The organism is Lentimicrobiaceae bacterium, from assembly GCA_028697555.1.
Taxonomy (GTDB): Bacteria; Bacteroidota; Bacteroidia; order Bacteroidales; family UBA4417; genus UBA4417.
In genome coordinates, this window is the sequence record JAQVEX010000017.1 from 1 (window position 1) to 43494 (window position 43494).

General features: G+C 35.8%; 36 protein-coding genes and 1 tRNA gene. 27 read left to right on the top strand and 10 right to left on the bottom strand.

The window, feature by feature from the left end:
• The 6 genes from PHP31_03850 to PHP31_03875 all read left to right on the top strand — a co-directional run.
• The coding region (locus PHP31_03850) for a YraN family protein (protein MDD3738407.1) at nucleotides 1-373 on the top strand (373 nt) is incomplete at its 5' end.
• Nucleotides 374-543: 170 nt separating this feature from the next.
• Entirely contained in the window at nucleotides 544-1089 is a 546-nt protein-coding gene (locus tag PHP31_03855) for an RNA polymerase sigma factor (GenBank protein MDD3738408.1), read from the top strand.
• 38 nt (nucleotides 1090-1127) lie between these two features.
• Nucleotides 1128-1427: a hypothetical protein gene (locus PHP31_03860; protein ID MDD3738409.1), complete on the top strand. Its 300-nt coding sequence runs from the start codon at nucleotides 1128-1130 to the stop codon at nucleotides 1425-1427.
• The gene (locus PHP31_03865) at nucleotides 1420-1968 is read left to right on the top strand and encodes a hypothetical protein (GenBank protein ID MDD3738410.1); all 549 of its coding nucleotides are present in this window, start codon (nucleotides 1420-1422) and stop codon (nucleotides 1966-1968) included. The genes PHP31_03860 and PHP31_03865 overlap by 8 nt, the downstream gene beginning before the upstream one ends.
• A gap of 27 nt (nucleotides 1969-1995) precedes the next feature.
• Nucleotides 1996-2391 (top strand): hypothetical protein, encoded by a 396-nt coding sequence (locus tag PHP31_03870; protein ID MDD3738411.1) that lies wholly within the window; start codon nucleotides 1996-1998, stop codon nucleotides 2389-2391.
• Nucleotides 2392-2865: 474 nt separating this feature from the next.
• On the top strand, nucleotides 2866-3792 hold the full coding sequence (locus PHP31_03875; GenBank protein MDD3738412.1) for a bile acid:sodium symporter family protein: 927 nt from the start codon (nucleotides 2866-2868) through the stop codon (nucleotides 3790-3792).
• A 9-nt stretch (nucleotides 3793-3801) separates the two neighbouring features.
• Here the strand turns inward: PHP31_03875 and PHP31_03880 are convergent, their stop codons facing one another.
• On the bottom strand, nucleotides 3802-4119 hold the full coding sequence (locus PHP31_03880; protein MDD3738413.1) for a cupin domain-containing protein: 318 nt from the start codon (nucleotides 4117-4119) through the stop codon (nucleotides 3802-3804).
• A 39-nt stretch (nucleotides 4120-4158) separates the two neighbouring features.
• On the bottom strand, nucleotides 4159-5487 hold the full coding sequence (locus PHP31_03885; GenBank protein ID MDD3738414.1) for an MATE family efflux transporter: 1329 nt from the start codon (nucleotides 5485-5487) through the stop codon (nucleotides 4159-4161).
• A gap of 207 nt (nucleotides 5488-5694) precedes the next feature.
• Here PHP31_03885 and PHP31_03890 point away from each other — a divergent pair, with 207 nt between their 5' ends.
• The 4 genes from PHP31_03890 (at nucleotide 5695) to PHP31_03905 (ending at nucleotide 10483) form a co-directional block, all read left to right on the top strand.
• A complete protein-coding gene (locus PHP31_03890) occupies nucleotides 5695-6516 on the top strand; it encodes a glycosyltransferase (GenBank protein ID MDD3738415.1) in 822 nt (273 codons plus the stop codon).
• A gap of 72 nt (nucleotides 6517-6588) precedes the next feature.
• Nucleotides 6589-7518 carry a cation diffusion facilitator family transporter gene (locus PHP31_03895; GenBank protein ID MDD3738416.1) on the top strand — a complete coding sequence of 310 codons (930 nt, stop codon included), beginning with the start codon at nucleotides 6589-6591 and terminating at the stop codon, nucleotides 7516-7518.
• A gap of 38 nt (nucleotides 7519-7556) precedes the next feature.
• Nucleotides 7557-8858 (top strand): hypothetical protein, encoded by a 1302-nt coding sequence (locus PHP31_03900; protein ID MDD3738417.1) that lies wholly within the window; start codon nucleotides 7557-7559, stop codon nucleotides 8856-8858.
• Nucleotides 8859-9172: 314 nt separating this feature from the next.
• Entirely contained in the window at nucleotides 9173-10483 is a 1311-nt protein-coding gene (locus PHP31_03905; protein ID MDD3738418.1) for a T9SS type A sorting domain-containing protein, read from the top strand.
• Nucleotides 10484-10579: 96 nt separating this feature from the next.
• On the opposite strand, the gene PHP31_03910 is transcribed toward PHP31_03905, so the two are convergent.
• Nucleotides 10580-11482 carry an ATP-binding cassette domain-containing protein gene (locus PHP31_03910; protein ID MDD3738419.1) on the bottom strand — a complete coding sequence of 301 codons (903 nt, stop codon included), beginning with the start codon at nucleotides 11480-11482 and terminating at the stop codon, nucleotides 10580-10582.
• A gap of 217 nt (nucleotides 11483-11699) precedes the next feature.
• Here PHP31_03910 and PHP31_03915 point away from each other — a divergent pair, with 217 nt between their 5' ends.
• The 11 genes from PHP31_03915 to PHP31_03965 all read left to right on the top strand — a co-directional run bounded on the left by PHP31_03915 (nucleotide 11700) and on the right by PHP31_03965 (nucleotide 26111).
• A complete protein-coding gene (locus tag PHP31_03915; protein MDD3738420.1) occupies nucleotides 11700-13187 on the top strand; it encodes a polysaccharide biosynthesis C-terminal domain-containing protein in 1488 nt (495 codons plus the stop codon).
• 5 nt (nucleotides 13188-13192) lie between these two features.
• Complete coding sequence (gene dut / locus PHP31_03920; GenBank protein ID MDD3738421.1) at nucleotides 13193-13627, top strand: dUTP diphosphatase; 435 nt, start codon at nucleotides 13193-13195, stop codon at nucleotides 13625-13627.
• An 11-nt stretch (nucleotides 13628-13638) separates the two neighbouring features.
• Nucleotides 13639-15375 carry a tetratricopeptide repeat protein gene (locus PHP31_03925; GenBank protein ID MDD3738422.1) on the top strand — a complete coding sequence of 579 codons (1737 nt, stop codon included), beginning with the start codon at nucleotides 13639-13641 and terminating at the stop codon, nucleotides 15373-15375.
• A 1-nt stretch (nucleotide 15376) separates the two neighbouring features.
• Nucleotides 15377-16168 (top strand): DUF4292 domain-containing protein, encoded by a 792-nt coding sequence (locus PHP31_03930; GenBank protein MDD3738423.1) that lies wholly within the window; start codon nucleotides 15377-15379, stop codon nucleotides 16166-16168.
• Nucleotides 16169-16198: 30 nt separating this feature from the next.
• The gene (locus PHP31_03935; GenBank protein MDD3738424.1) at nucleotides 16199-17485 is read left to right on the top strand and encodes a peptidoglycan DD-metalloendopeptidase family protein; all 1287 of its coding nucleotides are present in this window, start codon (nucleotides 16199-16201) and stop codon (nucleotides 17483-17485) included.
• Between the two features lie 178 nt (nucleotides 17486-17663).
• Nucleotides 17664-19691 (top strand): LysM peptidoglycan-binding domain-containing protein, encoded by a 2028-nt coding sequence (locus tag PHP31_03940; GenBank protein MDD3738425.1) that lies wholly within the window; start codon nucleotides 17664-17666, stop codon nucleotides 19689-19691.
• A gap of 19 nt (nucleotides 19692-19710) precedes the next feature.
• Nucleotides 19711-20712, top strand: coding sequence for a DUF4837 family protein (locus PHP31_03945; GenBank protein MDD3738426.1), 1002 nt, complete (start codon nucleotides 19711-19713; stop codon nucleotides 20710-20712).
• A 96-nt stretch (nucleotides 20713-20808) separates the two neighbouring features.
• Nucleotides 20809-22242: an RNase adapter RapZ gene (locus PHP31_03950; GenBank protein ID MDD3738427.1), complete on the top strand. Its 1434-nt coding sequence runs from the start codon at nucleotides 20809-20811 to the stop codon at nucleotides 22240-22242.
• Between the two features lie 6 nt (nucleotides 22243-22248).
• Complete coding sequence (locus PHP31_03955; GenBank protein MDD3738428.1) at nucleotides 22249-22980, top strand: sugar phosphate nucleotidyltransferase; 732 nt, start codon at nucleotides 22249-22251, stop codon at nucleotides 22978-22980.
• 8 nt (nucleotides 22981-22988) lie between these two features.
• A complete protein-coding gene (locus tag PHP31_03960; GenBank protein MDD3738429.1) occupies nucleotides 22989-25838 on the top strand; it encodes a PD-(D/E)XK nuclease family protein in 2850 nt (949 codons plus the stop codon).
• A gap of 198 nt (nucleotides 25839-26036) precedes the next feature.
• Nucleotides 26037-26111 (top strand) — tRNA-Asp (locus PHP31_03965).
• Between the two features lie 321 nt (nucleotides 26112-26432).
• On the opposite strand, the gene PHP31_03970 is transcribed toward PHP31_03965, so the two are convergent.
• A complete protein-coding gene (locus tag PHP31_03970; GenBank protein ID MDD3738430.1) occupies nucleotides 26433-27710 on the bottom strand; it encodes an ATP-binding protein in 1278 nt (425 codons plus the stop codon).
• A 344-nt stretch (nucleotides 27711-28054) separates the two neighbouring features.
• Between PHP31_03970 and PHP31_03975 the strand changes: the two genes are divergently transcribed.
• Both PHP31_03975 and PHP31_03980 read left to right on the top strand, forming a co-directional pair.
• Entirely contained in the window at nucleotides 28055-31000 is a 2946-nt protein-coding gene (locus PHP31_03975; GenBank protein MDD3738431.1) for a GH92 family glycosyl hydrolase, read from the top strand.
• A gap of 37 nt (nucleotides 31001-31037) precedes the next feature.
• A complete protein-coding gene (locus PHP31_03980) occupies nucleotides 31038-33704 on the top strand; it encodes a transglutaminase-like domain-containing protein (GenBank protein MDD3738432.1) in 2667 nt (888 codons plus the stop codon).
• A gap of 138 nt (nucleotides 33705-33842) precedes the next feature.
• Here PHP31_03980 and PHP31_03985 read toward each other — a convergent pair whose 3' ends face one another.
• A complete protein-coding gene (locus PHP31_03985; GenBank protein MDD3738433.1) occupies nucleotides 33843-34586 on the bottom strand; it encodes an FKBP-type peptidyl-prolyl cis-trans isomerase in 744 nt (247 codons plus the stop codon).
• 87 nt (nucleotides 34587-34673) lie between these two features.
• Nucleotides 34674-35384 carry a 3'-5' exonuclease gene (locus PHP31_03990; protein ID MDD3738434.1) on the bottom strand — a complete coding sequence of 237 codons (711 nt, stop codon included), beginning with the start codon at nucleotides 35382-35384 and terminating at the stop codon, nucleotides 34674-34676.
• Between the two features lie 95 nt (nucleotides 35385-35479).
• Here PHP31_03990 and PHP31_03995 point away from each other — a divergent pair, with 95 nt between their 5' ends.
• Genes PHP31_03995 through PHP31_04005 form a run of 3 tightly spaced genes read left to right on the top strand, consistent with a single transcriptional unit; the run spans nucleotide 35480 to nucleotide 38400 of the window.
• Nucleotides 35480-36802: a hypothetical protein gene (locus PHP31_03995; GenBank protein MDD3738435.1), complete on the top strand. Its 1323-nt coding sequence runs from the start codon at nucleotides 35480-35482 to the stop codon at nucleotides 36800-36802.
• A 1-nt stretch (nucleotide 36803) separates the two neighbouring features.
• Nucleotides 36804-37484, top strand: a complete 681-nt coding sequence (gene mnmD, locus PHP31_04000) for a tRNA (5-methylaminomethyl-2-thiouridine)(34)-methyltransferase MnmD (protein MDD3738436.1) — start codon at nucleotides 36804-36806, stop codon at nucleotides 37482-37484.
• Between the two features lie 4 nt (nucleotides 37485-37488).
• Nucleotides 37489-38400: a homocysteine S-methyltransferase family protein gene (locus PHP31_04005; protein ID MDD3738437.1), complete on the top strand. Its 912-nt coding sequence runs from the start codon at nucleotides 37489-37491 to the stop codon at nucleotides 38398-38400.
• Here the strand turns inward: PHP31_04005 and PHP31_04010 are convergent.
• From PHP31_04010 to recQ, 3 genes are read right to left on the bottom strand one after another with little or no spacing between them, the layout of a single operon-like run.
• Entirely contained in the window at nucleotides 38397-38774 is a 378-nt protein-coding gene (locus tag PHP31_04010) for a DUF4296 domain-containing protein (protein MDD3738438.1), read from the bottom strand. The genes PHP31_04005 and PHP31_04010 overlap by 4 nt on opposite strands.
• 6 nt (nucleotides 38775-38780) lie before the next feature.
• Nucleotides 38781-39482, bottom strand: coding sequence for an OmpH family outer membrane protein (locus PHP31_04015; protein MDD3738439.1), 702 nt, complete (start codon nucleotides 39480-39482; stop codon nucleotides 38781-38783).
• Nucleotides 39483-39512: 30 nt separating this feature from the next.
• Complete coding sequence (gene recQ, locus PHP31_04020) at nucleotides 39513-41711, bottom strand: DNA helicase RecQ (GenBank protein ID MDD3738440.1); 2199 nt, start codon at nucleotides 41709-41711, stop codon at nucleotides 39513-39515.
• A 329-nt stretch (nucleotides 41712-42040) separates the two neighbouring features.
• Between recQ and lptB the strand changes: the two genes are divergently transcribed.
• Nucleotides 42041-42763, top strand: a complete 723-nt coding sequence (gene lptB, locus PHP31_04025) for an LPS export ABC transporter ATP-binding protein (protein ID MDD3738441.1) — start codon at nucleotides 42041-42043, stop codon at nucleotides 42761-42763.
• A 5-nt stretch (nucleotides 42764-42768) separates the two neighbouring features.
• On the opposite strand, the gene PHP31_04030 is transcribed toward lptB, so the two are convergent.
• A partial coding sequence (locus PHP31_04030; protein MDD3738442.1) for a CDP-alcohol phosphatidyltransferase family protein occupies nucleotides 42769-43494 on the bottom strand: 726 nt, incomplete at its 5' end.

A 43494-nucleotide genomic window follows, 5' to 3' on the forward strand; every position in this document is an offset into this window, starting at 1 on the left:
CAAGATAATGGCTAAGCATAACATACTTGGCGAAAAAGGCGAAGATATTGCCGTTGACTATTTGCAGCAGAAAGGATATTTGATTTTATTCAGAAATTGGCGATACAAGCACTACGAAATTGATATTATTGCCACCGACAAAGCCACTTTGGTTATTGTAGAAGTCAAAACCCGCTCAACATCAGCTTTTGGCGAACCGGAGTTTTTTGTAGATTTGAAAAAGCAAAATAGACTTATAGAAGCAACCGAAGCTTTTATTGAACAAACAAACTATCACGGCGAAACCCGCTTCGATGTTGTAGCAATTACGCTAAACAAGGGCTCAAAACCAACTATAAATCATATAATAGATGCGTTTATTCCGTTGGGGTGATGGGTGATGGGTGATGAGTGATGGGTGATGAGTATTTTAACTCATAACTCATAACTCATAACTCCTAAATTCTAACTTCTAACCCACCGACCACCCATCACCGACCACCATTCACCGCAATTTAATTGCTAAATTCGTAGGAAAAATTCAGTAATTTTGTCAAATAGAATATGAACGACAAAGAACTAATACAAAAAGTAGTTTCAGGCGATATGCAGGCTTTTAAACTATTGGTAGAGAGGCATCAAGAAATGGTGTTTCGCGTTGCTATTGGTTTTGTTCATTCAAAGGAGGATGCCGAAGATTTAACGCAGGACATTTTTATTAAAGTGTACGATTCGTTAAAAACTTTCAGGCAAGATTCCGAATTTTCTACTTGGTTATACCGAATAACCGTAAATTACAGTATAAACCACATCAGAAAAAATAAGAAAAACTCTCTATTGGATTCGTTGGAAACTATATTTAACAAAGTTTCGCCCGACAAAACACCGATTGAAGAAGTTGAGGAAAAAGAAAGAGATTTGAGAATAAAAAATGCAATAGACAAACTGAATCCGAGGCAGCGTACGGCATTTGTATTGAGTAATTATGAGGAACTTTCGCAAAAAGAAATAGCAACAATTATGAAAACATCCGAAGGTGCTGTTGAGCAGTTATTGCAACGAGCTAAAGCTAAATTGAGAGAAATTTTAACACCAAACGTAGGAAAATAAATATATTATTGTCTAATACATTAAACAGCAAATATAAAATGAAAGTAGATAAATACATAAACGATTTTATAGATAGGCAAAAAGATATTAAGCCTAATCCTTTTCTATCTACTAGGATAATGGCAAAAATTGAAGATAGCACATCAGCGCAACCTGTTTTTAAAAAAGCAGGCTTTTGGCAAGCGGCGGCTGTTGCCGTTAGTATAATTTCTGTCGTGATTTCGGGAGTTTTTATCGGAAACACCCTTAGTGTCGACACTCAGTACAGCAATGTTATAAACATAAATGACAGACAAATAGAAAACTTAAACCTATATCAATTCAGCGAAAATGAATAAGAAGATATTTTTTTGGACAATAGGGCTTTTAGTAATACTGAATCTGAGTGTATTGTTTACAGTTATTTACAAGAAAAATAACGCAAAGCAAGAGGAGGTTAGTATTGTTTTGAGCGAAGGTGTGCAAAATCCCTTGAACGGACGTTATTTCAGACAGTCGCTAAATTTCAGCGACGAGCAAATGGAAGCTTTTCGCGAGGCAAACTACGAATTTCAGCCTAAAGCAAGACAATTGATATGCGAAATGGATACGCTAAAAGCACGACTTTTTGACGAACTTAACAAACCCAAACCCGATTCGTTACTTACTATTCAAATTACCGAACACATTGGTAAGCATCATGCCGAGCTTAAGCAAATAACCAACACGTTTTATTTGAAGCTTAAAGCTGTTTGCACTCCCCAGCAGGCTGAGAGGTTGCAAAGCACGTTTAAGGTATTATACTACGACCAAACAATTGACTGCGAGAATGACCGTTGCAATGACAACAGAAGAAACCAAGGACGCGGATATCGTTATCAGAATAGAATAAATAATTAATTAAATAACTAATAAAACTAATAAACTATGAAAACAAGAATTTTAATTATTACAGTACTGTTATTTGCTTTTTACGGAGCAACAACAGCACAAGTTAAAAGCGAAACCGAAACCAACACAACTCAAACTGTAAAAGAGCGTCCCAATTTTGTGGATAAAGACAACAACGGCGTTTGCGATAATTTTGAGAAAGGCATGCCTAGAAATCCTAATGCTAATGGCAAGGTAGCTCTTAAAGATGGTAGCGGTAGAAAAACCGGAAAAGGAATGAAAATGAGAATGCGTAGAAATGCCAATGTAAAAAGAGATTTTGTCGATGAGAATAACAATGGTGTTTGCGATAACTTTGAAAAAGGAACACCAAGAAATCCGAAAGCAACGGGCAAGAAAGACGTTAGAAATTACAGAAATAGGAATAAATAGTGATTGGTGGTTGGTGATCGGTGATGGGTGATGAGTGGTGAGTGTTGCGGGTTACGGGTTGCGTGTTGCGTGTTGCGTGTTGCGTGTTGCGGGGTACGAGGCAATTATCAATTAACCCCGAAGTTTCGGGGTACATCGTTAATTGACACACTCATCACTCACCACCGCCAGTGGCTAAATTAAGTACAAAAAGGTGCGTAGCACCGTACAATTTATAGCATAAATTATAAATATTAGCCAAAGGTGCGTAGCACCGCACCATAATTTGTAAAGTGTGCCAGCAAACTCGTAACTCGAAACTCATTTGCTGGCGCGCTTTTGTAAAGCGTGTCAGTAAGCCGACTCCTAACTCAGAACTCCAGACTCAGAACTAGCCAACAGCTATATTGTTAAATAAACCATAAATTTTTCGTTTGTTTACCGCAATGTTGATAATGTTCTTACATTTGCACAAAAAATAAACAAACGTAGCCAATGCAAACATCTTTTATTGACATATTGATTAACGCAGTATTGGCAATAATAATGTTTGGTATTGGTCTTTCGCTTAAGGCTTCCAACTTTGTTAGTATTGCTAGAAAGCCCAAAGTTTTTTTGATAGGCATGACAATGAAGATGGTATTCTTACCCATGTTGGCATTTGCCTTATGCTTACTAACAAACTTATCTCCCGAAATAAAAGTCGGAATTGTTGTATTGTCGGTATGTCCGGGTGGTACAACTTCAAATCTGATAACGTACCTAATGGACGGAAACACCGAGCTTTCTATTGCACTAACAACGGTAAACAGTTTTTTAGCAATGATAACCATTCCGCTCATTGTAAACCTCACTCTCTTGTTCTTTTTGGGCAGTCAAACATCGCTACATTTACCACTTGCAAAAACGACTCTGCAAATATTTTACATAATAATTATTCCGGCAGGAACAGGAGTAATATTAAACAATAAATTTCCCGAATTTACATCAAAATTAAATAAGCAATATCATTTACGAACTTTACCACAAATTAAGTTTAACATACTAAAATTGATAACCACCATACTTTTAGCTGTTGTCTTTTTTATAAAGATATTTGCTAACGAAAGCTCGGGTGGAGCGGGCTTGGTAGCCAACGACTTTAAAACTATACTTCCGGTATTGATAGTCTTTAATATTGTAGGCTTGTTTGCAGGATATTTTTCCATACTTCCGTTTGGTTCAAAAAAAGATGCTATGACCGTGGGTATAGAAGTCGGGCTGATAAACACCACGCTTGCCTTTCTGATAGCAGGCACATTTTTGCAGAATGCGGAAATGCAGAAACCTGCTTTAATATACGCGTTTTTCTCGTTTTGGACTTCGCTTTTGTTTGCTTACGTGGTAAGACGTATGGCAAAAATAAGCAGCAATAAATCTTAAAATTAATTATTAATAAAACACTGCCAACCAAATGGCTTCAGGCTCTTTTGATGTACGAGCGACGCGGTGTTTCACCTCCTTTTCGATATTGATATAATCGCCGGCTTTTAAATCCACAATATTTCTGTCCGCAAATTCAATTTTAGCCTCACCCTGAAGTAAAAACACAAGTTCGTTTTCTTCCTGACAATACCAAAATCCGTTTTTGCTTGTGTGTCCGCTCGAAATAATTCGCTCTACTCGCAGCGATTTGGTTTTCAATATGTTTTCAACAAATTCGTCTTTCTTATCCCATATAGGCAAAGTGTATAAGTTTTCGGGTTTCATAAGTCTAATTTTTAGGTTCAATTCAATAATATTATCAGTCTATATTTTTTTCTTCTGCCAATTTACAAATTTCAAATACAATACAGCCCCGACTCCAAGCAGTAAAGCATATACAACTTCTGCTAACCATACAATATGAATTTCGGCAGCAATAACCTGACTGCTCACGTATATATATAGCAAATAAAATACCAAGACCACTAACTCAATGATCAAAGCCGAAGTTGTGTTTCCCGTACCCGAAACAGCATCGAAAAAGATGTACGAACCACACGCCAGAACAGTTGCTGCACACACTACATAAATCGTAGAAACAGATGCTTGCACAAGCATTGTGTCGTTGGTATAAATTGAGGCGATAACTTGCGGCAAGAAAATGCAAAGCAAAATCATTGGCAATGCAGTTAGCATACTAAGTTTTAAGGTTTTAAACAAAGTTGGCTTAATATCCGAATATCTGTTTTCTCCAATTAGTCGGCTTGTAAGCGTGTTGGCAGTCGCACTGTAAGCAAAAACAGGTATCAGTAGCAGCATATTAACACTACGTACAATGCTAGAAATAGCAATAGGAAGTTCGCCCATGCTCTCTATCATAACGAAAAACGCAAACCAAGTTCCGAAAGAAAACAACCGTTGCAGCATGGTAGGAAACGAAACCCTTAATATGGATTTCATCAGCTTGCTTTTTAAAGCCTTAAACCTGTACATGGCATATTCTTTTACAGGCAATTTTATCAAGGTATAAATAGTAAAGAAAATAAGTGCCGATGCTTCTGCACAAACCGAAGCTATAGCTGCACCGGATATGCCCATTTTTGGGAAGCCAAAATTGCCGAATATCAAAACGTAATCTAAAAAGATATTTACGACTGCCATTGTAAGCGTTGTAAATGTAATGATTTTAGTGTTCGATAAGCCAACATACAAAGCTCTGTACAAAAAGTTAAAGCAAACTATCAAAATGCCGTAGTGCCTATATTTCATAAAGTCCATTGCCAAATGGTATATAGGATCCGATTTAATTATCGTATCCAATAAACTTACAGTAGAAAAACGTAGCAGTAAAAATAAAACCGTGGCAAGCATTGAGACAAAAAGCAAACCGTGGTCGAAAACTACACCAATTTCGCCGTATCTCTTCTCACCGAATCTTCTTGAAATAATAATCTGAACACCGACGGCAAAACCCCAAGCCAAGGTTGTGAAAACGTAGTAATAAATTCCGGCAATCATTGAAGCGCCAAGCTCCAACATACCAACGTGTCCTAAAAAAGACGTGTTAATCAAGGTTATCAGCGTTTGAGCCAAATTCCCGAAAATAATGGGGTAGGCTATACGCCATATTTCTTTATTTGTTACTTGTGGCATAAAATTAAAATGCAAAAGTAAAATTTATTCTAATTGTTTTTATCGGTTGCAAAGCCGATTTTGTATGATTTATTAAGATGATAAAACCGCGATGAATTTAAGATTAACAAAATCAAAACGGTACAATTTATAGCCACGTCATATTATTAAAATATTAATTTTGGGAATTATTTGTGTAACACGACTAATTTGTAACATCTAAAAATTATGCTAACTGTAATAGTTTCGTACTATAAAGCGATAGACAACCTTAAATTAATACTAAAAGCACTTAATTTGCAAAGCTGTAAAGACTTTGAAGTTATAATTTCGGAAGACGATTTCAACGAAGAAACTATCAATTTTATATCGCAAAATAGGAGCAATTGCAATTTTCCTATTGTCCATGTTTATCAAGATTTTGACAAAGGTTTTAGGAAAAACGAAATGCTGAATAAATCGGTAATAAAGGCTAAAAACGAAAAAATTGCTTTTATAGACGGCGATTGCATTCCGCACAAACATTTTGTAAAAAGTTATATCAAGCATATTGAACCCAACTCTATTTGCGAAGGTAGAGCCGTAATGTTAGACGAAAAAACCACAAAATACACTTTGGAAAATCAGACCTTAAAACGACTCAATTTTAAAAGTCTTATGTGCACGAGTTCTAAAGCCGTAAAGGAAGGAATATATTTCCCGTGCTTTCCCCTTACAATTGCCAAAGGCGGACGCGGAATTGTCGGTAGAAATTGGGGTGTTACCAAAAGCTCGTTGCTCGCAGTAAACGGTTTCGATATGGATTATGTTCATGCCGGCGTAGGCGAAGACGTTGATATTGAGTGGCGATTGAAAAAGAACGGTGCAAAGACAATATCGGTGAAGAACAAGGCAATTGTTTATCATCTGTTTCATAAAAAAGTATATTCCGAAGATAATGTCGCCAACAACTACAAACTTATGGCTCAAAAGCAAGAAAGCAATAAAATATTTTGTGTCAACGGAATAAATAAGGTAGATTTTGAAGAAAAACAACGAAAAAATACCTAATTGTAGTGATATTAAAATTTTTGAGTAGTTAGTATCTTTGCTGACTTAAAATTAGCAGTAAAAAGACAAATTATGGCTCATCATCACGAACATCATTCCCAAATTCTCGGGACAGGTCATCACCAGCACAAGGAAATGAGTAGCGCCAAGCTATTGTGGGTAACTGTATTAAACTTTTCCATTACAGTTGTGCAGGTTATTGGCGGATTAATTTCCAATAGCTTGTCATTACTTTCCGATGCTTTGCATAATTTGGGAGATACTTCGGCAATTTTTATAGCTTTTTTAGCTGGAAAACGAAGCCAGAAGTCAGCAGACGAAAAAAACACCTTCGGATACAAACGTGTTGAAATATTGGCGGCTCTTTTCAATGCCGTTGTGCTAATCGTTATTTGTGTTTTCCTGTTTTTCGAAGCGTATAAGCGTCTTATCAATCCTGAGCCTATAAAAGGAGCTATAATGCTTATAGTTGCTACGTTCGGACTTTTAGCAAATGTGATTTCAGTATTGGTTCTTCAAAAAGATAAAAACCACAACTTGAATGTCAAAGCTGCGTATCTTCACCTTATGGGCGATACGCTCTCGTCGGTAGCAGTAATAATAGGCGGAATTGCAATTTGGTTGTGGAATATAACATGGATTGACCCGTTGATTACCGTTTTGGTTGGTGTTTATATAATTTATCACACATGGGGAGTTGTAAAAGAAACGATAGATATTTTAATGCAGGCAACTCCGCACAACATAAATATTGCCGAAATAAAAAAAGCGGTAGAAAGTATTGATGATGTCGAAGATATTCATCATGTTCATGTTTGGAAACTCAACGATGAACAAATACACCTTGAAGCGCATATCAATCTGAAAAACAATGTAGATATGGTTAGCATGATGAAAATTAAGCAAGAAATTGAAGAAATTATACGAGACAATTTCGGCATAAATCATATTACCTTACAAATTGGTTACAATTGTTGCATAAACGGAGAAATATCACATTAAGAACTAAAAAATTGCATAATATTTTAAAAATATAAAGTATGAAACAAAAATTTAAACTTAAAATTTCAGTACTATCAATCGCTCTATTATTCTGTTCAGTAAGAGTATTGGCACAACATGTTGAACACGGAGGCAAGCATGTCGATGATATTGCAAATGAAGAACATCACCACGACCATGACCACTCGTCGCCAATACACTCACACGACGATTTTAACAAGTATTTTCTTGCGGTTCACGGCATTACGCTTTTTAATGCAACCAATGTTTTAAACGACCGCTTTGAAAACCCTGATGGAGCAACTAAGCAATGGAATGCAACAGCATCGCTACCTTTGTTTGCTACGGCTTTCGGTTTCGGCATTACCGATAAAACCAAAATTTTTGCAAAAATTGAGTTCGAACATGGTGGAATTGGTGGACATCAGCATGCTGGCGAACACGGACACGAAGCTCACGTTGGATTGGAAAAGAGCGGAGCTGTTGTACTTGAACGAGTTTATTTGTTGCATAAATTTTCAGAGAATTTTAATCTCAGAGTTGGAAAATTGGCTATGCCAATAGGACAAATGTATTTGGCTCACGAGCCGATTACGTACAGAGCAACATTACAAGGCAGAGCCGACGGAAATATTATACCACACGAATGGCAAGAAATAGGTTTTTCGTTGTTCGGAGATATCACGCCGGCGTGGAGTTACCAATTATATTGCGTTACAGGACTTGATGCCGATTATTTCTCGCAAGAAAACTTTGTTTCGGAAGGAAAACAATCTCGATTTGAAAGAAATTTTTATAGCACGCCTGCATTTGTTGGCAGAATCGATTATAAAGGAATTGATAATTTGAATATAGGTCTGACCGGCTACTACGGAAACACCGATTTAAATTCGCAAGACCAAACCCAAGCACGCAGAAATATCAGTGTTACCCTTGCCGAGCTTAGTGTTGTGTATAAAACCAATAAATTACACGCCGTTAGCAACGTTATTTTAGGAAATGCTACAAACACCGAAAAATTAGACGCACCTATTGCTCAACAAGCTATGGCTGCAACTGTTGAATTGGGTTACAATCTAAATAGTAAAAATCCGATCAATGGTTTATGGCTTTTCGGACGAGTTGATTACAGCAATCCAATATATAAAATGCCAAACGGTATAGTCGGCGATGTTTGTGCCAAAGAAACATCAATTACAGGCGGTATCAATTACTTTTTAAACTCTTCGGTAGCTATAAAAGCCGAATATTTTCATCGCTTAGTAGGAAACGAAAACATCAACAACGAGCAAGGCGTTTCTGTGGGAGCTGTGTTTAGTTTTGTACCGGTGAATAAGTGATTGGTGGTAAGTGGTGAGTGAATGGTGCGAGGCAATTAACAATTAGTAATGTACAATTAACAATTTTTGGTTATTGATTATTGGCTAGACTTAGCCAAAAGCTAAGAGCCAACGGCTAATAGCTAATGGCTCAGAGTTAAAATCTTAATGCCTCTTAATGCCTTAATGGTTCAAATAAGAAAAAACACAAAAACGTGTAAACAAGGAGGTTAAGTGGTAGTATATTGTTCTTGAAAATAAAAATAAAATCAAGGAAGGTTTGCTAATTTATAAAATAATATTACCTTTATCAAAACATTAAAAAACACGCAATTATGAAAAAATTACTTGTTGTATTATTAATACAAATATTAGCAATCAACGCTACAAAAGCGTACATTTATTGGGAAATGATATCTTTTCCCGATACACTGTTTGCCGAAGATATTCTCATAAACGACAAAGGATATTATTTTGTTATAGGGCATTCGCATGATGATCGCAACCCCAAATACAATGGCATTTATCTATCTACCGACAAAGGCGCAACCTGGGAATATGTTTTGCAAACTAATTTAAGCCGAATTCATTCAATATCTATTAACGATAAGCAAGAGGTTTTTGCAGCAATGGAACATTATCCGTACTTCTGGAAGTCTGATACGTCTGGAAGGCATTGGGAGCAGTTAATTATTCTCAATGACTCTACAAGAAATAGTTTTTCCACTTATATTGATTGCTTGGGTGGTGATTCTTTACTTATAGGCATTGGTTTTGACGAAGATGTTGCATTACTAAAAGCCCGAAAAGATGATTATAGTATTGACTATATTGCTGATACTCTATTACATTTTAAAGAAGGTGTCGATCCATGGATTACCAAAATACAATGTGTTGTTTCGGATGTTACTCATAACACAATGTTTTTTTCTTACGGAAGTATGCTCTATAGTAGTTTATACCAGAGCAGAGATAATGGTTTGACATGGACGGAAATTGAAATAGAAAATTCACGTGTTGGCGATGTTGCAATAAACTCACAAGGAGACGCTTTTATTGGTCTTTACAAAACTTTTCATCCGAATTTACCATTTGGCTTATATGCCTTGTATAAAGATGTAGATACCCTAACATTTTGCGGACCTGAAACAAGCGCAAATAGAATTGTAATTGATACAAATGATAATATAATTTTCTCTACTTACAGATTACCGAATTTATTATTTTATTCATTGGATAATGGTTATACAACCGATACCCTTTGTGAGTTGTTTCAAAATGTAGGGAAATTTCGACGAGATAAAGATAATAATCTATTTATTGTTGACCTTATATTCTACGGCATATTACACAAGACTGCTTCCCCAATAGTGTTTTCAGAACTTAGCAACGATAAGCTATCAAAATTGAACATACACCCCAATCCTGCCGTACATAACATTAATGTTGAAATACCCCAAAACATGATTTTACCTAAATTAGAGTTGACATTAATGGATATACACGGTAAAATAATTATCAAGCGCAAAATAGCTGCTCATAATGGCTTTGCAAATATTGATGTATCTGACTTGGTAAGCGGAACATATACGCTTATTGTTTCAGATAATATAAAATTGTACGAATCGAAATTTATTAAGTTGTAAATTAAATTCAGCATGAGCAAGGAGTTACGTGTCGTGTGATACGGCTATAAGCTAGGTTTAGCTAACGGCTAACAGCCAACAGCCAACAGCCAACAGCTACTTTGTAAGCTTATGAAAAATATCTTCCAACTTATCGGTTTCGTAATTCAACGATTGAATTAGTATTCCTTTCTTCACAGCAAAGCTATTAATATCTTTTCTGATATCGATATTATCTTTGGAAGTAATTTTAAAGGTTTTGTCGGCAATTTCAAATATGTTGTCAATGTTTGGTATGTTCATCAGCTCATCTTTAAGAACTTTTTCCGAAAACTCAACGACAAGAGTTTTTGTTTGCTGAACTCCGCCAACTTCGTCAATTTTTTTATCGGCAACAATATTTCCGTTGTTGATGATAATAAACCTACTACACACAGCTTCAATCTCCTGCATAATATGCGACGACAACATAACCGTCTTTTCTTTTCCTATCTCGCTTATCAGTCTGCGAATTTCAATAAGTTGGTTAGGATCCAATCCTGATGTGGGCTCATCCAAAATCAGCACTTCGGGGTCGTGCATCAACGCTTGTGCAAGTCCAACCCTTTGTCGGAAACCCTTAGAAAGCATACCGATTTTCTTTCTGATTTCGGGAGACAATCCGGTTATTTCTATAATATTTTCAATGGTTTGTTTTTTGTTTTTAATTTTATGCACATTTGCGATAAATTCCAAGTACTCTCTAATGTACATATCGTGGTATAGGGGATTGGTTTCGGGTAGATAACCGATAATAGATTTAATCTTATCGCTGTCTTCGTAAATATTGTTTCCGCATACAAAAGCTTCGCCGGAAGTAGGAGGTATATAGCAAGTTAAAATCTTCATCAACGTTGACTTGCCGGCCCCATTCGGACCCAAAAGACCAACTATTTCGCCTTTTTCTATATTTATTGATACATTATTGAGAACAGTCTGTTCGCCGTACTTTTTTGTAATATTTTTCGTTACTATCGACATAATTTGCACAAATTAAAATGCAAACTTACAAAAAAAACATTAAGCCAAATTGTTAAACTTTGTTGATGAGTTTATAAGCCACGTTGATATTGATTTCTAAGCAATTAAAAACAAAATCATATTTTACAGATGTTTGATTTTTGTTTTCGTTGTTTTTGTATTTTAGCAAACTGCAAATAGCAATTATAAAGAGTTATTATAATTTCATTTCTTAACTGTGGGTGCAATAAAAAAACTACTCGGACAAACAGCAATATATGGGCTAAGCTCTATAGTTGCACGTGTAATCAACTTTTTTTTCGTTCCTTTATACTCGCGTGTACTACCCACTGGTAACTACGGTTATGCAACTGAAATATTGTCTTACATAGCCCTATTACAAGTTGTTTTGGTAATGGGCATGGAAACCGGTTTTTTCAGGTTTGCCAATAATCATAAAGACCAATCGCAGAAAATATTTTCAACAGCTTTTATTTCTTTGTTTTTTTCGGCGACTTCGTTTTTGCTCATAGTATTGCTTTTGTTAAATCCCATAAGCGGTTTTACAGGTTATCCTAAGGCGTACGTGGTTTTAGCAGCCGGTATTTTAGCAATGGATACAATTACGGCATTGCTGTTTGCCGAACTCCGATATTTGGAAAAAGCGTGGAAGTTTGCAATTTTTAAAAGCATAAAAATAATATTTGAAGTAGCAAGCAATTTAGTGCTGTTCTTCATGCTGCCAAAGTATTTCGTTTCTCACCCGAATTCAATTTTATTAAAAATAATTCCACCCGTACCCGACTACGGTTATATTTTGTTGGCAATATTTTCGTCCTGCGTTGTGGCGGTAATATTGTTTATACCGAGAATATTAAAAATCAAATTTATTTTTTCTCGTACAATGTTCGTGAGGTTGGCAAAATACTCAATCCCGTTGATGTTGGCAGGATTGCCTGGCGTGGCAAACGATTTTATAAGCCGAATATTCTTCCGATTTTTTGCACCTACTCATATTCCTTGGCAGGAACAACTTGGTATTTTCGGAGCTAACTTAAAATTAGCCGTTATTATGGTGTTGTTTCAACAAATGTTTAAATACGCTGCCGAACCCTTTTATTTTTCGTACGGAGAAAACACAAAAAACCGCACCATTTACGCCGATGTTATGAAGTACTACGTGATTTTTTGCTTGCTGATATTTTTAGTAGTAGCAATGTTTGCAGATGTATTCGTGCTGTTTTTGGGCAGAAACTACCGAAGCGGAGTCGATATCCTGCCTATCATGCTTATTGCAAATATGTTTATCGGAGTTATTTTCAATCTTTCTATGTGGTACAAACTTACCGACAGAACAAAATATGCACTCAATATTACCGTTATAGGATTGATAGTTAATGTGATTTTTAATATAATATTTATGCCTAAATACGGTTACATGGCAGCAGCTTGGGGATTTTTGGTCAGTTACCTTAGCATGACTGTGTACAGCTATGCTCTCGGACAAAAATATTTTAAAATACCCTACGATGTAAAAACAATTACAATATATATAGTTTTTGCAGTTTTGTTGTATCTTGTAAGTACTTTGTTTGCCGATTACAGAGCAATATTGCGGTACGGTATAAATATTGTACTTATTGCTGCGTATGTTATTGTTGTTATGTACAAAGAAAAAATCACCTTTAAGCAAATACTTAGTGTAATTAAAATATCAAAAAAATAGCATTTATGAGAATTAAAATAGTAAATCATTCGCCATTTCCCGAGCCGCAGTACGCAACCGAGCTGTCAGCCGGTATGGATTTAAGAGCAAATATAACCAACGAAATTGTACTAAAACCGTTGAAACGAGAGTTAGTGTCAACAGGTTTACATATTGAATTACCTGCGGGAACCGAAGCACAAATCAGACCGAGGAGCGGCTTGGCTGCAAAGTTTGGTGTTACGGTCGCTAACGCTCCAGGAACCATCGACCCCGACTACAGAGGCGAGGTTAAAGTTATTTTGATAAACCTATCGGAAGATGATTTTGTAATTAAACCCGGCGATAGAATTGCTCAAATGGTAATTGCAAAATACGAACATATAAGTTGGGAAAAAGTCGATAAATTAGACGAAACGGAAAGAGGTGAAGGTGGTTTCGGACACACCGGAAATAAATAAGAGATATTACTATGACTAAAATTAAATATTTACTGTGCTGTCTGCTGATCATTGCTATTGCTTCAAACGATGTAATGGCACAAAAAAAACGAGGCAGAGCGCGAAAAAACGATAAAAACAATTCGCAAAACATCGATACTAATGTTACCGATACATTTATCGATGCTATAAGCTTTTACAACAGAGGCGAGAATCATAAAGCGATAGAAAAAATAAACAAATGCTTGGATATCAACAAAAAGCATGCGCCTTCATATTTTTTGCTTTCCAAAATATATTTAAACCTATCCGATGTTACTTCGGCTGAAGCTAATATTAAAAAAGCCATAGAATTATCGCCCGAAAACAAATGGTATAAGGTCTATTTGTTGGAGTTTTATCGCAATAATCAAGACAAAGACGGTTTTTTAGAAGCTGCAAAAAATTTGGTAAAAGAGTTTCCCGACGATGTCGCTTATAAATACGACCTTGCTGCGGCTTACGTTATTAACGGAGATTTTAAAAGAGCAGTCTCATTGTACGACCAAATTGAAGATGCAATAGGCGTAAATGAAGTGCTTTCCAAGCAAAAATACTCTATATATTTGTTGTCAAATCAAATAGACAAGGCAATCAACGAGTTGGAAAAATTAATAGAAGCTCAGCCCGAAAGTGCTGTACGCAATTATTCTATTATTGCAGAAATGCTTATGAGTAAAAAGCAGCCCGACGAAGCCGCTAAATACTATCTTAAAATAACCGAAATTGCTCCCGACGACCCGTATATCCACATTTCCTTAGCCGATTATTACAGGAGCAAAGGCGAAATAGACAAGTTTTTTTCGGAATTGGAAAAAGGTTTTGCAAACAAAAATCTTAAATACGAAACCAAAATAGATGTGCTTTTCTCGTTTGTTAACGACGAAAATGTGATTACAAATAGAGAAGGAGATATTTTAAAATTGGCAGAAACGCTTGTAAGTGTGCATCCTGACGAGTTTCATGCCAATGTTATGTATGCCGATTTTTTGTTTATGGGAAAAGAATATCAGAAAGCTCAAATTCATTACAAAAAAACCATCAGTATTGATAGCGGCAAGTACGTGGTTTGGGAAAATTTGATGCGTGTCGATTTATTACTATCCGATATGGAAGCCTTGCAAAACCATAGCAAGCGTGCTATTGCTCTTTTTCCTATGCATACAATGCCTTATTTGATGGGAGGTATAGCAAGTATAGATACCAAAAATTACGAGCAAGCTATAGATCATCTAAAAAAAGGATTGAATTTTATTATTGATGACGAACAATTAGAAACGCAGTATTATAGAATGTTGGCAGAAGCGTACCATAACACTTCAAATTACGAGCAATCCGACCAATACTTTGAAAAAGCACTCAAAATAAACCCCGACGATTCGCACACGCTGAATAATTATGCTTATTATTTGTCGTTGCGCAACACTCGCTTAGACGAAGCCTTAGAAATGTCGAGAAAATCTTTAGAAATTGATGCTGAAAATTCGGCTAATTTAGATACTTACGGTTGGATTTTATACATGCAAGGAAAATATTCCGAAGCGCTAGAATGGATAAGCAAAGCAGTTGATATTTCTAAAAAAGCTTCCCCCGTTATTTTAGAACATTTGGGAGATGTTTATTACAAACTTAACGACAAAGAAAATGCACTCAAAAATTGGAAGGAAGCACTTGAACTTGAGCCCAACAACGAAGAATTAAATAATAAAATTAACGGAATAGATAAATAATATGAAAAACAAGCTGTTTTTGCTTATTATTCTTCTTGTTTTTGTTGCAAGTTGCTCTGTTAGTAAAAAGACTATTAAAGAGCCTATTGTCGACATCAGTAAAGATATGTTGGTTAGCAAAATTGAGCACAACAAGTTGGATTTCAACCGTTTTAAAGCAAAATTTGAAGCCGACATCAAAATCAATGGTCGAGCTAATTCGGTTTCGGGAAACATAAAACTTGCTAACGACAGTTTAATTTGGGTCTCGGTTAAGCCAATCTTCGGAATAGAACTATACAGGTTTTTGCTAACAGCCGATTCGGCATGGCTTATAGATAGGTTCGATAGGTCATATTATAGTTTCTCAAATAATGAAATTTCTTATCTGACAAGTCTGCCAACCGATATAGAAACATTGCAAAGTCTGTTACTCGGCGATATGGCTGATTTCAACATTACCTACAACTCATTTTCGGTAAAAAATAAAAAATCTTATTTGTTGTACGGAAAAACTACGAATTACAACCAATACGCAAGCAACCTATTAGGCAGCGATTACGATTGCGTTTTTGAGATAGATGCCGATAATTTTAAACCGACATCGCTTAGTATGAGCAATGACGCATCGTCTATAGATATTTATAACTCCGACTTCACTGCAATTGGCAATAAAACATTACCAAAAAAAATATTCATCAAAAGTAAATCCAAAAGCGATGAAGTAATAATCGACATAAAATATAGTAATATTGAATTTAACGATGAAGAAAAAATTTCGTTCATTATTCCTTCATCTTATCAAAAGAAATAAATATTTAATACCTTTGCTTGATTAATGATAATGAACCTAAATAATAACAAATTTTCAGTTGCGACCTTTTGGGTTGCCGTGTTATTATTTACGTTTTTAAGTTCCACACTTCAAGCTCAAAGCAAACAAGATTTGCAAGCGAGGAAGTCGCAATTGGAAAAAGATATTTCCAAGACGAATAAAGAACTTGAAGAGACCAAAAAGAGCAAGTCGGCGAATTTAAAGCAATTGGTATTAATAAAACGAAAGATAAAAAAGCGTGAGGAACTTTTAGAAACCTTAGATACTGAGATAAACTCAATGGAGCGACAAATTGCACATCTCAGCGATACAATATCAAAAATAGATAGGGAACTTAAAGACTTGAAATCGGAGTATTCGAAAATAATTGTATCAACGTATCGCAATAGGAGTGCTTCAAACAGATTGATGTTTGTTTTTGCTTCAAAAAGTTTTAATCAGGCTTTTAAGCGACTTAAGTATTTGGAGGAGTATACAATTTACCGAAAGGAGCAATTAAACGCTATTGTTGCTAGTCAAAATATGTTGGCAAGCAAAAAGATAGAGTTGGAAAACAATCGTTCGTCGAAACTTACTTTAAAGGAAAAAGGTAATGTTGAAAGGATGAAATTGGCTCAAGAGCAGGAGGAAAAAGACCAACAAGCTAAAAAGTTGACCAAAAAAGAGAAGGAGCTTTTAGCCAAATTAGAAAAAAATCAGAAGGCAGTGCGCACTCTTCAAAAATCTATAGAAGCTATTGTAGCTGAAGAAATACGAAGAGCCAATGAAGAAAAAGCTCGTATGGCTGCAGCTGGCAAACCTGTCGATGCGGGTGCAACTAAGCCGGCAACTGCCGGTGTTAGTGCCAATTCAATGTCGATAACAGCCGAAGATATTGCGCTTAGCGGAAGTTTTGCAAGCAATAAAGGTAGGTTGCCTTCGCCACTTGATAGATGTTCAATTCTGATGAACTACGGCGAGCATCCGCACCCCGATTTTCAAGGCATTGTTGTGAAAAATAACGGAATAGACTTTTTATCAGTACCCAACGCCGATGTTAAGGCTGTTTTTGAGGGGACTGTATCTAGCGTTATTTTTATCGCCGACTTAAATTATGTTGTTATTATCAGGCACGGAAATTATTTATCGGTGTACTCAAACCTTAAACAGGCTTACGTTAAAAAAGGCGATAAAGTATCTATACGTCAGACAATCGGCGTTGCGGCAAATGAGGAAAACAACGCCAATAGTAAGTTGCATTTCGAGTTGTGGCACGGAAATAATGTCAATGACCCTGCAACATGGCTCAATATCTGACAATTACAAACGTTATTAACAATGCATTGTGGAATAAATAAATTAAAACAAATAAATTATACTTGTAAAATAATTAATTTTACCCAATCGTTAGTATTATGCTCATTGGTTTCGTAGGGAAACGATTTTATACTTTATGTAAATTACTTTGTAAATCTTGTAAAACTGTTGAAAATAAATGATGAAAATTAAAAGTTATCAATTTGTAGTAATCTTGTTAGTGCTTTTAGGGTGTAGTTTTGTAACACCTGCTCAAAATGTTAGTCCAATTTATCCCGATACATCGGCTAACACCTATTCACAACTGATTTTTCAGGAAGACGACCTAATAATTGCTGCAATGGATAGCTTGTATGCTTCAAAGTTTTTCGAGCAACAAAAGAATAAGTATCAAGTACAAATTGAAAACAAATACGGCTTTTTGCCCGGACAAATTCCGCAATACCACGATTCGATTTATTATTACCGTATGCAAAAGCTGAACAATTCATCACCGATGAATTTGGTTTACAATTCAACAGTAAGGCAGTTTATAGATTTATACACACAAAAGAAAAGAGGAACAACCGCCAGAGTTCTGGGTTTGGCACACTACTATTTTCCCATCTTTGAGCAAATGCTTGACAAATACGACTTGCCTTTGGAGTTAAAATATTTAGCCATAGTTGAGTCGGCTTTAAATCCTGTTGCTAAATCTCGTGCCGGTGCAGGTGGTTTGTGGCAATTTATGTACAATACGGGTAAAATATATGGATTGAAACTTACATCTTTTGTCGACGACAGAAACGACCCGTACAAAGCTACAAAAGCAGCTTGCATGCATTTCATCGATTTGTATAACATATACAACGATTGGGATTTGGTTTTGGCAGCTTACAACTCAGGAGCAGGCAATGTTAATAAGGCAATCAGACGTTCGGGTGGTAAAAAAACTTTTTGGGAAATTAGAGATTATTTGCCACGTGAAACGCGCAACTACGTACCGGCTTTTATTGCAGTCAACTACGCAATGGCGTATTCGCAAGAGCATAACATTTACCCCCAAATGCCAAAATTGATTTATTCCGAAGTAGATACTGTTGTTGTAAATTTCCCTTTGTCCTTCGATTTACTTTCGCAACAGCTTGATATCAGCAATGCAGACCTGCAATTCCTTAATCCAACATATCGAAAGGATTTTATACCGGCATCCGAAAGCACTCCGTACACATTGGTGTTGCCTGTTGGTAAGTTAGGCGATTTTATTACCAATGAAAATAATTTCTTGGCTTGCAGTCAGCAACTTAATTATCAGCAATACGCACAATACAATCAGGTTGAAATGCGTAGTGTTGACGAAAGAATAACTCATAAAGTAAAAAAGGGTGAAAACCTATCGATTATTGCAAATAAATACAAATGCTCGGTATCTAACTTAAAAAAATGGAACAATTTAAGAAGCAATACAATTAGGATAGGTCAGCGTTTGGTAGTGAATCGCCGAGTACAAAGGGAAGTGCCTGTTCCTCCAACGCCGGTACCATCGCAATTTTTAGTTAAAAATGAAGAAGTCGCAACCGAGACAAGTAGCATAAATCAGGAGCTAGCAGAATGTTCTGACAATGCTCAGGAAGTTGACACCACTGATATAAATATTACCGATGAATTTGCATCCGATTCTGAAATTGTTGAAAATACAAATAATGAAAATATTGAGAGTGAAGAGACTGAGGTTGTAGATAATACAGATGCTGAAATTGCTGAGAATTCAGGAACTGAAGTTGTCGTGAATACTGAAACTGAAACTGTGGAAGAAGAAAATGTCAATCAGCAAGTCGTTGAGTATGAGCATATAACTCAAGCGATAGAAGGTAAATTCCATAAAGTTAAAAAAGGAGAAACCTTGAGTCTGATAGCTAAAAAGTATAATATTTCGGTCAGCAACATTAAATATTGGAATTCTTTGAGCAGTAACAAAATATATGTTGGTCAGCGATTACGCGTAAATCCGCTTTCGCAAGTAGCTAAAGTTGCCAAGACTTCAGACGGATCACAAACTAATGACACTAAACTTATTTTTTACAGTGTAAAACCTGGCGATACAATTTGGAGCATAGCTAAGCAATACAGCGGTATTTCAGTCGAAGACATTAAAAACTGGAACGATTTACCCAACTCATCTATACAGGTAGGTCAAAAACTTAAAATAATACTTCCCAATACATAAACCATAAACAAATAATATTATGAAAGGATTTAAAATTATTTTGGCAGTAGTTGTAGCATCATTGCTATTTTCGTGTAAAAGCGATCCCAAGGCAATTTCTTCCAAAGGTAAAGCATACGAAATAGTTGTAGTAGCTGACGTTGATATTTATAAGGATTACTATTACGACGTATTGAACCGCGAACTTAGAGTTGAAATCGCAGGTTTGCCGCAGGCGGAGCCTGAATTTACACTTGTCAATCTCAACGAAACATCTTTCGATAAAATGTCAAAGGCTCATCACAATGTACTCATTATCAAAAAAGATGAAACAGTTGACAAAACTGTTGTAAAAACTCGCGACGATGTGTGGGCATTTCCGCAAAGAGTTATCTATATTACCGTTCCCGACAACGAAAATTTCGACGAGCATTTTACCACTTTTGCTCCTAAAGTTCGTGAATTATTTAGAGAAGGTGAAATTATTCGTTCGCAAAAACTTATTGAAAAAGACCTTAATCCGGCAATCGGAAAGCGCATTGCCGATAGCTTAGGAGTTGCTTTAAAGTTTTCTAACGATTATAGTATTGGAATTTTGAACAAAGAATTTTCGTGGGTAAGAATAGAAACTAGCGCCAGTAGTTTAGGCGTTTTAGTATATGTGCAGCCATATACCGATACTTCGCAGTTGAATTACGGCAAAATACTCGACTATCGTGATGAAATCACAAAACAATATATCCCTGGAGCCATAGACGGATCATATATGATGATTGACCGACACAACATCAAGCCGATACAAAGTCAGTTGTATATCAATAATTATTATGCAATTGAAACCAAAGGTTTGTGGGTAACGTATGGCGACTTCATGGGCGGACCATTTGTGAATTACACGCTGATAGATACTGTTAACAATAGAATTGTCAACATAGACGGATTTGTTTATAACCCGAGTGGCGACAAAAGAAATTATCTCAGAAGTCTTGAAGCAGTAGCAAAAACTGTCAGCTTCACAAAACTTGAACCGAAAAGCGAGTAAACACTCGATTAATGCCAAGCTTTTTACAAAATTGAGTACGAGTAAATATTCTTTGTACAGAAGTTTTCATTACATTTGCATTGTAAAAATATAAATGTGAACGAACATCAACAATACCTAAAAAGATTATTTGCAAATTGGGCTAATCAAGACGTTTGTACCATAAAGCCACTTACAAACGCAGGCTCCGATAGGCTTTATTTTCGCATAACGACAGAAAACGGCTCATACATTGGAGCATACAGTCCTAATCCAAGCGAAACAAAAGCCTTTTTGTCGTTTTCTGAATCGTTTAAAAAAGCAGGATTTCCTGTCCCCGAAATTTATAAAATCGGCGATAATCCCAACTATTATTTGCTCCAAGACTTAGGCGATACTTCGTTGTTGGATTTTCATCTGCAAACTGTAGGAAACAATAATGAACCTTCCGAAGAAACCAAAAAATATTACAAGCAAGCTCTTACTTTACTTGCCGAATTTCAAATTGAAGGAGATAAATACATAGATTACAACTATTGTTATCCCGACAAAGTTTTTGATACTAATTCGATGAAACAAGATTTGTATTACTTTAAGTACTATTTCTTGAAGTACCACAATATTCCTTTCGACGAAAACTTGTTGCATAAGGATTTTAAAACCTTGGTTTCGTTCTTATCGCGGGCGGACAATAATTATTTTATGTATCGCGATTTTCAGGCACGCAACATTATGATTTGCGACTCAAAACTATATTTCATCGATTACCAAGGTGGGAGAAAAGGTCCCTTAGTCTACGACTTGGTTTCTCTTTTGTACCAAGCCAAAGCGTCGCTGCCTGATAGTTTCAGGAATGAGTTAGTGGAACACTACCTAAGCGTTTTATCTGGTAAAATTAACATTGATAAAAATAAGTTTTATTCCGAATACAAACTTTTTGCTTTAATTAGGATTTTGCAAACGCTTGGAGCGTATGGTTACAGGGGATACATACAAAAGAAAACACACTTTATGCAGAGTATTCCTTTGGCTCTTCAAAATCTGAAAAACTACTTACAAAATGAGGACTTTGGCATCAATATTCCTGAGCTTAAAAAGAGTCTTAACTTATTATTAAATCTGCAAAGCGAAATAGGTTCTGCAAATAGTTCCAATAAACTTACTGTCGAAATTAACAGTTTTTCTTTCAAAAAAGGTTTACCACACGACTATTCGGGCAATGGCGGTGGCTACGTTTTCGATTGCAGAGGTTTACCAAATCCGGGCAGGTACGAGGAGTACAAAACGCTTAACGGTTTGGATACAGGGGTTAAGGAGTTTTTTGCCAATTATCCCGAAGTTGAGGAATATTGTCAGCAAATTGTAAAAATAATTGCATGCCACATCGATAATTACAAAGACAGAGGTTTTACTAATTTGCAAGTCAATTTTGGATGCACAGGCGGGCAGCACCGTTCAGTTTATATAGCTCAAAAAATTGCCGATTATTTTAAAGCCGACAGTCAAATAATTGTCAAACTCTCGCATACAGCGCAAAATATTAATAAATAGCCGATTATGAAAGCAATGATTTTTGCTGCAGGTTTGGGTACCCGATTAAAACATCTTACGGAAGATAATCCTAAGGCATTGGTTGCTATCAACGGAAAGCCTTTGTTGGAATGGCAAATCAAGCATCTGCAAAAATTCAATATTTATGATGTTGTTATAAATGTGCATCATTTTGCCGATAAGATTATTGATTTTCTATCGGAAAACAATAATTTCGGAAGCAATATTACAATTTCAAACGAAAGTAAACAGCTTTTGGATACAGGCGGAGGTCTGCTTTTTGCATCACGCTATTTCGATGATTGCGATTTAATTTTAGTTCAAAATGTTGATATAATCTGCGATATCAATTATCACGATTTTATTGAGTATCACAATAGTACCAATAATTTGGTAACTCTTGCCGTAGGCGATAGAAACACTAACCGAAAGTTTATGGTTGATGAAAATAATTACCTTGCCGGATGGACAAATCAAATAACCGATGAAAAAATTTTTATAACCGACAAACTTAATAATAGTCGGCTCTTGGCTTTTTCGGGAATACAAATCATCGACAAAAAGTTTATTAGCATGATAAATCTAAAAGGTAAGTTTTCCATTATTGATGCATATTTGCAACCATTTTTTTATAAAAAAATCGGAATTTACGAGCATAATATCGAAAATTGGTTGGATGTAGGAAAGCCGGAAAACATCGAAACTGCCGACAAATTGATAAATAAAATTTATAAGTAATTGCTTTTATGACCAATTTTTTAAAAAAAGTTGCCGAACATATACTGAAAAATGACGCTGTTTTACAAAATTCAGTTGTTGTATTACCAAACAGACGTGCCATTGTGTATTTGAAGCAATATTTTTCGGAAATGATAGACAAACCAACTTGGTTGCCGCAAATGCTGTCGTTGGAAGACTTTGTCGTTTCGCATTCTAACTACAAAAGTGCCGATAAACTCACGCTTTTGGCTCAGTTGTATTTTTCGTACAGGCAGTCAAACAGCAGTTACACCGCTACTTTTGGCGAGTTTTTGAATTGGGGAAATGTTTTGTTGAACGACTTTGACGAAATCGACCAATATTTAGCCGATGCTGTAAAGCTGTTCAAAACATTGACCGATATTAAAGTCATAGAAGAGCTAAATTTAGATTATGAAAACATCACACCTTTTCAAGAACAATACATAAAATTCTTTTCTTCGTTTGCCGATTGCTATACCGCTTACGTTTCGAATTTGAAAAGCAAAAATATTGGTTATTGGGGTATGATAATACGCAATTTGGTTGAGAATTTGGACGATGAAACTTTTAGCAAATACGATAAAATATACTTTGTAGGGTTTAATGCACTTACTCCTGCCGAAGAAAAACTAATTAAAACCTTGTATAAGCAAAATAAAGCTGAAGTGCTGTTCGATGCCGATAATTACTACATGGACGATGATAACCAAGAAAGCGGCTACTTTTTGCGACAGTATTATAAAAACAAAACTTTCGGCGAATTCAAATGGATTGAGAATAATTTTTCGGAAATAGAGAAAAACGTTGAAGTTTATCTTGTTTCATCAAACACTTCGCTAACTAAGTATGCAGGGCATTTCTTGAACGAGTGGATACAAAAAGGAATAGACGAAAACTCAACCGCTCTTGTTTTACCCGACGAAAATTTGTTGCTGCCTATGCTAAATTCGCTCCCCGATAGCATCAGCAAATTCAATGTTACCATGGGTTATCCTTTTGCAAACACTTCGGTTTACAGCTTTGTGCTAGCGGTAGCAACAGTCTTTTATCAAGCGTATTCTGTGGTTCAACATAAGTCGGAATCCGACGAAAAAGTAAAACCCGAATTTTTGTCAAAACTTGTTACCGATTGGCTCAACAACAATTTGATGAATGTGTTGAGAAACAATGAATCGGATATTGAACCCATTGAAATTAAAGATTTTAAAATAGGCGCGAATTATTTGCAAGAAATTATTTTAAAATACTTCGGCAATCACGACCTTAGCTTCAATGCCGAGCATTTTGCTGAAAATTCTTTGGAAGCTATCAAGTATATTATAAAGCTTTTAGAACTTATTTATACGCAATCGGAGCAGCAAGATAATAATTTGTTTTCGGAAAAGATAATAAAGTCTGACACTAAAGAGTACGCAGCATTTGCAATATTGAAGCTGAACGCTTTGGTTGATATTCTGACTGAAAACAATCTTAATATTGAGTATTCGTCGTTGTTGAATATCATTGATATTCATCTGAGACAAGCCAGCATTCCCTTTGAAGGCGAGCCGTTGCAAGGTGTTCAAATATTGGGAATGCTCGAGACTCGACTCTTAGATTTCGACAATATCATAATGTTATCGCTTAACGAAGGTTCTTTGCCGAAAAACACTCTGAATGATACTTTTATACTTTATTCGTTGCGAAAAGGTTTCAAGTTGCCCGATAAATCGCAGAAAAACTCAATATTTGCTTATCATTTCTACCGACTTTTGCAAAGAGCAAAAAATGTTATAATGTTTTATGTAGAAACTTCGACAGGCGAAATTTCTGCCAAAGAAAAAAGTCGTTTTATTACGCAATTGTTTTACGAACTTCCTTACAAAAACACTAAAATTAATATCGCCGAAAACTTTATAGCCGACCAAGTTAATTACGTAGAGCCAACACTTCGCAGACAAGAAAAAACTAAAGAACTTTTGGAGATTTTATACTCCAAGTTTGAAAGCGGATTGTCGGCTTCGTCTTTAAACACCTACATTGAATGCAGTTTGAAGTTTTGTTATGAATATTTGCTGCGGCTAAAATCAAAATCCGATTCGGATGTTGTTCAGATTGGCTATTCAGAACTCGGCACGATAGTCCACGAAGCTCTAAAAACGATTTACTCACCTTTTGTTGGGAAAAAAATCAATAGCAATGCTTTATTTTCGGAGATTAATAATGTTCCCAAGTATATAACCAACGCAATTGACGAAAAATTTGTTAAGGTAAACCACGAGCAAGGCTTAAACTTTCTTGTGAAAAAAATAGCTGTAAGATATGTTGAAGAATTTGTAAAATCACAAGCTATTTTCACACAAAAAAACGATATTCATCTAATATCCGTTGAAGATGGACTGACAGCCAAACTAAATGTTGAACTTTCAAATACTGATAAAACCATAGAAGTTAATTTGTTTGGAATTATCGACAGAATAGATAAAACAAGCGGCGAAGTGCGAGTTATCGACTACAAAACGGGATTAGTCGAGGAAAAAGATATTAAAGTTGGAGATTTTGAAGAATTTACAAATAGTAAAAAAAGCAAGGCATTCCAACTTATGTTTTATGCTCTGCTTGTCAGCGAAAATAAAATTGTTGAAGGCAATTTTACAATCGGTAATATCAGTTTTGTAAAATATAAAAGTGATTACATAAAAGCCAATATTTTAGGTGATAACGACATTAATGCTGAAAAGATTGACAATTTTAAAGATGTTGTCAGAAGCGTAGTCTTAGAAATGATAAACCCCAACGTTGATTTTATTGCAACTGAAGATACAAAAGCATGTAACTACTGCGACTACGCTAGTATATGTGGTAGGTTTGAGTAGATCGTTGAATATTTTTAGTAATCGAAATTATTTAGCTTTTTTATTGTTGGAAGTCAATTATTGGGATTGCAAAACGCTTTTATTATATTTCTGATAATCAGCACTTTAAATACACAAATTAAATTTAAGTTAAAAATAAAATTACAAAAAGTTTGTTATTTACGAAAAAGGAGTATATTTGCAAGTCCAATTTGAAACGGTTCGGTAGTTCAGTTTGGTTAGAATACGTGCCTGTCACGCACGGGGTCGCGGGTTCGAGTCCCGTCCGGACCGCAAACAACACAAAAAGTGTCGCAATACCAAAGTTGCGACACTTTTTTTTGTATTATTTTTCGCATAAATAGCAAATATTGCAGATATACATGTAATAATTTGAAATTTTATTGCTTATTTTATGTATAAGTGTAGAAAAGCTTTTAATCAGCATTTACAGTTGATTAAATTTGCTTATCGCACTGGCTTACATATCGTGGGCGCCGTAACTCCTAACTCAGAACTCACAATTAACCACGCAACCCGTCCCGAAACTTCGGGACACCACGCAACCAATAGTTTCATTTAATTTTTCTCACTGCTTTTTCGTTTTCAGACCTTTTATATACTATTCAGATAATCTTCCAATTTCCACGCAGATATATGTTCGATTCCTTCATGGGTGGGTATTTTGTAATCATCCATACTTACTACAAACTTATCAAAATTATCATCTATGAGCTTTAATGAACGGTACTCTCTCTCCATTGTACGCTCTTCGGTAAGATTGAGAGTTACCTGTAAATAGAGCTTTTTGTCGCCTTTTATTGCCACAAAATCAACTTCCGTATCTTTTATTGTTCCCACATAAACTTGGTATCCAACACGTCGCAAGCCCAAATAAACTGCATTTTCCAAAAGATATCCAATTCCGTATCCGTAGCCGGCATAAAGATAATTTCGGTAGCTTAAATCATTAATATAGTATTTGCTGTTGCCAGAAATGGTGTCTTTGCCTTTTATGTTGTATCGCTCGGCACGATGAATAAGAAATGAACTTTCCAAATAACTAATATACGATGAAAGCGTTTCGTAGTTCGTTTTTCGCTTTTTGGATGCAAAATAATTGATGATGTTTGTTATCGAGATTAGATTAGATGCTGTATTTACTAAATAAACAAACAAATCATCTAATAGCTTTACATCTTTTACATTATATCTTGATACTATATCACGCAACATCACAGTGTCTTTAATGGAAGACACGTAATTTTGTTTCATTTCATTACTAGGTAAATTAAATAGTTCAGGTAAAGCTCCGCTTTGAAGGAATTTTTTATAACTATCACTGCCTTTTTCTTGTTGTGTAACCCCGCAAAATTCAATATAACTATATGGAAATACTTCAAACTCAACATATCGACCCGACAATAGTGTGGCTAATTCTCCGGAAAGTAGCTTGGAATTTGAACCACTGATAAAAAGCTCACAAGGCTCTGCAAAGTCTTGAGAGTGAGAGTTTACAAAGCGTTCCCATTCTTCAATATATTGTATTTCATCAATAAAAATATAGACTTTACCATTAGGATTTAGTACTTCTCTATATGCTTTGTACAATTGTTCTAACTCTGTGGCACTTCGTAAAGCTGATAGCTCTATATATTCTTTGTTTATGTAAAGAATATTTTCATTTTTTACACCTGCAGATATTAATTTGGATGCAATTTGACGTAATATGTAGCTTTTACCCGCACGACGTTGTCCGACAAGTACTTTTACTAATTTATTGCCTACGTATTGACCAATTTTATCTGTATAAAATGTACGTGAATAACCTATATCTATAGTATTATTATTCCAAAAATTGTACTTTCTTATTGAGTTAATTATTTCAATCATGGTTGAATATTTTTTGCAAATATAAATATTTTCAAACACACTTGAAAATATTGTCGAATTTTATTCTTTTTTTTCATAAATTATTAAATTTGCTTATCGCACCGGCTTATATATCGAAGGCAATGTCAATATAGGATTTTATGATATTGTAATCGCTATGTTCCATTTATTTTATTTATAGCAAACTATTTTTTTAATAGAACTAAGCTATTGCATTGGTAGGGTTGTTACGGCATGTACTCCAATAGCAATATACCTACTAAATTAAAAACCAAAATCAAGACGACATTTTATTATTATTTATATCTTTACAAAAAAATTGTACAACATAAATACAACAGATAATGAAAAAATCGTACATACTTCTTTCGCTTTTAATCATTTTACAAACTTTAGCTTATTCTCAAGAAGATTTAAGTAACTACGTTAATCCGCTTATTGGTACAGGTGCGCATGGTCATACGTACCCGGGAGCTACCGTTCCTTTTGGTATGGTTCAGCTTAGTCCTGATACTCGCCTTGAAGGATGGGACGGCTGTGGAGGTTACCATTACACCGACAAATACATTTACGGTTTTAGTCATACGCACTTAAGTGGTACAGGTGTTCCAGATTACTGCGATGTACTTATTGCTCCTTACAATGGAGAAATTGTCTGGAACAATGGAGCAGATGGTAAAAGAGGTTATGGGTCGCAGTTTAGCCACGACAACGAAGTAGCAAAAGCCGGACATTACAAGGTTTTGCTAAGCGATTACGATATTAACGTCGAACTTACTGCTACCAAAAGGGTTGGTATGCACAAATATACTTTCAATAACAATTCAGAAAAAAATATTTTAATAGACCTTTTTCACCGCGACGAGGTTCTAAGTTCAAGTTTTAAAATCATTGATAACAAGACCATAGAAGGCAAACGAATATCGCGTTATTGGGCTAAAGAACAACATGTTTATTTTGTAATTAAATTTTCGGTTCCATTTACCGAAGTTGTTTTCTCTGACGATAACAAAACCATCGAAAATATTACTGAAATAGGTGATAGCAAAAACCTTAAAGCGTGTTTACGTTTTGATGAAAGTGTTGGTAAGCAAATACTTATAAAGGTAGGTTTATCGGCTGTTAGCACACAAGGAGCTATGAACAATCTTAATGCCGAACTGCCGCACTGGGATTTTGAAAAAGTTGTAGCTGATGCCAAAAATATGTGGAATAAAGAACTTTCAAAAATCGTGGTAGAAGGCGGTACACACGACCAAAAGGTGGTTTTTTACACCGCACTTTATCATACAATGGTTTGTCCGAATATTTACATAGATGTTGACGGAAAATACAGAGGCATGGATTTGAAAGTCCACAACGATATTGATTTCGATAATTACACTGTGTTTTCCCTTTGGGATACTTACAGGGCTTGGCATCCGCTAATGACTATCATTGACCAAAAACGCACTCTCGATTATATAAAAACTTTTTTAAATCACTACGATAAAGGCGGACTGCTTCCGGTGTGGGAATTATCGGCTAACGAAACCTTTTGTATGATTGGCTATCATTCGGTTCCGGCTATTGTTGACGCTTACTTTAAAGGAATCAACGATTTTGACGCAAAAAAAGCATTGGAAGCCATGCAAACAAGTGCTTTCAGAGAAGGAAACAAAGGTCTGAAAGCTCTACACGAAAAAGGTTTAATTGAAATAGAAGATGAAGCCGAGGGCGTTTCCAAAACTCTTGAATACTGCTTCGATGATTGGTGTATAGCCATGTTTGCCAAGTCGTTGGGAGATAATGATGTGTATAAAAACTTTATCCAAAGAAGTCAGAATTATAAAAATGTTTTCGATACTCAAACAGGTTTCATGCGTGGCAAAACCAATGGTGGTTGGGTTAGTCCATTCTCTCCATGCGAGGTAAACGCCAACTATACCGAGGCAAATTCTTGGCAGTACAGTTTTGCACCTGTCCACGATATTAGCGGACTAATAGATTTGCACGGAGGCAAAGCCCAACTTGCAAATAAATTGGATATGCTTTTTGCAGCCGACGAAAAAACCACAGGCAGAGAGCAAGTTGATATCACAGGCTTGATAGGACAGTACGCTCAAGGCAATGAGCCAAGCCATCACATTGCTTATCTTCACAATTACGTATCCGAGCCATGGAAAACACAATATCGTGTAAACGAAATTATGACTACCATGTACACAAATTCGCCCGAAGGGCTGATAGGTAATGAAGATTGCGGACAGATGTCGGCTTGGTTTGTGTTTTCTGCTATGGGATTTTATCCGGTTACGCCCGGAGCTGATTACTACGCCATCGGCACACCTTTATTCGATAAGGTTACAATTAATCTTGAAAATGGTAAGAAGTTCGTTATTTCCGCTTCGCGTGATAATACCAACGATTTTTATGTGCAAGATGTGAAAATCAACAACCGTAAGCATAAAGCATCTTACATAAAACATAATACCATTATGAAAGGCGGCGAAATGAAGTTTACGCTTGCAAATGAACCTAATAAAAATTGGGGTGTTGGCAAGAAAAATGAGCCGGTAACTTCTGTAACCGACGAGATTATTTTGCCCGTACCCGCACTAAAATCATCTCCAAAATCGTATAAAGACTCGTTAGTGCTTAACTTCGTTGAGATTCCCGATGTTGATATTTATTACTCTATCGAACGTAACGATAAGGTTGAGTACCCAGTAAAATACCAAAATCAAATCATCATTAAAGATGACTACGCCAAACTGCATTTTTATGCCAAAAAAGGTAATCTAAAATCTAAAACAATTACTTCAGAGTATTATAAACTGAACGACGACAGAGATATAACACTTCTTATCGAACCTGCAAAGCATTATTCATCGGGCGGTTCCTTAAATCTTATGGACAATATCAGATGTGTTCCCGACTTTAGGGTCGTTGGTTGGTTAGGCTTTCAAGAAGATGATTTTGAAGCAGTTGTTGAGTTCAAACAACCCAAAACTTTTAACACTGTTGCTACCGGCTTCCTTTCCGACGAAAACGCTTGGATATTTTTGCCGACCAAAGTCGAATATTATGTTTCTGACGATGGCGTTGATTATCAACCGTTGGGAGAAGTCCCTAATGAATTTCAAATAGTAGACGAAGCTAAAACTTACGATTTTGCGCTGACTTACAAAAAAAGCACTACCGCACGATATGTAAAAGTAGTAGCTAAAGCCGTTGGCAAATGCCCTTCGTGGCATAAAGGAGCGGGTGGTAAGTGTTGGTTGTTTACAGATGAAATCATTTTCAAATAAAAAAAAATAAATCGTGAAACTTTAAAATTATAGAAAAATGAAAAAATTATTACTATTAATTATTGCTTCGGCTTTGCTTTTTTCGTGCAATGACCAACACAAGTTGATTAAAAACAAAGAACTAAAAAAAGATATTAGTAATATGCTTTTGGTTCAGAAAGAACTTGCCAAAGGTCGCGAGCAGGAACTTTTTTCGGTTTTTGACGAAGAATTAACTCTTGCCGAAAGACAAGCAATGGAGTACTTATACGCATACATGCCTTTGAGCGACCTTGCCGATTACGACGGAGATTATTTTCTCAACAATGTTAGAACTTCGTTGAAAGCACTTGAAGAAATGTCGTGGGGAAAAAACATTCCCGAAGATGTTTATCTGCATTACGTCTTGCCAATCAGGACAAACAACGAAAACCTTGACGATTTCAGAACCCTGATGTATCCTGAACTTAAAGAGCGAGTTGAGGGTATGACTATGCACGATGCCGCACTTGAAATTAATCACTGGTGCCACGAAAAAGTTAATTACCAGCCCGGCGATGCTCGTACAAGTTCGCCGCTTGCAACAATGAAAACTTCTTTCGGAAGGTGCGGCGAAGAATCTGTCTTCACCGTAGCTGCAATGCGTGCAGTATGTATTCCTGCACGTCAGGTTTACACTCCTAAATGGGGTCATACCGATAGTAATCATGCTTGGGTAGAAGTATGGATTGACGGCACCTGGTACTATTTGGGAGCTTGCGAACCAGAACCCGAATTGGATATGGGTTGGTTTACCGAGCCCGCACGTAGAGCTATGCTTGTCCACACAAGAGCTTACGGAAAATATTCGGGTAAGGAAATGGTAATTACCGACGAAAAAAGATTTTCCGAATTAAATGTTACCGACAAATACGCTCAAACTGCCGATATAGTCATTAAAGTTGTGGAAGACGATTTAAAGCCTGTTGCATCTGCCGATGTTGAGTTTGGACTGTACAATTACGCTCAGTTTCATACTATAGCAAAGAAAATTACCGATGACGGCGGATATGTAAATTTCAATTCAGGAATGGGCGATATGCTGATATCTGCTTCGCATTCGGAAAAAGGATTTGGAAGTAAAACTGTTAGAATGGGCGAAGCTGATACCGTTGTTGTTACTATTAACAATATTTTCCCAAAAGCCGATTTTGTATTTGATGCTTATCCTCCTATAGAAAGAACACCTTATCCACCAAAGGTTTCAGACGAACTTGTTAAACAAAACGAAAAGCGTCTTGCCTACGAAGATTCTATCAGAAACAGCTACATAAATACTTTTGCCGATTCGGCTTTTGTGGCAAAATTTGCAGCCGAAAACGGTTATCCTGAACAACTCTTATCGCCTATATTTAAAGAATCTTATGGCAATTGGGAAAATATAGCCGAATTTTTGAAACAAGTAACTTTCGAAAATAAAACTTGGGCTGTAAGATTGTTGCAAAATGTTAGTAATAAAGATTTGAGAGATACTCCGCAACAGGTACTAGAAAATCATTTAAATTACGGTTTGAAGTACGTGGACAAATATCCGAAAAATGAGCCCGAGATGTATGCCAAATACGTGTTAAGCCCTCGTATTGAGTACGAACTTCTAACCCCGTGGCGTAACTATTTGCAAGAGGCTTTTCCCGAAGATTTTGTTGAAAAGTATAATTTAGACGAAGAAGTGCTTATTAATTGGATAACCGATAATATAGTATTAAACACCGAAGCCAATATGCATTCGCGTGCTCCGCTAAGTCCTATTGGAGTTCATAAGCTTAAAGTTGCCGATACTCGCTCTGTTAATATTTTTTACGTTGCTGTTGCACGCTCATTAGGACATATGGCAAGGGTTAACAAAGAAACAGGCACTCCTCAATATTATGACGGAAATAAATGGATAAATGTTAGCTTTTATAAAGATGATAGCGGCGAAGAAGACAATGCCGAAAGGGGTTATATTGTGTTTAAAAACGAAGATAAGAGTACAGACCCCAAGTATTCTACTAATTTTACAATTGCCCGACTTATAGATAATCGTTTCAGGACTGTAAGCTTTGATTCCGGTAAACCGCTTAGCGAGTTCGATTATCCTGTTGAAGTTGAATCCGGAATGTACAGATTAACCACAGGTAACCGACAAACCGACGGCAGCGTTCTTACCAATGTTACTTATTTTGAAGTATTGCCAAAGGAAACAAGCGTTGTAAATGTTGTTATTAGGCAAAACACCGAAAAGCCCGAAGCTATTGGTGCAATATCTAACTTAAATTACGATTTAACCGAATTGTATTCGGAACAAAAAGTAAATGTTAAAGATTTGATAGGCGATAACATTTCTTTATTTTTATGGTTAGATCCTTCAAGAGAGCCGTCGCGCCACGTTTTAAAAGACATTGGTGATTTAAATAACATCATTGACAGCGAAAAAGCGAATGTAATTTTTGCTCTATCAAGTGTGCAAGAAGGCAAGCAAATCAACAAAGACAACTATCCAAACTTGCCTAAAAACGCCAAATACGTGGTTGACAATGATTTTGTGTTTTTAAAAGAAGTTGAAAACTTTATGAAACGCGAAGTCAAGCACAACATGCCAATTATTATAATTCTACAACCCAACGGCGAAATTTATTATTATTCCGAAGGATATAGAGTTGGTGTTGGCGAAGAACTTGGTAAGGTATTGTTAAGAATGAAGTAATGAGTTCTGAGTTCTGAGTTAGGAGTTCTGAGTTTAGATACTCTTAACTCGAAACTCATAACTCAGTACTTGCACCGCGCACCCCGCAACACGTAACTCGCAACTCGTAACTCGAAACTCGGAACTCCTTCACCTCGTCTATTGTTTAATAACTTCTAGCAACTCAACTTCAAAAATTAGAGTTGATGCTTCGGGAATGTTACCGGTTTTATGGTCGCCGTAAGCCAATTCCGAAGGGATATAAAAAATAAAATGAGCTCCGGGTTTCATAAGTTGTAAACCTTCCGTCCAACCTTTAATTACTCTGTTTAAAGGGAACTGTGTAGGTTCGCCCCTGTCGTACGACGAGTCGAACTGTGTGCCGTCGATTAAAGTGCCTTTGTAATGGACTTTTATAATATCGGTAGCTTTAGGGCTTTCGCCATCGCCTTGTTTTATTATTTTATATTGTAGTCCGCTTTCCGTAACAATAACGCCGTCTTTGGCTTTATTAGCATCTAAAAAATCCTGTCCCAATTTTTTATTTTTCTCGATGTTTTCTTTGGCAAGTTTTTCCTGCTTCTTCATTTCACTTTGTTGCCATTCCATCATTATGTTTTGAATTTGCTGAACGGTAAAAAGCGTATCGTAGCCGTTATGACCGGCTTTCAGACCTTCAATTAGGGAGTTTAGATTTATTTCTATTCCGTTATTTTTAAAATTTTTAGCAATATCTGCACCAATTATGTAGCTAATTGTATCTTGGTTGGTGCTTAGCATTACGGTAGGAATTTCGGTCTTAGCTCTCTTGTTTTTCTTTTTAAAAACCTGAGAGTATGTTTTTGGAGATAAGGTTAAAAAAACTACTGCAAAAATTGCTAATACTATACTATATCTTTTCATTTCAAAAGGATTTAATTATTAAATAAATTCAGTGTTACAAAAGTATAACAATCGATAAATATTAACGTTTTAATGTTGTTAAAATTATTAAACAACTACAACATCTTCGTCGGCAATGTAACTCAAGTTTTTCATATAACAATATATACGAGCTACTGTTAAAACGTCCATATTGCAGTAATTTACAATCCTTTCCAAATTCTTTTCTTTGTAATAAACATCGGCAACCATACTACCGTCAATATCCGATTTTGGTGTCGGTATATTCATAATGTAAGCTAAGAGTTCCAACGAAGTGTAATTTTTATAATCGCCGAACTTCCACATTTCCATAGTGTCTAAATGGTTCACTTCCCACGGCTTTTTGCCGCTATTATCCAAAACAGCAGGAAGTTTTATCTTATGAATAATCATTCGTCGTGAAATATACGGGAAGTCGAATTCTTTGCCATTATGGGCACACAGTTGGGTGTTGCTTTTGTTAAAATAATTGTTAAGCAGAGCTGCGAAATCGTTAAGCAAAGCTTTTTCATCGTGTCCGGCAAAACTTTTTATTCTGAACTGATCATTTGCATAGTAGCCCACAGAAATACACACAATTTTACCAAATTCGGCGTAAATGCCGGCTCTTTCGTAATTGTAATTTTGGTCATCGTCGGGATTATTGTCCTTATAATATTTCAATTGCTGCGACTTTTTTTGCCACAGATATTTTTCTTGCTCGCTAAGCAAATCAAATTTCGAACAATTGGGAACGGTTTCTATATCAAGAAATAGAATGTTTTTAATTCTGTCCATAGTTTTGTTTTTGTTTACAAATTTATAAATTTTGTAAGTATTAAATACTGCTTTACAGATAATTATTACATTTGTGATGAATAAAGTAATGATGTATGAATAATTTTCCCAAAATTAGCTTACTATTTATTTTTGGAGTTTTGTTCTTACTATTTTCATGCGAAACACCCGAAAAAGAGCAAACGCCTTTTATTGAAATATTATCGCCTGTTGTAAATGATGTTTATTTAACTACCGACACTTTAAAATGCGATTTAAATATAAAATTTGCATCGGGCGGAAGCAGTTTAAAAATAGTTATAGTTAATCAGAACTCGCAGATAGTTGCTGTTCTCGATGATATGCGCTTGGTTGATGAAGATTACAATTACAAAAATTCATTTCCTTTGAATGATTATAATTTTATAGGCGGTTCCTACTCTTTTAAGGTTATATTGGTAAGTAACGGCAGAAATTATTACGCAATTGTTGATATTTTTATAGATAAAGACGAAGCGGGCAGAAATATTATTAATGTTGTTAAGTATGTGAACGACCGACAATATCAAGTTGGATATTATGGTGATAATTATAGGTATAGCAAATATTTCGACTATTTTGGCAGCCTTACCGGTGTTGAGTTCGATAATAGCGTTAAACAAATATATTTGAACACGGGAAGTTTCGACGGAATAAAAGCCTATAATTACTCTACAGGAGAATTGTTACATAGCATTGCTTCCGAAGGTATTTCAAGTCTAGAATCATTTTTTACCACCATGAATTTTATTCCTCCCACTTTATACGTTGGCGATAAGAACCCGTGGGCGGTAAAAGGGTACGCATCTAACGGAATGTTGTTTTTTTCTACACTAAATTCCACAATAGAGCCTTCAAGTTCGGAGGTAGTTTATAGTATCACCGAAACCAACGATTATGTGATTTTTGCAAATCAAAATAGATTTATAAACAATTCTAAACTGTATGCAATATACAAGTACGGCTATTCGTATATAGATGTTTTTTTGTGCGAACAAAATCCGTATTTGGTGTCTAGTATCAACGGAACCAACAACGCGATAGTTTTTGCAAAAAGCCGGAACGACACATATGTTATGCTTTATAATCCGTATCAGCATAAGCTTGAGCAGCTGTATATATTAGACGATCAAACTGTTTCAAGAGTTATCAAAACGGATAATATTTATATTTTCGCGACAAACCGGGGTGTATATAGGTATGTAATAGGAAATACCGCACCTTCGTTAGTTGCCGGCATCAAATCAAACAATACATTATTAGCAAGAGTTGACGATACAAGTTTTTTAGTTTGTGACGGATATAAATTCTATTTATTCGGCACTCTGAGTAGTCATCTGTACGACCAATGGAATTCTAACGACTCAATAGTTGCTATTAATAGTATGATTATTAGGTAATTTGAAACTATATCCTTTCAGCGTGGTTGAAATAGTAAATACTCTCGACGGTTCCGCAACTTTGTACAACAAAGAAGTCAATCAGCATTATCATTCTGTAAACGGTGCTGTTTCCGAATCAATGTTGGTTTTTATTGAATACGGACTCGATTTCTGTATTAAAAATTCAAAAACCATAAATATTTTGGAAATCGGATACGGAACAGGACTCAATGTTTTACTTACGTTAAACAGAGTTAGAAACTCATCGGATATAACAGTAAAATACGATGCTGTCGAAGCTTTTCCCTTGCAGAACAGCGTCATTAGTTCGGTGTTATCTAATGCCAATATAAACCAAACAGATATTGAGAAGTTTTGCGGAATAAGTCAATCCGAACCATGTGAGCTTGGCGAAAACTTTACTCTGACTAAAATTCACGAAACTGTACAGAATGTAAAATTACCCGATAGTTTTTATAATCTCGTGTATTTCGATGCTTTCGACTACATGGCTCAGCCCGAAATGTGGAGCGAGCAGGTTTTTACAAAGCTTTACAAAGCAATGGACAAAGGTGGTGTACTTGTAACATATTCGTGCAAGGGTGTTGTTAAGCAAAACTTAAAGCAGTCGGGATTTGTTATTGAAAAACTGCCCGGACCGGCAGGTAAACGCGAAGTACTCAGAGCCATTAAACCCTGATGTTATGATTTCAAATATATTAATTGCCGATGGTGCTACAGGCACATATCTATTAAACGAGTTGAACAATAGCCAAAGCGTTCAACTAACCGATTTGCTTAACATAAACAATCCCGATTTGGTTAAAAAAGCGCACGACAATTATTATAGAGCAGGAGCCAACATTATAAAGACTAACACCTTTAACTCGCAGTATGTGAGTTTGAATAAATACGGTTTTGGTAATGAATTTGAAGAAATTAATCGTACAGCAGCCAAAATCGCTAATGATTGCAGAGATAAATGGAATGCGTTAACTCCCGATATTGTTCGTTACGTTGCCGGAAATATTGGTTCAAGCGATTTTTGTATTGATAAAGAAAAAGCTGAGAAACTAAAATTAAATTATATTTCTCCTTCTGATTACGAAAACAGTTGCTTTCGGCAAGCCGAGATATTGATTGATGCCAAGGTTGATTTTATTTGGTTAGAAACATTTTTTATCTCTGAAAATACGGCAATTGCCTTAAATGCGGTAAAAAATGCTTTTGAAAAGTTAAATACAGAACCAAAAATCATTATTACATTTTCGCTAAATCAGGCGGGCAATGTTTTGATTGATAATACTCCCATAGAAAACGTAGCCGATATATTAAAAAAGTTTCCTATAATGGCTTGTGGTGTGAATTGCAACTACGATTATTCGACTTTAAATAATTTTCTAACTAACATGTCGGCACTTGTTGATATTCCGTTTGTAATTTCGCCTTCGGCAGGTATTATTGGCGAAGACGGCAATTTTTTAATGTCGGCAACACAAATAGCTGAAATGCTTTTTGAATTAAGCAAAAATTACAATGTAAAGATTGTTGGAAGCTGCTGCGGCTCAACGCCTGAATATACCAAAGCTATTGTTGATTTGCTCAGATGTGTTTAATTCGGTATCTGCTGTTGCGCAGCCTGATTTTCCGCTTCAATAACCACAAGTTTGGCTATAACTTCGTCGTATATATTTTCTAAAGTTTTAAGTTTCGATGAATAGTACAACAAACTTTTTTGCAGTTCTTCGGGTGTGGTATTATGCTCTTCAAAAACAGTAGTAAAAACGGCTCTATTCCACAATGAGTCGCTTCTGCCTGCCAAAACCAAACTGTCTTTCGAAGTGTGTATGTAAGAATTGGTAATGTACAAGTCGGTTAGCAAATCAACAACATCTCTTTCGGGAAGTATGTTTTGTCGCTTTCTTTCCCAATATCCACACGAAACTGTGAGTATTGCCAACAGCAATATTATTAATGACTTTGTACGCAAATGCAATTATTTTTTCGATTTATTTTTAATTCGATATTCTTCGTTTAGTTCTTTCAAAACTTTGTCGGTAATATCGAGTGTATCGTTTGCCAACAGAACATTACCACCTTTATTGATACCAAGAATATAGTCGAATTTGTAGTTGTGGTTATATCTGTTCAAAAAATTCATAACAGTATCGATAAGAGCAATATTAAGCTCCAACTCTTCCTTCTGCAGCTGCAACGAATATTGTTCTTGTAACTTATATATGTCTTGTTGCTTTTGCATAATCTGAGCGTAAATTTCTTGAGCACTTTCGTTGCTAATAGTTTGTTTTTGAACTTGTTCTTCAAAATAAGCAACTTCTTTTTCCAAAACTTTCATCTTTGAAGCAATATCGTTTTCATATCTCTTGGTTTTACTTTCTAATTGCTCATGCATTTCTTTAACCAACGAATAGTTTTGCAAAATGCTGTCGTTGTTTATATAAGCAATCCTCAAACCGCCACTGCTACTGAGTTTACTATGAGTTAAGTCGATTTTATCAGTTTTTGTTCCCGTTTGCATTATAAGCAAAACAACAACACCCACAAGAGCAATAATGCTTATAATAAGTGCAATCAGACTTTTGTTGTCTTTTTTGTTTGTGTTTTGTTCGGCGATAGTGTTTGTATGGCTATCGTCGATCGGGTTTTCGGGTGTATAATCATTAATTTGGTCAGTCATATATTATAATTGTTATTTGTTGTTTTTAATTTAGTTGCCGATTTCAGAAATATATTTAATCCTCATAAGTCTGATTTCTTCTTCTGTAAACTCATTCTCGCCCAATGCAACGTGAGCTTCTTGTACAGAGTCGGATGTTGCATTTTGGAAGTATTCAATAATTTCCTCTTGATGATAAGGGTCAATTACTTCGTTGATGTAATAACTAATATCAATTTTAGTACCCGAATCAACAATAGATTCAATTTCAGTTAAAAGCTCGTCAAGGCTCAAGTTTTTAGCAGTAGCAATATCGTCTAACGACTTACGTCTATCAATATTCTGAATAATATAAATTTTTTGTCCCGACTTGTTTGCAACAGTTTTAACAACCAAATCCATAGGACGAGTAATATCGTTTTCTTTAACGTAGCTGCTAATAAGGTCTAAAAACGGTTGAGCATATTTTTGAGCTTTACCTTGCCCAACTCCTGTAATTTGCTGCATTTCTTCCATCGTTATCGGATATTGAATAGTCATATCTTCCAACGAAGGGTCTTGAAAAATAACAAATGGCGGGATATTTTCTTTTTTGGCTATGTTTTTTCTCAAATCTTTGAGCATAGAAAACAGCACTTTATCAGTCGATCCTGAACTTCCGCCTCCGGCACCGATAATGTTATCGCTATCGCCGTCGTCTTCAAGGGTATCTTCGGTAACCATGATAGAATAAGGTGTTTTGAGATATTTGTGTCCGGCAGGAGTAACCTTAAGTATTCCGTAGTTTTCGACATCTTTTGTAATAAGTTCTTCAACAAGCATTTGTCTGACTACGCCGTCCCAAAAGCGTTCGCTATTACCCATACCTTTGCCAAACATTTCTAATTTGTGATGTTTGTAAGTTTTTATGTTGGAGCTCATTTTTCCAATAAGAATATTGACAAGATGTTTGGCTTTGCAAAGTTCTTTTGTTGCCAATATTGTTTCAAGGGCAAGCTCGATGTATTCTATACCGTCAATTTGGCTTTTCGGGTTTAAGCAGTTATCGCAGTTACCACAGTTATCTTTATCGTAGGCTTCGCCAAAGTAGTGCAATAATTGTTTGCGTCTGCACATAGCAGATTCGGCGTACGAAACCACTTCAACCAACAACAGATGCGAAATTTCCTGTTCGGCTACACCTTTGTTTTTACTGAATTTTTCAAGTTTTTCAATATCTTTGTACGAGTAAAAAGCAAGGCAAATTCCTTCGCCATCGTCTCTGCCGCTTCTTCCGGTCTCCTGATAGTAGCCTTCCAAACTTTTGGGCATATCGTAGTGAATCACGTAGCGTACGTCGGGCTTATCTATACCCATACCAAATGCTATAGTTGCTACAATAACATCAACTTCTTCCATCAAAAATTTGTCTTGGTTTGCAACTCTAACCGACGATTCCAAACCTGCGTGATAGGGCAGAGCTTTAATTCCGTTTGCAACAAGCATGTCGGCAAGGTCTTCAACCGATTTGCGGCTTAAACAATAAATAATCCCCGATTTGCCGTGATGTTCGCGTATAAAGCGTATTAATTCCTTGTTAATGTTATTGTCTTTGTATCTGACTTCGTAGTACAGGTTGGCTCTGTCAAACGACGATTTGAACAAAGACGCCTCTTGCATGCCCAAATTCTTCAAAATATCTTGCTGTACTTTTGGAGTAGCTGTAGCCGTAAGAGCCATTATGGGAACTTTATGACCTATTTCTTCAATAATTGGACGTATTCGTCTGTATTCGGGTCTAAAATCGTGACCCCATTCCGAAATACAGTGAGCTTCGTCTATAGCGTAAAATGATATTTTTATATCTCTAAAAAACAGAATATTATCTTCTTTTGTCAGAGATTCGGGTGCAACGTATAAAAGTTTTGTCTTGCCGCTTACAAGGTCATTTTTTACCTGCGATATTTCGCTTTTATTTAATGAAGAATTCAAAAAATGTGCTACACCAGGCTCCGCACCAAATTGTCTTATCGCATCTACCTGATTTTTCATTAGCGAAATTAAAGGAGAAATAATAATAGCCGTGCCGGGAAGTATCATTGCGGGTAATTGAAAGCACATAGACTTACCGCCTCCCGTTGGCATTATTACAAATGTGTCTTTACCGGATAAAACATTTCGGATAACAGCCTCCTGATCTCCTTTAAAAGAGTCAAAACCAAATATTGCTTTTAAATCTTTAGCTAAAGGATAGTTCTTATAATTTTTCATTTTCTAACCGTTTTTATCAAGTTTTTACATTTATTAAACAAAAGTAATAAAAAGTGAATGAAATAAAAAAAATTTTTTATCTAATATTTTTCAAATATTTTTTCGAGCGCAAATATATACTAAAATCTCAATTACAAATAAATCGGCTTATGTGCATGATACGTGCATAGTGTTTGTTACTAATTTCACCTGATTTTATTGCTGTTCATCATTACAAATAATTATACGCAATAGCTAAAAAATTCCCTTTTTGATAAAATTAAATCTTAAAACGATAGAAAATGCAGCACTTTTAGTTTTTTACTACCTTTGCAAAAATAGTTTTATAAATGTTACTTCGAACACAGGATATTGTAAAAAAATACCGCAACAGGGTTGTTGTAAATAAGGTATCGATAGAAGTTAGCCAGGGCGAAATTGTTGGGTTGCTTGGTCCGAATGGAGCAGGTAAAACAACTTCGTTTTACATAATAGTGGGACTTATTCAGCCGCTTTCGGGAAAAGTTTTCCTTAACGAAAGAGAAATAACTCGCGAGCCTATATATCGTAGAGCTCAATTGGGTATTGGCTACTTATCGCAAGAAGCATCGGTTTTTCGCAAACTAAGTGTTGAAGACAATATTAAAGCTATTTTGGAGTTTACCGATTTGACCAAAGCTCAACAAAAAGAAAAGTTAGAAAACCTAATATCGGAGTTCGGACTTGGCAATGTTCGCAAAAGTAAAGGTATTCAGTTGTCGGGTGGAGAAAGAAGAAGAACAGAGATTGCCAGAGCCTTAGCCAACGACCCTAAATTTATTCTTTTGGACGAACCTTTCGCCGGCGTCGACCCTATTGCGGTTGAAGATATTCAAAACATTGTTGTAAAACTGAAAGAAAGAAATATCGGAGTTTTGATTACCGACCATAATGTACACGAAACCTTAAGCATCACCGACCGAACATATTTACTGTACGAAGGTTCGGTTTTGAAATCGGGGACAGCCCACGAACTTGCCAACGATGAGCAGGTCAGAAGATTATACTTGGGTAGTAATTTTGAGTTAAGATAGAGCTTTTAGTTAATCAAATCGCGCTTATATTGCGATATAGCAACGTATAAAATTACAGAAAGAGAAATTCCTCCTATTCCGAAAAAAGCTACAGATATTACCGATGTGAATATAACAATGTATCGGAGATAGTTGTTTTTTATGCTAAAGTCTTTCATTTTGAAAGATACCAATTTTATATTGGAGACTAACAAAAAACAACATGCCAGAATCAGCAATATTATAAATACCTTTTGTTGTGTGAGCTTTTGAAGTAAGGTATTTATAGGATTACTCACCGAAACATTATACAGCCAATAAAACGAAGCAATAAAAATTGCATTTGCCGGACTTGGTAATCCTTTAAAATAGTGTGCTTGTTCGGGGTCTAAATTAAATTTTGCCAATCGCAGGGCAGTAAACATAGGCACTAATCCAGATAGGTACGGCAAAAGGCTGTTGCTATTGCATAAGTCCGATAAAATGCTGAAAAGCATTATCCCCGGCAAAAGCCCAAAAGAAACAACATCGGATAATGAATCTAATTGTTTGCCAATTTCCGATTGTGCTTTTAGCAAACGAGCAGCAAAGCCGTCGATAAAATCTAAAATCAACGAAACGGTGAGCGAAATAAGAACAATATTCAATCGGCTTTGAAAAACGGCGATAATACCTACAAACCCAAAAAATAAATTTAACAGAGTAATTGCATTGGGTATATTTTTTCGTATCATGGTGATGAATTTTTGTCG

Coding starts and splice junctions, on each gene's coding strand:
- lptB (MDD3738441.1), top strand. CDS start 42,041: ATGTTACTTCGAACACAGGATATTGTAAAAAAATACCGCAACAGGGTT.
- PHP31_03960 (MDD3738429.1), top strand. CDS start 22,989: ATGACCAATTTTTTAAAAAAAGTTGCCGAACATATACTGAAAAATGAC.
- PHP31_03895 (MDD3738416.1), top strand. CDS start 6,589: ATGGCTCATCATCACGAACATCATTCCCAAATTCTCGGGACAGGTCAT.
- PHP31_03935 (MDD3738424.1), top strand. CDS start 16,199: ATGAACCTAAATAATAACAAATTTTCAGTTGCGACCTTTTGGGTTGCC.
- PHP31_03860 (MDD3738409.1), top strand. CDS start 1,128: ATGAAAGTAGATAAATACATAAACGATTTTATAGATAGGCAAAAAGAT.
- PHP31_03900 (MDD3738417.1), top strand. CDS start 7,557: ATGAAACAAAAATTTAAACTTAAAATTTCAGTACTATCAATCGCTCTA.
- PHP31_03970 (MDD3738430.1), bottom strand. CDS start 27,710: ATGATTGAAATAATTAACTCAATAAGAAAGTACAATTTTTGGAATAAT.
- PHP31_03885 (MDD3738414.1), bottom strand. CDS start 5,487: ATGCCACAAGTAACAAATAAAGAAATATGGCGTATAGCCTACCCCATT.
- PHP31_04005 (MDD3738437.1), top strand. CDS start 37,489: ATGATTTCAAATATATTAATTGCCGATGGTGCTACAGGCACATATCTA.
- PHP31_03875 (MDD3738412.1), top strand. CDS start 2,866: ATGCAAACATCTTTTATTGACATATTGATTAACGCAGTATTGGCAATA.
- PHP31_03940 (MDD3738425.1), top strand. CDS start 17,664: ATGATGAAAATTAAAAGTTATCAATTTGTAGTAATCTTGTTAGTGCTT.
- PHP31_03945 (MDD3738426.1), top strand. CDS start 19,711: ATGAAAGGATTTAAAATTATTTTGGCAGTAGTTGTAGCATCATTGCTA.
- PHP31_03905 (MDD3738418.1), top strand. CDS start 9,173: ATGAAAAAATTACTTGTTGTATTATTAATACAAATATTAGCAATCAAC.
- PHP31_03870 (MDD3738411.1), top strand. CDS start 1,996: ATGAAAACAAGAATTTTAATTATTACAGTACTGTTATTTGCTTTTTAC.
- PHP31_03980 (MDD3738432.1), top strand. CDS start 31,038: ATGAAAAAATTATTACTATTAATTATTGCTTCGGCTTTGCTTTTTTCG.
- PHP31_03910 (MDD3738419.1), bottom strand. CDS start 11,482: ATGTCGATAGTAACGAAAAATATTACAAAAAAGTACGGCGAACAGACT.
- PHP31_03930 (MDD3738423.1), top strand. CDS start 15,377: ATGAAAAACAAGCTGTTTTTGCTTATTATTCTTCTTGTTTTTGTTGCA.
- dut (MDD3738421.1), top strand. CDS start 13,193: ATGAGAATTAAAATAGTAAATCATTCGCCATTTCCCGAGCCGCAGTAC.
- PHP31_03880 (MDD3738413.1), bottom strand. CDS start 4,119: ATGAAACCCGAAAACTTATACACTTTGCCTATATGGGATAAGAAAGAC.
- PHP31_03925 (MDD3738422.1), top strand. CDS start 13,639: ATGACTAAAATTAAATATTTACTGTGCTGTCTGCTGATCATTGCTATT.
- PHP31_03855 (MDD3738408.1), top strand. CDS start 544: ATGAACGACAAAGAACTAATACAAAAAGTAGTTTCAGGCGATATGCAG.
- PHP31_03985 (MDD3738433.1), bottom strand. CDS start 34,586: ATGAAAAGATATAGTATAGTATTAGCAATTTTTGCAGTAGTTTTTTTA.
- PHP31_03955 (MDD3738428.1), top strand. CDS start 22,249: ATGAAAGCAATGATTTTTGCTGCAGGTTTGGGTACCCGATTAAAACAT.
- PHP31_04015 (MDD3738439.1), bottom strand. CDS start 39,482: ATGACTGACCAAATTAATGATTATACACCCGAAAACCCGATCGACGAT.
- PHP31_03975 (MDD3738431.1), top strand. CDS start 28,055: ATGAAAAAATCGTACATACTTCTTTCGCTTTTAATCATTTTACAAACT.
- PHP31_03890 (MDD3738415.1), top strand. CDS start 5,695: ATGCTAACTGTAATAGTTTCGTACTATAAAGCGATAGACAACCTTAAA.
- PHP31_03990 (MDD3738434.1), bottom strand. CDS start 35,384: ATGGACAGAATTAAAAACATTCTATTTCTTGATATAGAAACCGTTCCC.
- PHP31_03865 (MDD3738410.1), top strand. CDS start 1,420: ATGAATAAGAAGATATTTTTTTGGACAATAGGGCTTTTAGTAATACTG.
- PHP31_03995 (MDD3738435.1), top strand. CDS start 35,480: ATGAATAATTTTCCCAAAATTAGCTTACTATTTATTTTTGGAGTTTTG.
- recQ (MDD3738440.1), bottom strand. CDS start 41,711: ATGAAAAATTATAAGAACTATCCTTTAGCTAAAGATTTAAAAGCAATA.